The organism is Mesorhizobium sp. P2_D5 (assembly GCF_056404355.1).
In genome coordinates this window covers 223,809-278,528 of sequence record NZ_JBFUEE010000005.1, presented here as the reverse complement: position 1 = coordinate 278,528, position 54,720 = coordinate 223,809, and the positions used below count along the sequence as shown (strand labels likewise).

Annotated in this window: 60 protein-coding genes, 1 other RNA gene and 1 pseudogene (2 of these 62 running past the window's edge); 26 read left to right on the top strand and 36 right to left on the bottom strand. The window is 63.1% G+C overall.

Going from position 1 to position 54,720, the window contains the following annotated elements; all coding sequences use genetic code 11:
• Positions 1-563, top strand: the 3' portion of a protein-coding gene (locus AC1DYW_RS22710) for a hypothetical protein (protein WP_457152488.1). The gene continues 277 nt to the left of window position 1, outside the view; the window shows 563 of its 840 coding nt (coding positions 278-840); its start codon lies off the left edge, out of view; the stop codon is at positions 561-563.
• A 65-nt stretch (positions 564-628) separates the two neighbouring features.
• On the opposite strand, the gene AC1DYW_RS22705 is transcribed toward AC1DYW_RS22710, so the two are convergent.
• Together AC1DYW_RS22705 and AC1DYW_RS22700 are read right to left on the bottom strand one after the other, a co-directional pair.
• Entirely contained in the window at positions 629-1,549 is a 921-nt protein-coding gene (locus AC1DYW_RS22705) for an NAD(P)-dependent oxidoreductase (protein ID WP_477227695.1), read from the bottom strand.
• Positions 1,546-2,310, bottom strand: a complete 765-nt coding sequence (locus AC1DYW_RS22700) for an SDR family oxidoreductase (protein ID WP_457152486.1) — start codon at positions 2,308-2,310, stop codon at positions 1,546-1,548. Before AC1DYW_RS22700 ends, AC1DYW_RS22705 begins: the two co-directional genes overlap by 4 nt.
• 232 nt (positions 2,311-2,542) lie before the next feature.
• Between AC1DYW_RS22700 and AC1DYW_RS22695 the strand changes: the two genes are divergently transcribed.
• Positions 2,543-2,863, top strand: a complete 321-nt coding sequence (locus tag AC1DYW_RS22695; protein WP_477227694.1) for a winged helix-turn-helix transcriptional regulator — start codon at positions 2,543-2,545, stop codon at positions 2,861-2,863.
• Between the two features lie 70 nt (positions 2,864-2,933).
• On the opposite strand, the gene ftsH is transcribed toward AC1DYW_RS22695, so the two are convergent.
• The 9 genes from ftsH to ybgC form a co-directional block, all read right to left on the bottom strand.
• On the bottom strand, positions 2,934-4,862 hold the full coding sequence (gene ftsH / locus AC1DYW_RS22690; RefSeq protein ID WP_095089505.1) for an ATP-dependent zinc metalloprotease FtsH: 1,929 nt from the start codon (positions 4,860-4,862) through the stop codon (positions 2,934-2,936).
• Between the two features lie 127 nt (positions 4,863-4,989).
• Positions 4,990-6,360: a tRNA lysidine(34) synthetase TilS gene (tilS, locus tag AC1DYW_RS22685; protein ID WP_477227693.1), complete on the bottom strand. Its 1,371-nt coding sequence runs from the start codon at positions 6,358-6,360 to the stop codon at positions 4,990-4,992.
• Between the two features lie 58 nt (positions 6,361-6,418).
• Positions 6,419-7,492 (bottom strand): tol-pal system protein YbgF, encoded by a 1,074-nt coding sequence (ybgF, locus tag AC1DYW_RS22680; protein WP_477227692.1) that lies wholly within the window; start codon positions 7,490-7,492, stop codon positions 6,419-6,421.
• A gap of 224 nt (positions 7,493-7,716) precedes the next feature.
• Positions 7,717-8,223 carry a peptidoglycan-associated lipoprotein Pal gene (gene pal / locus AC1DYW_RS22675; protein WP_095089511.1) on the bottom strand — a complete coding sequence of 169 codons (507 nt, stop codon included), beginning with the start codon at positions 8,221-8,223 and terminating at the stop codon, positions 7,717-7,719.
• 281 nt (positions 8,224-8,504) lie between these two features.
• Positions 8,505-9,788, bottom strand: coding sequence for a Tol-Pal system beta propeller repeat protein TolB (tolB, locus tag AC1DYW_RS22670; protein ID WP_245331229.1), 1,284 nt, complete (start codon positions 9,786-9,788; stop codon positions 8,505-8,507).
• Between the two features lie 66 nt (positions 9,789-9,854).
• Positions 9,855-11,012: a TonB family protein gene (locus AC1DYW_RS22665; protein ID WP_477227691.1), complete on the bottom strand. Its 1,158-nt coding sequence runs from the start codon at positions 11,010-11,012 to the stop codon at positions 9,855-9,857.
• 7 nt (positions 11,013-11,019) lie between these two features.
• Positions 11,020-11,472: a protein TolR gene (gene tolR / locus AC1DYW_RS22660; RefSeq protein WP_457150860.1), complete on the bottom strand. Its 453-nt coding sequence runs from the start codon at positions 11,470-11,472 to the stop codon at positions 11,020-11,022.
• Between the two features lie 10 nt (positions 11,473-11,482).
• Positions 11,483-12,193: a protein TolQ gene (tolQ, locus tag AC1DYW_RS22655; protein ID WP_095089519.1), complete on the bottom strand. Its 711-nt coding sequence runs from the start codon at positions 12,191-12,193 to the stop codon at positions 11,483-11,485.
• A 410-nt stretch (positions 12,194-12,603) separates the two neighbouring features.
• Positions 12,604-13,074, bottom strand: coding sequence for a tol-pal system-associated acyl-CoA thioesterase (gene ybgC / locus AC1DYW_RS22650; RefSeq protein WP_477227690.1), 471 nt, complete (start codon positions 13,072-13,074; stop codon positions 12,604-12,606).
• A gap of 57 nt (positions 13,075-13,131) precedes the next feature.
• Between ybgC and AC1DYW_RS22645 the strand changes: the two genes are divergently transcribed.
• The gene (locus AC1DYW_RS22645; RefSeq protein WP_477227689.1) at positions 13,132-14,382 is read left to right on the top strand and encodes a glycoside hydrolase family 5 protein; all 1,251 of its coding nucleotides are present in this window, start codon (positions 13,132-13,134) and stop codon (positions 14,380-14,382) included.
• A 4-nt stretch (positions 14,383-14,386) separates the two neighbouring features.
• Here the strand turns inward: AC1DYW_RS22645 and AC1DYW_RS22640 are convergent, their stop codons facing one another.
• The 8 genes from AC1DYW_RS22640 to AC1DYW_RS22605 form a co-directional block, all read right to left on the bottom strand.
• On the bottom strand, positions 14,387-15,283 hold the full coding sequence (locus AC1DYW_RS22640; RefSeq protein WP_477227688.1) for a metallophosphoesterase: 897 nt from the start codon (positions 15,281-15,283) through the stop codon (positions 14,387-14,389).
• Between the two features lie 148 nt (positions 15,284-15,431).
• Positions 15,432-16,469: a Holliday junction branch migration DNA helicase RuvB gene (gene ruvB / locus AC1DYW_RS22635; protein ID WP_477227687.1), complete on the bottom strand. Its 1,038-nt coding sequence runs from the start codon at positions 16,467-16,469 to the stop codon at positions 15,432-15,434.
• A 43-nt stretch (positions 16,470-16,512) separates the two neighbouring features.
• Entirely contained in the window at positions 16,513-17,133 is a 621-nt protein-coding gene (gene ruvA, locus AC1DYW_RS22630) for a Holliday junction branch migration protein RuvA (protein ID WP_095089529.1), read from the bottom strand.
• A gap of 27 nt (positions 17,134-17,160) precedes the next feature.
• Positions 17,161-17,580: a type II toxin-antitoxin system VapC family toxin gene (locus AC1DYW_RS22625; RefSeq protein WP_457150856.1), complete on the bottom strand. Its 420-nt coding sequence runs from the start codon at positions 17,578-17,580 to the stop codon at positions 17,161-17,163.
• The gene (locus AC1DYW_RS22620) at positions 17,558-17,827 is read right to left on the bottom strand and encodes an AbrB/MazE/SpoVT family DNA-binding domain-containing protein (protein WP_095089533.1); all 270 of its coding nucleotides are present in this window, start codon (positions 17,825-17,827) and stop codon (positions 17,558-17,560) included. Before AC1DYW_RS22620 ends, AC1DYW_RS22625 begins: the two co-directional genes overlap by 23 nt.
• A gap of 56 nt (positions 17,828-17,883) precedes the next feature.
• Positions 17,884-18,393 carry a crossover junction endodeoxyribonuclease RuvC gene (gene ruvC, locus AC1DYW_RS22615; RefSeq protein ID WP_095089535.1) on the bottom strand — a complete coding sequence of 170 codons (510 nt, stop codon included), beginning with the start codon at positions 18,391-18,393 and terminating at the stop codon, positions 17,884-17,886.
• Between the two features lie 73 nt (positions 18,394-18,466).
• Entirely contained in the window at positions 18,467-19,000 is a 534-nt protein-coding gene (gene rcdA / locus AC1DYW_RS22610) for a protease adaptor protein RcdA (protein WP_477227686.1), read from the bottom strand.
• 520 nt (positions 19,001-19,520) lie between these two features.
• Positions 19,521-19,901: a hypothetical protein gene (locus AC1DYW_RS22605; protein ID WP_457150855.1), complete on the bottom strand. Its 381-nt coding sequence runs from the start codon at positions 19,899-19,901 to the stop codon at positions 19,521-19,523.
• 330 nt (positions 19,902-20,231) lie between these two features.
• Between AC1DYW_RS22605 and AC1DYW_RS22600 the strand changes: the two genes are divergently transcribed.
• Positions 20,232-20,783 carry a DUF2269 family protein gene (locus tag AC1DYW_RS22600; RefSeq protein WP_477227685.1) on the top strand — a complete coding sequence of 184 codons (552 nt, stop codon included), beginning with the start codon at positions 20,232-20,234 and terminating at the stop codon, positions 20,781-20,783.
• Between the two features lie 41 nt (positions 20,784-20,824).
• On the opposite strand, the gene AC1DYW_RS22595 is transcribed toward AC1DYW_RS22600, so the two are convergent.
• Positions 20,825-21,595 (bottom strand): sulfite exporter TauE/SafE family protein, encoded by a 771-nt coding sequence (locus tag AC1DYW_RS22595; RefSeq protein ID WP_477227684.1) that lies wholly within the window; start codon positions 21,593-21,595, stop codon positions 20,825-20,827.
• Positions 21,596-21,707: 112 nt separating this feature from the next.
• Entirely contained in the window at positions 21,708-22,187 is a 480-nt protein-coding gene (locus AC1DYW_RS22590; protein ID WP_477227683.1) for an Lrp/AsnC family transcriptional regulator, read from the bottom strand.
• Positions 22,188-22,319: 132 nt separating this feature from the next.
• On the opposite strand from AC1DYW_RS22590, the gene AC1DYW_RS22585 reads away from it, so the two are divergent.
• From AC1DYW_RS22585 to AC1DYW_RS22540, 10 genes are all read left to right on the top strand, one after another.
• Complete coding sequence (locus AC1DYW_RS22585; RefSeq protein WP_457150851.1) at positions 22,320-23,225, top strand: DMT family transporter; 906 nt, start codon at positions 22,320-22,322, stop codon at positions 23,223-23,225.
• Between the two features lie 133 nt (positions 23,226-23,358).
• Entirely contained in the window at positions 23,359-24,006 is a 648-nt protein-coding gene (locus tag AC1DYW_RS22580; RefSeq protein ID WP_477227682.1) for a thiamine phosphate synthase, read from the top strand.
• A 46-nt stretch (positions 24,007-24,052) separates the two neighbouring features.
• Positions 24,053-25,048 (top strand): tetratricopeptide repeat protein, encoded by a 996-nt coding sequence (locus AC1DYW_RS22575; RefSeq protein ID WP_477227837.1) that lies wholly within the window; start codon positions 24,053-24,055, stop codon positions 25,046-25,048.
• Positions 25,049-25,069: 21 nt separating this feature from the next.
• Entirely contained in the window at positions 25,070-25,213 is a 144-nt protein-coding gene (locus tag AC1DYW_RS22570; protein ID WP_457150848.1) for a hypothetical protein, read from the top strand.
• A 162-nt stretch (positions 25,214-25,375) separates the two neighbouring features.
• Positions 25,376-25,942 carry an elongation factor P gene (gene efp / locus AC1DYW_RS22565; RefSeq protein WP_095084240.1) on the top strand — a complete coding sequence of 189 codons (567 nt, stop codon included), beginning with the start codon at positions 25,376-25,378 and terminating at the stop codon, positions 25,940-25,942.
• Between the two features lie 86 nt (positions 25,943-26,028).
• Positions 26,029-26,829, top strand: coding sequence for an inositol monophosphatase family protein (locus AC1DYW_RS22560; RefSeq protein ID WP_457150847.1), 801 nt, complete (start codon positions 26,029-26,031; stop codon positions 26,827-26,829).
• Positions 26,830-26,933: 104 nt separating this feature from the next.
• A complete protein-coding gene (trhA, locus tag AC1DYW_RS22555; RefSeq protein WP_457150846.1) occupies positions 26,934-27,620 on the top strand; it encodes a PAQR family membrane homeostasis protein TrhA in 687 nt (228 codons plus the stop codon).
• Between the two features lie 109 nt (positions 27,621-27,729).
• On the top strand, positions 27,730-28,755 hold the full coding sequence (locus AC1DYW_RS22550; protein ID WP_095084237.1) for a MotA/TolQ/ExbB proton channel family protein: 1,026 nt from the start codon (positions 27,730-27,732) through the stop codon (positions 28,753-28,755).
• A gap of 1 nt (position 28,756) precedes the next feature.
• Complete coding sequence (locus AC1DYW_RS22545; RefSeq protein WP_095084236.1) at positions 28,757-29,788, top strand: peptidoglycan -binding protein; 1,032 nt, start codon at positions 28,757-28,759, stop codon at positions 29,786-29,788.
• 248 nt (positions 29,789-30,036) lie between these two features.
• Complete coding sequence (locus AC1DYW_RS22540) at positions 30,037-30,471, top strand: hypothetical protein (RefSeq protein WP_477227681.1); 435 nt, start codon at positions 30,037-30,039, stop codon at positions 30,469-30,471.
• A gap of 165 nt (positions 30,472-30,636) precedes the next feature.
• Here AC1DYW_RS22540 and AC1DYW_RS22535 read toward each other — a convergent pair whose 3' ends face one another.
• Entirely contained in the window at positions 30,637-30,990 is a 354-nt protein-coding gene (locus AC1DYW_RS22535; RefSeq protein WP_095084234.1) for a DUF1304 domain-containing protein, read from the bottom strand.
• 142 nt (positions 30,991-31,132) lie between these two features.
• Here AC1DYW_RS22535 and AC1DYW_RS22530 point away from each other — a divergent pair, with 142 nt between their 5' ends.
• Complete coding sequence (locus tag AC1DYW_RS22530) at positions 31,133-32,620, top strand: carboxypeptidase M32 (protein ID WP_477227680.1); 1,488 nt, start codon at positions 31,133-31,135, stop codon at positions 32,618-32,620.
• 36 nt (positions 32,621-32,656) lie between these two features.
• Here AC1DYW_RS22530 and AC1DYW_RS22525 read toward each other — a convergent pair whose 3' ends face one another.
• The gene (locus tag AC1DYW_RS22525) at positions 32,657-34,456 is read right to left on the bottom strand and encodes an ABC transporter transmembrane domain-containing protein (RefSeq protein ID WP_477227679.1); all 1,800 of its coding nucleotides are present in this window, start codon (positions 34,454-34,456) and stop codon (positions 32,657-32,659) included.
• Between the two features lie 208 nt (positions 34,457-34,664).
• On the opposite strand from AC1DYW_RS22525, the gene rpmE reads away from it, so the two are divergent.
• Positions 34,665-34,886: a 50S ribosomal protein L31 gene (gene rpmE, locus AC1DYW_RS22520; RefSeq protein WP_006327661.1), complete on the top strand. Its 222-nt coding sequence runs from the start codon at positions 34,665-34,667 to the stop codon at positions 34,884-34,886.
• 101 nt (positions 34,887-34,987) lie between these two features.
• On the top strand, positions 34,988-35,488 hold the full coding sequence (locus AC1DYW_RS22515; protein ID WP_477227678.1) for a hypothetical protein: 501 nt from the start codon (positions 34,988-34,990) through the stop codon (positions 35,486-35,488).
• Positions 35,489-35,490: 2 nt separating this feature from the next.
• On the opposite strand, the gene AC1DYW_RS22510 is transcribed toward AC1DYW_RS22515, so the two are convergent.
• A complete protein-coding gene (locus AC1DYW_RS22510; protein ID WP_477227677.1) occupies positions 35,491-36,132 on the bottom strand; it encodes a TetR family transcriptional regulator in 642 nt (213 codons plus the stop codon).
• 106 nt (positions 36,133-36,238) lie between these two features.
• On the opposite strand from AC1DYW_RS22510, the gene AC1DYW_RS22505 reads away from it, so the two are divergent.
• Together AC1DYW_RS22505 and AC1DYW_RS22500 are read left to right on the top strand one after the other, a co-directional pair.
• Entirely contained in the window at positions 36,239-37,072 is an 834-nt protein-coding gene (locus AC1DYW_RS22505) for an NAD(P)H-binding protein (protein WP_477227676.1), read from the top strand.
• A 1-nt stretch (position 37,073) separates the two neighbouring features.
• Positions 37,074-37,550 (top strand): anthrone oxygenase family protein, encoded by a 477-nt coding sequence (locus tag AC1DYW_RS22500; RefSeq protein ID WP_477227675.1) that lies wholly within the window; start codon positions 37,074-37,076, stop codon positions 37,548-37,550.
• Positions 37,551-37,633: 83 nt separating this feature from the next.
• On the opposite strand, the gene AC1DYW_RS22495 is transcribed toward AC1DYW_RS22500, so the two are convergent.
• The 7 genes from AC1DYW_RS22495 to ssrS all read right to left on the bottom strand — a co-directional run bounded on the left by AC1DYW_RS22495 (position 37,634) and on the right by ssrS (position 42,470).
• On the bottom strand, positions 37,634-37,945 hold the full coding sequence (locus AC1DYW_RS22495; protein ID WP_477227674.1) for an Rdx family protein: 312 nt from the start codon (positions 37,943-37,945) through the stop codon (positions 37,634-37,636).
• A complete protein-coding gene (locus AC1DYW_RS22490; protein WP_477227673.1) occupies positions 37,942-38,730 on the bottom strand; it encodes an RDD family protein in 789 nt (262 codons plus the stop codon). The genes AC1DYW_RS22495 and AC1DYW_RS22490 overlap by 4 nt, the downstream gene beginning before the upstream one ends.
• An 87-nt stretch (positions 38,731-38,817) precedes the next feature.
• Positions 38,818-39,567: a YebC/PmpR family DNA-binding transcriptional regulator gene (locus AC1DYW_RS22485; RefSeq protein WP_477227672.1), complete on the bottom strand. Its 750-nt coding sequence runs from the start codon at positions 39,565-39,567 to the stop codon at positions 38,818-38,820.
• A 324-nt stretch (positions 39,568-39,891) separates the two neighbouring features.
• Complete coding sequence (locus tag AC1DYW_RS22480) at positions 39,892-40,659, bottom strand: TerC family protein (RefSeq protein ID WP_457155215.1); 768 nt, start codon at positions 40,657-40,659, stop codon at positions 39,892-39,894.
• A gap of 64 nt (positions 40,660-40,723) precedes the next feature.
• Positions 40,724-41,554 (bottom strand): TIGR00282 family metallophosphoesterase, encoded by an 831-nt coding sequence (locus tag AC1DYW_RS22475; protein WP_477227671.1) that lies wholly within the window; start codon positions 41,552-41,554, stop codon positions 40,724-40,726.
• A 76-nt stretch (positions 41,555-41,630) separates the two neighbouring features.
• Positions 41,631-42,218, bottom strand: a complete 588-nt coding sequence (locus AC1DYW_RS22470) for a 5-formyltetrahydrofolate cyclo-ligase (protein ID WP_477227670.1) — start codon at positions 42,216-42,218, stop codon at positions 41,631-41,633.
• Between the two features lie 96 nt (positions 42,219-42,314).
• Positions 42,315-42,470: non-coding RNA, 6S RNA (gene ssrS / locus AC1DYW_RS22465), on the bottom strand.
• A gap of 250 nt (positions 42,471-42,720) precedes the next feature.
• Between ssrS and AC1DYW_RS22460 the strand changes: the two genes are divergently transcribed.
• Positions 42,721-43,560, top strand: coding sequence for an AAA family ATPase (locus AC1DYW_RS22460; RefSeq protein ID WP_477227669.1), 840 nt, complete (start codon positions 42,721-42,723; stop codon positions 43,558-43,560).
• Positions 43,561-43,581: 21 nt separating this feature from the next.
• Here the strand turns inward: AC1DYW_RS22460 and AC1DYW_RS22455 are convergent, their stop codons facing one another.
• Positions 43,582-45,147, bottom strand: coding sequence for an MFS transporter (locus tag AC1DYW_RS22455; RefSeq protein WP_477227668.1), 1,566 nt, complete (start codon positions 45,145-45,147; stop codon positions 43,582-43,584).
• 143 nt (positions 45,148-45,290) lie between these two features.
• Here AC1DYW_RS22455 and AC1DYW_RS22450 point away from each other — a divergent pair, with 143 nt between their 5' ends.
• From AC1DYW_RS22450 to msrB, 5 genes are all read left to right on the top strand, one after another.
• Complete coding sequence (locus tag AC1DYW_RS22450; RefSeq protein ID WP_095084433.1) at positions 45,291-46,154, top strand: LysR family transcriptional regulator; 864 nt, start codon at positions 45,291-45,293, stop codon at positions 46,152-46,154.
• A gap of 65 nt (positions 46,155-46,219) precedes the next feature.
• Complete coding sequence (locus AC1DYW_RS22445) at positions 46,220-46,666, top strand: GNAT family N-acetyltransferase (protein WP_457152458.1); 447 nt, start codon at positions 46,220-46,222, stop codon at positions 46,664-46,666.
• A 7-nt stretch (positions 46,667-46,673) separates the two neighbouring features.
• The gene (locus AC1DYW_RS22440) at positions 46,674-47,864 is read left to right on the top strand and encodes a vWA domain-containing protein (protein WP_477227667.1); all 1,191 of its coding nucleotides are present in this window, start codon (positions 46,674-46,676) and stop codon (positions 47,862-47,864) included.
• Between the two features lie 16 nt (positions 47,865-47,880).
• Entirely contained in the window at positions 47,881-48,678 is a 798-nt protein-coding gene (locus AC1DYW_RS22435) for an MBL fold metallo-hydrolase (RefSeq protein ID WP_477227666.1), read from the top strand.
• 101 nt (positions 48,679-48,779) lie between these two features.
• Positions 48,780-49,184 (top strand): peptide-methionine (R)-S-oxide reductase MsrB, encoded by a 405-nt coding sequence (gene msrB / locus AC1DYW_RS22430; RefSeq protein ID WP_023688927.1) that lies wholly within the window; start codon positions 48,780-48,782, stop codon positions 49,182-49,184.
• A gap of 78 nt (positions 49,185-49,262) precedes the next feature.
• On the opposite strand, the gene AC1DYW_RS22425 is transcribed toward msrB, so the two are convergent.
• On the bottom strand, positions 49,263-49,601 hold the full coding sequence (locus AC1DYW_RS22425; RefSeq protein ID WP_457152461.1) for a hypothetical protein: 339 nt from the start codon (positions 49,599-49,601) through the stop codon (positions 49,263-49,265).
• A gap of 212 nt (positions 49,602-49,813) precedes the next feature.
• Between AC1DYW_RS22425 and AC1DYW_RS22420 the strand changes: the two are divergent.
• Positions 49,814-50,322 (top strand): annotated as a pseudogene (locus AC1DYW_RS22420) (arsenate reductase ArsC).
• A gap of 42 nt (positions 50,323-50,364) precedes the next feature.
• Here AC1DYW_RS22420 and AC1DYW_RS22415 read toward each other — a convergent pair.
• The 3 genes from AC1DYW_RS22415 to pyc all read right to left on the bottom strand — a co-directional run.
• Positions 50,365-50,814, bottom strand: coding sequence for a hypothetical protein (locus AC1DYW_RS22415; RefSeq protein ID WP_095084218.1), 450 nt, complete (start codon positions 50,812-50,814; stop codon positions 50,365-50,367).
• A 50-nt stretch (positions 50,815-50,864) separates the two neighbouring features.
• On the bottom strand, positions 50,865-51,125 hold the full coding sequence (locus AC1DYW_RS22410) for a DUF2312 domain-containing protein (protein WP_027027312.1): 261 nt from the start codon (positions 51,123-51,125) through the stop codon (positions 50,865-50,867).
• A 258-nt stretch (positions 51,126-51,383) separates the two neighbouring features.
• Positions 51,384-54,720 carry the 3' portion of a pyruvate carboxylase gene (gene pyc, locus AC1DYW_RS22405; protein ID WP_477227665.1) on the bottom strand. It continues 122 nt past the right edge of the window, so only the last 3,337 of its 3,459 coding nucleotides appear in the window; the start codon falls outside the window, past its right edge; it ends in the stop codon at positions 51,384-51,386.

Sequence of the window (54,720 nt, the reverse complement as noted above, 5' to 3'; positions counted from 1 at the left end):
ACAGCACCGCCAAGGGCCTGACGGCAAAGGAATGCAGCGCCAAGTACCAGGCGGCGAAGGCTGCCGGCACCCTGAACGGCATGAAGTGGAACGACTTCCGCAAGGCCGAGTGCGCCGCCGGCGCATCAGCCGCCGCCGACACCAAGCCGGCAACCACCAAGGCTGCCGCGGCTCCCGCCGACAGCAAGGGTCTGACCATGGCCGAATGCAGCACCAAGTATCAGGCTGCCAAGACGGCCAACACGCTGAAAGGCATGAAGTGGAACGACTTCCGCAAGACCGAATGCGGTGCCGCCGCGTCGGATGACGACACGGTGCCGGCTCCGAGTGAGGCAAACTACACCAAAGAGCCGGCAAAGCCGACGACGGCTGCACCGAAGGGCGTCACTTTCCCGTCGGCTATCTCGCCGAAATACGCCAGCGAGACCCCCGGAAAGGGCCGCATGCATACCTGTCTCGACCAGTACTATGCCCTCAAGGACGCGAACGCGCTTGGCGGCCTCAAGTGGATCCAGAAGGGCGGCGGCTTCTACAGCCTCTGCAACGCCAAGCTGAAGACCTGAGCGCCATATAGCCAGACAAACACAAAGGCCCGCGAGGCATCAGCTTCGCGGGCCTTTTGTTGCGTTCAAACAGTCTCAATCGACCTGTTCTGTGACTGCAGAAGCTCGACCAGGCTGGTGAGATCGGCGCTAGCCTTGCCGGCCGCCACGCCGCGCTTCATCAGGCCTTGCATCGGCAGCATGAGTTCGGTGCTGATGCCTGCGGCCTTGCTGGCATCGATCAGATTGACATAGGCCTCGGCCTGCATGCCGAGATTGGAGGCGACATTGCTGGTGTGGTCGCCGGCGTCGATCTGCTCGGCCCATTTTGGCAACCCACCTTGCATCGCTTGCAGCCATGACGTCAGCAGCGGCATGAATACACCGGCTGGAATTCCCGCCGATCCCGTCAGCGCCAGCGCTTGGATCACACCCCCGAACAGGCCATACATGCCCGCCAGCAGCGCGATATCGTGAAGCGGCGCCAGGCCGGCATCTTCGCCCAGATATTTGCTGGTGCCGAGCGCATCGAGTTGTTCCGAGTGCATGTCGAACCCCTGCTTGGAGCCGCTGTAGAGGACTAGGGCGTGCCGCCCGCCGATCATCGGCGGCACCGCCATGATGCCGCCATCGACATAGTTGGCGCCGTGCGTGAGGGCCCACTGCGACATCGCCCGCGCCTGCTCGGGCGTGCCGTTGGTGAGATTGACCAGTGTGCGGCCAGACAGCGCTTCCCGCGCGGGAGCAAGGGCCTCGTGGACCGTGTCGTAGACGAGAAGACACACCACGATCAGCGGGCTCGACCTGACGGCCTCCTCGACGCTGGCAGCCACGACAGCACCCTTGGCCGCCAAAGCGTGCGCCTTTGCTGGAGAACGGTTCCACACGGTCACCACATGGCCTTTGTCGAGGAAGGCCTCGGTGAGAGCCGTGCCCATGGCGCCAAGGCCGATTACGGTCATATCGCTCATCTTGTGTCTCTCCGTGGTTCGGGTTTGCCAGGTCACACCGGCAAGGGGCTCAGGTCCTGGCCAAGTCCGCCATCGACGGTCAGTCGCGCGCCTGTGGTGAAGGTTGCGTCGAAAGCCAGGAACAGCACCGCATGCGCCACCTCATCGATGGTGCCGTGACGCCTCATAGGCGTGACCGCGTCGCCAATCGCCATGAAGGCCGCCCGCTCCTCGGCGGAAGCGCTCGCCACGCCCATTGTCGGCGTATCGATGAAGCCGGGGCTGACCACATTCACGCGGATCCGGCGCGGCAGGAGCTCGGCGGCGAGGACCTTGGCGAAAGCGCGAAGTGCTGCCTTCGACCCGGAATAGACGCTCATTCCGCCGTTGCCGGATTCATCGGCGATCGATGAGGTGAAGACGATCGCACCACCATCCTTAATCAGCGGCAACAGGCGCTGTGCGGTGAAGAAGGCGCCTTTCGTGTTGACGCTGAAGATGCGGTCGTAGCTGTCCTCGGTGACCCGCTCCACCGGCTCGAGATTGGCAACCCCGGCATTGATGTGAAGGAAGTCGATCTGGCCGAGCTTCTGGCCCACTTCGGCCCCGAGCGTGACGATATCGGCCATGTCGCCGATGTCCGACTGCACGACATGGGCGCGCGAAAACAACTTCGCGCGGGCGGCTTCGATGTTGCGGTGATCGCGGCCGGTGACCAGCACGTTGGCGCCGCCTTCGACCAGCGCCTCCGCCACGGCAAGCCCCATGCCGTGCGTTCCGCCGATCACCACGGCCTTCTTGTTTGCGTATCGTGTCATGATCCATCCCTTTCGCCAAAATTCGACCACCGACGGCCTTTGCAGGCCGAAGCAAGGTACCGATATGTTGTTGTGCTGTTTGCCGGTGCCGGCGATCTGGTTTGAAGTTATGGACCGGCTTGGTTTTTCTCAAGTACCGACAAAAATGTAAGCCACCCACCGATTGCTCAGAATTGGATGAAATATGGGAAAGAAACAGCCAGATAGTTGCGGATTGGGACCGGCGCTGGAGGTGATCGGCGGCAAATGGAAAGCTTTGCTACTCTGGCAGATCCACAAGGCGCCGGCGCGCTTCGGTGAACTGAAGCGCCTGGTGCCCGACATCATTGAAAAGATGCTGATCCAGCAGCTGCGCGAAATGGAGGCCGACGGCATCGTCCACCGCGAGGTCTTCCCCGAAGTTCCGCCCCGGGTCGAATACTCGATCACCGAATTCGGTATCGAGCTGGACAATGCCCTGATCCCGCTCGCCAGATGGGGCAAGCAACATGCCGGCCGGTCCGACGGGCAAGGCCACGGCAAGGCAAGCGCGCTCGCGCCGCACGGCCTGTGACCAACGCCGAACAGCAAAACGCCGCGGGTTGAAGCCGCGGCGTTTGTTTCTCAAAAATCAGTGGCCCCTGTCAGCTTGACGGCTGCGGTTCCATGCCGCCTTCGGGCTCCGGCCCCTTCTTGCGCCGGCCACCGGACTTCGGCACCGCCGACCCACGGCTGGGCGGCGTGTCGTCGCCAAGGTCGCGCGAAGGCTTCTGCCCGGCGATCAACTGCTTGATCTCTTCGCCCGACAGCGTCTCGTATTCGAGCAGCCCTTCCGCCAGTGCAATCCATTCCTTCTTCTTCTTGGTCAGGATGGATTTTGCCGTCGAATAGGCCTCGTCGATCAGGCGGCGCACTTCGGCGTCGATGATCTGCGCGGTCTCTTCCGAGACGTTTTGCGTACGCGCCACCGAATGGCCGAGGAACACTTCCTCCTGGTTGTCGCCATAGGCGACGTGGCCGAGCTTGTCGGAAAAGCCCCAGCGCGTGACCATGGCGCGCGCCAGCTTGGTCGCCTGCTCGATGTCCGAGGAGGCGCCCGAGGTGATGTTTTCCTTGCCGAACTTGAACTCCTCGGCGACACGGCCGCCCATCATGATGGCGAGCCGCGAGATCATGTATTTGTAGCTCATCGAGTAGCGGTCGCCTTCCGGCAACTGCATGACCATGCCGAGCGCCCGGCCACGCGGGATGATGGTGGCCTTGTGCAGCGGATCGGCCGACGGCACGTTGAGCGCCAGGATGGCGTGGCCGGCCTCGTGATAGGCGGTCAGCGCCTTCTCGGCCTGGGTCATCGCCGACGAGCGACGCTCGGCGCCCATCATGATCTTGTCCTTGGCGTCCTCGAACTCGGCCATCGTCACCAGGCGCTTGTTGCGCCGAGCGGCCATCAGCGCCGATTCGTTGACGAGGTTCATCAGGTCGGCGCCGGAGAAGCCCGGCGTACCGCGAGCGACGACCTTGAGGTCGACATTCGGTGCCAGAGGCACGTTGCGCACATGCACCTTGAGGATCTTTTCGCGGCCGACGATGTCGGGGTTCGGCACCACCACCTGGCGGTCGAAGCGGCCCGGCCGCAACAGCGCTGGGTCGAGCACGTCGGGCCGGTTGGTGGCGGCGATCAGGATGATGCTTTCGTTGGACTCGAAGCCGTCCATCTCGACCAGCAGCTGGTTCAGCGTCTGCTCGCGCTCGTCATTGCCGCCGCCGAGACCGGCGCCGCGATGGCGGCCGACGGCATCGATTTCGTCGATGAAGATAATGCAGGGCGCGTTCTTCTTGGCCTGGTCGAACATGTCGCGGACGCGGCTGGCGCCGACGCCGACGAACATCTCGACGAAGTCCGAACCGGAGATGGTGAAGAACGGCACATTGGCTTCGCCGGCAACCGAGCGGGCGAGCAGCGTCTTGCCGGTTCCCGGAGGGCCGACAAGCAGCACGCCGCGCGGAATCTTGCCGCCGAGCCGCTGGAACTTCTGCGGATCGCGCAGGAACTCGACGATCTCTTCCAGGTCTTCCTTGGCTTCATCGACGCCGGCAACATCCTGGAAGGTGACGCGGCCATGCGCCTCAGTCAACAGCTTGGCCTTCGACTTGCCGAACCCCATGGCTCGTCCGGAGCCGGACTGCATCTGGCGCATGAAGAATATCCAGACGCCGAGGATGAGGATCATCGGCAGCCACGAAATCAGATAGCCGAACAGCGAATTGGAACCGTCGCTCTCAGGCCGCGCATTGATGGTGACGTTCTTGTCCTGCAGCCGCGAGACCAGCGACGGATCGCCGGGCGAATAGGTCTGGAAGCCGCTGGCATTGTCGGTGTAGGTGCCGGTGATGCGAGCGCCCGCAATGGTCACCGTCTTGACCCGGCCCGCCGCGACGTCCTGCAGGAACTGCGAATAAGGCACATCGCTGGAAGCCCCTCGCGTCTGCGGCGTCTGGAACAGATTGAACAGGGCGATGAGCAAGACCGCTATGATCGCCCAGAGCGCGAGGTTGCGATAGTTCGGATTCATCAATTGTCCCGTTGGCGTCCGCGCGTCGGACACACGTCATGAGAGGAAACTTGCGCCTAACATAGGGAGAGCGCCTCCCCTTGCCAAGCAGAACAGCAGGTCTGGGTTAAGCTTTCGCCCAACATCGTCAGGCACTGTGGCCACTGAAAGGCAAGGCGGGAAGCGGGGCCGCGCCAATCAGCCTGGCGACGGCCCGCGCCGGTGCCAGGTCGAAGGACGGCAGGAAGCGGGCAAAGGGGGCAACGGCCGGCCGTGCCTCGACCACAGCAGGGGCCCGGATGCTCCCCGGCAAACCCAAGCATTCACCGGCTCGCCATAGCGCCGGCTCGGCGGCGAGCGCGGCGCGCATCAGGCTTGGCGGGGTTTGCCCCTCGCCGATCGGCGGCCGCTTTGCTGCTGCGCCGAACGGGGCGATCAACAATGCGCCGCTGCTGTCGTTCAATGTGATGCGCCGGCGGCCATCCCAGAGGGTGCCCTCGGTGACTGCGGCGGCGGGCGGCAGGCCGCGCGCCTCGCGGCGCAGGAAAATGCCGGCGCGCCGGGAATCGACCACCGTCCGCGACAATGTGGCGCAAAGAAATCCGGCCTTCAGCCGGCCAAACAGCGCCTCGCTGCGGGCCTGGTCCGGCAGAAAGGCAATCCCGCCGGTCGTGGCCAGCAGAAGGCGCAGTGCGTAGACGGCGGCATGCTCCTCCCCGGCGGTCAGCAAGCCAGGATCAAGACGAATGAGCCCCGCCGCCGGCTGGGTCGCGAAACGGCGGATCAGGTCCGCGGCAGCCAGGCCAAGCTGCCAGCGCGCGTTGCCCTCATGCGCGGCCAGCGCCAGCGCATCGTCGATGCGCTGCATGCCGTTCTCGTCGGCTAGCGTCGCGCGCAGGCGCGGTCGCTCGAACGCCTCGTCGACATTGGTCGGGTCGTCGGCCCAGCCGACATGTTGACGTCGCAGGACGTTGCGCAAGGCCGCGCGGCGCGTGCCGAGAAGCGGCCGCACGATACAGCTGCGCCAGTCATACAAGGTGGCCGGCGCCATGCCGGCAAGCCCGCGACCTGCCGTGTCGGCATGGCCCCGGCCCTCATCACGGACCTGCCGCATCAACACCGTTTCCGCCTGGTCGTCGGCGGTATGGCCGGTCAGGATCAGGCCGATGCCTTGCGCCAGTGCCGCCTCGGCCAGCAGCCGGTAACGCGCTTCCCGGGCCGCGGCGGGCAGACCGGTCGATGGCTTGGGGCCGGACCATGTCAGGATGCGATGCGCAATGGCGTGCTTGGCGCACAGCCTCGCCATCCCCTGCGCTTCCGCTGCCGAACCGGGCCGCAAATCGTGGTCGATCGTCACTGCCAGCAGCTTCGTTGCCGGCGCAGTGCGATCGAGATGGTGTTTGAGAAGGAGGAGCAGGGCGGTCGAGTCGCTGCCGCCGGACACGGCCGCCACGGCGCCGCTGGTAAAATCGATATGCGAAAAAAGGCTCTTCGAGAGGTCAGGCTCGATATCGAGCATCAATGCATGTCGCCCAAAGATGGTCCCGGTTTCGGGGCAACGACATGCACGGAAAGGATCAGCACGCCGCCAGCGCCTTTTCCTGCTTGACGCGTTCCTTGAGCGCGCCGGAGATGTCGGGGTAGCGCTTGCCGATCTCGCTGAAGGTGGCGCAGGCCACGTCATGCTGCTTCAGGCCGACCAGCGAAACGCCGAGCTTCAGCAACATGTCGGGAGCTTTCTTGGCCTTGGGATAGTCCTTGCTGGCGGAAAGGAAAGTCTCGGCCGCGTCGCGATATTTCTGCTGGCCGAGCAAGGACTCGCCAAGCCAGTAATGCGCATCCGCCGCCTTCGCATCCTTGGGGAAGCGGGAGATATGATCGCGAAAACCCTGCTCGGCGGTGCTGTAGTCGCCCGAGAGGATGAACTGATAGGAGTTGCGGTAGAGTTCCTCGGGGTCGTTGGTGGCGGGCAATGCCGCCACCACCGTGCCGTCGGACTTGCCGGCCTTGGCCGGAGCGCCGCTGGCTGGCGCGGTGTCCTGCACCGGCGCGATCGCCTGGGTGCTGCCGCCGGCATCGATGACATTGCCGTTCTTGTCGACGGTGATGGTGCCGAAAGTCTTTTCCGGCGCTCCCGTTCCGGGAATCACCTTGCCGGGGTCGCCAGTGGGCGATTCGACGATGACCTCCTGGCCGGCGGCGGGCGCGGTGCCCGCATCGGCCGGCGCCTGCGTTGCCGGAGCCGCTGCCACATCGGTGTTGCTATCCGTCGTGGTGGTGGCGTCCGATTTCTTCTGTGCCGGCGGCTGCCCGCCTTGCGTGCCGCCTTCAAGCTGCTGGAAGCGGAACTCGTTGTCTTCCTGCTGCTTGCGGATCTGCTCCTGCATCTGCAGGACCTGGAAATTGAGTTCCTCGATCTTGCCGTTCATCTGCCGCAGTTGCTCTTCCAGCCCGGTCACGGCGGTACCGTCGGACTGCACCAGCTGGACCTGATCCGGTTTCTTCTTCTGGCCGAAAATGCCGGGCAATTCGATGCTGGGCAGATGGAAGGAAAAGCCGCTGTCGGTCGATTGCCCTGTGCCCGCCAGGGCGGTGACGCCTGATAGGAGCAACAGCGCAAGGGTGCCGCTTAGAACCGATCTCAAATGCATGTGCCTCTCGCCGTGATTTCGTTAGCTTGTTCGCGCCTTCCAATCAGAGTGGGACCAGCCAAGCGCCCTCGGCTCATAGCAGGAGCCGAGACTTCGGCCAAATTTTGTTTCGGGCATCCGGATATGAAAAAGGCGGCCCTGGGGCCGCCTTTCGCATAGGTGTGTGGCATTTCTGCCGCTAGACCGTCGCGCCTCCTTGACGCTCCGGTCGGCAGCACGAAGGCTCAGGAACCCGCGCCGCTGAGCGTGGTGACCGCGCGGCGGTTCTGCGACCAGCAGGAGATGTCGTCGCACACCGCGACCGGACGCTCCTTGCCGTAGGAAATCGTCTTCAACCGGCTCGCCGAAACGCCCTTGGCGACGAGGAAGTCGCGGGTGGCGGCGGCGCGGCGGGCGCCGAGCGCCAGATTGTACTCGCGCGTGCCGCGTTCGTCGGCATGGCCTTCGATGACGATGGCATACTGCTTGTACTGGTTCAGCCACTGCGCCTGGCGCGAAAGCGTCGTCTGCGCATCGGCACGGATCGAGGTCGAGTCCGTATCGAAGAAGATGCGGTCGCCGATGTTGACGGTAAAGTCCTTCGCCGAGCCGGGCGTTGCCGCGCCGGCGCCGTTGAGGCCAAGGTCGGCGGCATTGTTAGGCGTCTTCTTCGAGGCGCAACCGGCGATGGCGAGCATCGCCACCAACGCGATCATGACCGGGTTTCTGGTAAGTGCTGCGATACGGCCCATGCCGCCTCTCCTTCGCATTTCGAGTGATTTCGTTGATCACCCAGTAACCACGTTTGGGTTAACCGGCATTCAAGAAACACGGTTAAAAATTGGTTTAGGCTGCCCGTCCGCAGCTGTCTCGTCCCGAGGGGAACAGAGCGCCACAATGCGTGCGGACCGTAGGCGGAAATGCGGCCAAAACGCGACCTTGGCGTAAAAAAAGCCCCGAAATGGGGCTTTTGAGGTATTGTTGCCAAGTTGCAACGAAGCGAGCGGATGCTCGACCGAAAACCCAGCCTGGTCTATTCGAGCAAGGGCGACCAGGCCGGATCCGAAGCAAAATTCGTCGTCGGGATCGACTGTTCGTTGCGGCCGGTGAGGTCGACGGAGACCAGCTTCGGTCCACCGGCGGAATCCCGGAAGAACATCAGCACGCGACCGTTCGGCGCCCAGGTCGGCCCTTCCTGCTGGAAACCGGACGACAGGATTCGCTCGCCCGAGCCATCGGTCTTCATGACGCCGATCTGGAATTCGCCGCCTGTCTGTTTGGTGAAGGCGATGAGGTCGCCGCGCGGCGACCACACCGGCGTCGAATAGACGCCGTCGCCGAAGGAGATGCGGTTCTGGCCCGAGCCATCGGCGCCCATCACATAGATCTGCGCGCGCCCGCCCCGATCGGAGGTGAACACCACCTGGCTGCCGTCGGGCGAATAGGACGGCGAGGTGTCGATGGCGGTCGAATTGGTCAACCGCGTCGTCGAACGGCTCCGCAAGTCCATGGCGAAGATGTTGGAATTGCCGTCGTCGCGCAGCAGGCTCATGATCACCTTCTGGCCGTCGGGCGAAAAGCGCGGCGCAAAGGTCATGCCGGGAAAATTGCCGACCAGTTCGCGCTGGCCGGTCTCGATCTGCAGCAGGTAGACCCGCGGCTGACCGCTTTCATAGGACATGTAGGTGATTTCCTGGCGGTTCGGCGAGAAGCGCGGTGTCAGCACGATCGACTTGCCGTCGGAGAGATAGCGGACGTTGGCGCCGTCCTGATCCATGATGGCGAGGCGCTTCTTGCGCGCATTCTTGGCGCCGGATTCGTCGATGAAGACGACGCGGGTGTCGAAATAACCCTTCTCGCCGGTCAGGCGTTCGTAGATCGCGTCGGCGATGATGTGGGCGACGCGCCTCGTATTGGCATCGTTGGCGAAGAACTGCTCGCCGGACATCTGCTGGCCGGCAAAGGTGTCCCACAGCCGGTACTGGGCGCGAATGCGGCCGTCAGCCTCCTTGCCGACGCTGCCGGTGACCAGCGCCTGCGCATTGATCACTTTCCAGTCGTCGAAGCGCGGTGCTGCATCCGGATTGGAGATCTTCTCGATAAAGGCACTCTTGTCGATCGGCGCGAACAGTCCCGAGCGCTTCAGATCGGCGGTGACGATTTCGGAGATCTGGGCGCCAAGCGCGTCGCCGCCCTGGAAGTCGGTGATGGCGATCGGCAGCGGTTCGACATTGCCCTTGTTGACGTTGAGCTCGACGAGCGCCAGGGCCGGCAACGTGCCGGCAGCAGTCATGCCCATCGCCATAGCTGCGATCATCAGGAGCGGCTTGAGGATTGATTTCATGTCTTCTCGCTTCTCGTACTGATTTTCGGATACTCGGGCCTACAGGCCCAGCATCTCCCTTGGATCGAAGGTGACGCGGACGTCGGCCCAGATGTCCTGCTTGCCCGCGGGGACCTGCAGGCCGGTGACATCGCATTTCTGCACGGCGCGAACGGCACTTTCGTCGAACTGGCGGTTTCCGCTCGACTTTTCGACATTCGGGCGGCCATCCAGCTTGCCGGAGGCGTCCAGGTTGAAGCGGACGACGACGACGAAGTTTTCCGAACCTTCAAGGCCAACCGGAAGGGTCCAGCAGCCGCCGAGCTGGCTCTCAAGGGCGCCCATTTCCGATTTCGACAGCTTCTGGCCCTGATCCTTGTCGCCGCCGAGCGAGGCCTGCTGGGTCGAGCGCTTGGCGCCGCCGCCGGACGGCTTCTGCTTGTCGAGGAGAGCCGAGATTTCGTCGGCGTTGAATTGCTTGTCTTCGGACTTCGGCTTCGACGAGGCTTCCTTGACCGGCTTGTCGGCATCCTTGCGCTCCGGCGCCTTGGCGCTTTCGGCCTGCGCCGGCTGCGGCTTCGGCCGCGCTTCCGGCGCGGGCGCCGAGTTCGGCAGCTGCGTCTCTTCGGTGGGCCGATCCTTGGCTATGGCTTCGGCGACTGCGTCAGGCTTGACCTCGGGCGTCGGATCGATGGCAGCGGTCCTGTCCTGCGGCGGCGGGGTCGGCGCCGGCTTGGCCGGTGTCGGCTTGGGGTCCGCCTGCTTGACAGGCTCGGGCTTCACCTCTTCCTTGGGCGTCGGCGCCGGCGCCACTTCCGTTGCCGGAATGGGCTTCGGCTTTTCCTGCGGCTTGGGCACGTCCTCGGGCTTCGGCTTTTCGACCGGGGTCGGCGCCGGCGGCGGAGCCGAAGTCATGTCCACCGGCTTCGGCTTGGCCTCCGGCGTTACCGGCTTGTCGGTGTCGACGCTGTTCTCGCCGACCTTCTGCGATACCGGCACGATGTCCGGGCGCTGGGTCGGCACAGGGGCCGGCTTTTCATGCATCACGGCCTTCTTGTCGCCCTGCAACGTCTGCGCAATAGCTTCCATCGGCACGATGTCGACCGCGACCGACTCGACATCGGCGGACGGGAGTGCAGCCGGCGCCGACAGCGTGAACAGACCGAAGGCCAGCACCGCCGTATGCAAGATCACCGATGTGGTGAGGCCGGTCTTCATCTCGCGTCTATTGATCCTGTTCCTGCAGTGAAACCAGGCCGATATTCTTGTAGCCAGCGGCCGAAATGCGGGCCATCACCTTCATCGCCGTGCCATAGTCGGTGGTCTTGTCGCCACGGATGAAGATGCGCTCTTCATAGCCGGTCTTCGAGATCGCCTGCAGCTTGGCCACCAGTTCCTCGATCGGGATCTCGGTTTCCTGCAGATAGATCTGGCCGGCGGCGTTGATCGAGACGGTGATCGGCTGCGTGTCGGCGTTCATCGCCTTGGCCTGCGTGTCCGGCAGGTCGATCGGCACGCCGACCGTCAGCATCGGTGCCGCGACCATGAAGATGATCAGCAGCACCAGCATCACGTCGACCATCGGTGTGACGTTGATCTCAGACATCAGTGCATGGTGACGGCCGCGCCGCCTGTGGCCGCGCCCACCGCGTCCTCCCATGCCAACGGACATACCCATCAGTTACTCCTCAGGCCTTGGGGGCCACTTTTTCATCGATTTGGCGCGAGAGTATGGCGGAGAACTCGTCGGAGAACCCTTCCATGCGCACCGCTATCTTGCTCGCGTCGGACGACAGTTTGTTGTAGGCGATGACGGCGGGGATGGCGGCGAGCAGGCCGATGGCCGTCGCCAGCAGCGCTTCGGCAATGCCGGGCGCGACCACCGCGAGACTGGTGTTCTTGGAGCCGGCGATCGCCTGGAACGAGGTCATGATGCCGATGACCGTGCCGAACAGGCCGATGAAGGGTGCCGCTGAGCCGGTGGTGGCGAGGAAGCCGAGGCGCCCCTCCAGCTTTTCCATCTCGCGGGTCAGCGCCAGGTCCATCGCCTTGTCGATGCGGGTCTGCAGGCCGAGCGGCGACTTGGCGCCCTTCTCGAAGCTTTTCTTCCACTCGCGCATCGCCGCCACGAAAATGGCGCCCATGCCGGTGGTCTTGCGGTCGGCGAGCGTGCGGTAAAGTTCCTCCAGCGACTGCCCGGACCAGAACACCTGCTCGAACCGGTTGAGTGACAGCCGCATGCGGGCATAGGCAACCAGCTTGTCGACGATGATTGCCCAGGTCCAGACCGACGCGCAGAGCAAACCGATCATGACCAGCTTGACCACCCAGCTGGCCTGCATGAACAGCGCCCAAATCGACAATTGCGCGCCCGGTTCGGCGAGTGCGATATTTTCCATCGTTATCGTCCTTAAGATTTTCCGGGCGAAGCTGGCGGCTGGCCCCTGGCATCCCTTGTGGTCGGTTCGCACGCAGCTACCGGAACAACCCCAAACCGTGCCTTTGGTGGCCTTTTCGGGGCAAATATTGGTGAAAGGAAGGCGCTTGATAACGCCAATCTTCACCAATCTCTTCATGAACCGTTATGGTTAAGGATGGGTTAGTTCCTAAGGCGCGGCGCATTGCCGCGTCCCGCCATCGCAATGCCGTCGCTTCGATGCCTGGACCAGGGTGTGCTGAGATTCAGGTCAGACCGAGTCAGACCGAGCCGAAAACGGTGGTTTCCGAGAACCGGAGCGGAGCGTACTTGAAGTACGTGAGCACCGGAAGCGTAGGAAACCGCCGTTTGCAGGCCGGCATCACCTGAATATCAGCGTACCCGTGGCATGAATGCCGCCACCCATTCCCGGGGAAAGCGCCTTGGCCTGCCATTCTCGCCGATGATCGCCGCTTCGACCTTGGCCTCGACCAGCACCTCGTCGCCGCGTTTGAGCTGCTGCGCCATGAAGATGCGCGCACCGGAAATGTCCTCGGTGCGGGTATCGATCGTCAGGATGTCGTCGATGCGGGCGGGGCCGCGAAAATTGATCTCCATGCGACGCACCACCCAGACGATCTTCTCGCCATGCTTGCCGTCGGCGAGTTCGGTGTGATGCACGCCGGTCAGCCTGAGATAGTCGGAGCGGCCGCGTTCGAAGAATTCGAGATAGCGCGCATGGTAGACGACGCCGGAGAAATCGGTGTCGGCGTAATAGACGCGCGCCATCAGCCGGTGGCCGAACTCCGTCAACGCGCCGGAAAGCCCTGCCAGCAACGCCGCCGATTCACCATGATCGTCCATTGCGCTTCCTTTTTCAGTCCCGACCGGGCACGTGTTTTCCGCGCGACATAGCATCGGATGGCACTGTTGACGGCGATGATCAAGACCTTGATGGCGGCGCTGTTCATGCTGGTGGCTCTGTCGCTGCCTGGCCAGGCGGCCACCTTCTCGATGAAGCGCGGCCTCAATCTCGACCAGTGGACGACGTGGCCGGGCGAGGACCGGTGGGGCGATGCCAAGGCGATCCTGCCCTATCCGGAATGGCGCAAATTCCTTCGGGATGACGACCTCGAGGCGCTCAAGGATGCGGGCTTCGATTTCCTGCGCATGCCGGTCGATCCGTCACCTTTCCTGTCCGGCCAGACCGTGGCCTTGCGCGACGACCTCTATGCCAGCGTGCTGGACTCTGTGCGCATGATCAACCGCGCCGGCTTGAAGGTGATCGTCGACATGCACCTGATCCCGGCCGGCGGCAGCCGCAAGATCGGCATGAGCCAAGTGATGGATGACCCGCGGACCTTCGACGCTTATGTCGACATGGTGCGCGAGATGGCCCGCACGCTGGCCAGCGAAGATCCCGAAAAGGTCGCCTTCGAGCCCATGAACGAGCCGATCGTCGACTGCGACAGCGACGGCACCAGCCTCTGGCCGGAGCGCCAGCCGAAGCTGTTCGCGGCAGCGCGCTCCTCGGCGACGAAACTGACCCTGGTGCTGACCGGCGCCTGTTATTCGGCCGCGACTTCACTCGAGAAGATCGATCCCAAGACGATCCCTGACGACAATGTCATCTGGACCTTCCACTCCTACGATCCGTTCCTGCTCACCCATCAGGGCGCGACCTGGGCCGGCGACTTCATCCCCTATGTGACCGGCCTGCCCTTTCCGCTGACCGCGGTGCCACAGGCACAGCTCGAGGTGACGCTCGACACCATCCGCGCCAAGATCAAGGCCGAGGCGCCATGGATGCGGCAGGGCGGCCTGCTTGCCTATCTCGACGAACAGGTCGCCAGTATGGACAGCCCCGACAAGCTGCTCGGCCTGATGGATGCGCCATTCAGACAAGTCGAGGCGTGGGCGAAGGCAAACGGCATCAAGCCGCAGAACGTCACGCTGGGCGAATTCGGCATGATCCGCCAGGAATATGGCAACGCCTATGTGATGCCGGCCGCGTACCGCGCCGCCTATGTCAGGGACATGATCGCACGAGCCGAGGCGCACGGGTTCTCATGGTCGGTGTGGAGCTATGGCGGCGCCTTCGGCATCGTCGATGCCTTCAACGGCGACAGAGCCGAGCCTGAGGTGATGGATGTGATCCGCGCCCTGCATTGACCGCTCAGCCAAGGTCGATCGACAGGATTTCAGGGCGCATCCCGAAACGCACCGGCACAATGCTGAAGCCAAGCCCGCCCGAGACGATCAGATTGCGGTCGTTCTCGACGACATGGCCATAGGCATAGCGATTGCCGAACCGCGACGGCACGACCGGCGAGTAGCCGAACAGCCGTACCTGTCCGCCATGGGTGTGGCCCGACAGGGTCAGCGACACCCGCGACGGTACGATGGGAAAAATATCGGGTTCATGCGCGAGCAGGATAACCGGCGAGGCATCGGTGACCTTGGCCAGCGTGCCGTCAAGATCGTCAAGCCCCTTGAAGCCGGCGCGAGCCCTAGTCGGCAGCAGGGCCAGCTGATCGGCGAGCCCGGCGATCCAGACGCCATGCCCGTCCTTCTCCAGGCGCATGACGTCGTTCTCCAGGACCGGGATGCCGACTTTCTCCAAGGCTTTACGCGCTATGGTCGGGCCGGCGCCGGCCCGCTGCGCGAAGCCATCGCCCCACCAGTCGTGGTTGCCAAGGATCGACAGCACCCCGAGCGGTGCCTCGAGGCCCGACAACGCCGATGCCCATTGTGACGGCGTCACCGGCCCGGTCACCAGGGGCATGCCGGCGATATAGTCGCCAAGCAGGACGATCAGGTCCGCTTGCTGCGCATTCGCGTCTTCGACAAGCGAAGCGATCCGCTCCGGTGTCATCCACGGCCGGCAGGCATGGATGTCGGCGAGCGCGACGATGCGCAGCTTCAATCCCGCCGGCCAATGCGGCGGCGTCAGCGCGTAGCGCTTCAAATGCGTCAGCAGCATCGGTTCGATGCCGACCGCATAGGCGCTGAGCGCGGCGACCGACAGAAACGACCCGCCGACGAAGCGCAGGAACCCGCGTCTGGTTATCATGCTCGGCTCCGGACAAGATCGCGGCGACAGTCGCCAAGGCCGCGTTAAAGTCCATGATTGCGCCGGCAAACCGGCGAAGCTGAGGAGATTTTGCGCAAGGACGGTCACGGATCCTTGATCGCCGATCCCAGTCCAATCGTCCGGACCGCTACTCTTCCTGGAACAGGTTGATCTGCTGCTGCGCCAGATCCTTCGGCGCATCGAGGCCGAGGTGCCGCCAGGCATTGGCCGTCAGCATCCGGCCGCGCGGCGTGCGTTGGATGAAGCCCTGCTGGATCAGATAGGGCTCGATGATGTCCTCGATGGCGTCGCGCGGCTCGGACAGGCCGGCTGCGATCGTCTCGATGCCGACCGGGCCGCCGCCGAAATTGCGGGCGATCATCGACAGATACCGGCGGTCGAGGGCGTCGAGGCCGAGCGCGTCGACCTCCAGCCGGGTGAGCGCCTCATCGGCAATCTGGCGATCGACATGGCCATCGCCGGCGACCGAGGCGAAATCGCGCACCCGGCGCAGCAGCCGTCCGGCAATGCGGGGCGTACCGCGTGCGCGCCGCGCGATCTCCAGCGCGCCATCGTCGCCGAGCGGCATTTGCAGGATGCGGGCGCCACGCCGGACGATCTGTTCCAGTTCATCGACCGTATAGAAATTCAGTCGTACCGGAATGCCGAATCGGTCGCGCAGCGGATTGGTCAGCAGGCCAAGCCGCGTGGTGGCGGCGACCAGGGTAAAGCGAGCAAGGTCGATCTTGACCGAGCGCGCCGCCGGTCCCTCGCCGATGATCAGGTCGAGCTGGAAATCCTCCATTGCCGGATAGAGGATTTCCTCCACCGCCGGGCTCAGCCGGTGGATCTCGTCGATGAACAGCACGTCGCCTTCTTCGAGATTGGTGAGCAGGGCCGCGAGATCGCCGGCCTTGGCGATGACCGGGCCGGAGGTCGAGCGGAAATTGACGCCGAGCTCGCGCGCCATGATCTGCGCCAGCGTCGTCTTGCCGAGACCCGGCGGCCCGACGAACAGCACATGGTCGAGCGCTTCGTTGCGGCCCTTGGCGGCTTCGATGAACACTTTGAGATTGGCCCGCACCGCCGCCTGGCCGACGAAATCGTCAAGTGTCTGCGGCCGCAAGGTCTGCTCGGCATCCTCGCCGCGTTTTTCGGGCGTAATGAGACGGGGTGACAGGCTCATGGCACCTTCCTTGCACGCGGCAAGGACCTGAACAAGCGACGCCTCACCGCGCCAGTTCCTTCAGACCGAAACGGATCAGCTTCGGTGCATCGGCATCCTCGCCCGCAGTCTTAAGCGCCGCCGCCACCGCATTGGCGGCTGTGTCGCGCGAATAGCCGAGATTGACCAGCGCCGAGACGGCGTCGGTGATCGGCGCGGGAGCGACGCCTTCGCCGAGTTCCTGCTTCAAGCCGATGGTGCCGGAGGCGGTGCCCGCATAGGCCGGCGCCTTGTTCTTCAACTCGGTGACGATGCGCTCGGCCACCTTCTTGCCGACACCAGGCGCACGAGAGACCATGGCGATGTCGCGCAGCGCAATGGCGTTGGCGAGATCGGCCGGCGCCAATGTCGACAGGATGGCCAGCGCCACCTTGGCGCCGACGCCTGGCACATTGTTCATCAGCAGCCGGAACCATTCGCGCTCCAGCTGCGACTGGAAGCCGTAGAGCCGCAGCATGTCCTCGCGCACATAGGTCTCGATGAACAGCACCACCGCTTCGCCCGGCGCCGGCAATGCGGCCAGCGTACGCGCCGAGCAATAGGCGACATAACCGACACCGTGGATATCGACGAGGCAATGATCCTCGTCGATTTCGTCCAGCGTGCCCTTGAGTTTGCCGATCATGCCAGATCTTTCATGGAAGATGGGCCCTCATGGGTACGTTTGAGGAGAGATGATGTCGAGATCCGGGAAGTAACTGCGATAGCGGGCAGCGTCGCGGGTCAGCAGACGATGTCCGGCAACGGTCGCATGGGCTCCGATGAAAAAGTCTGGCAACGTCCGCTCGCGAACCCCGCCAGCACGGCGATAGCGGGAATGCGTAACGCCTGCAAGGAATGCCGCGTCCCAAGGCAGGAACTCACGATCCATCTCAAGCATGTCGACTGCTTTTCGAAGCGCCGTCTCTGTCGCTATCAGCGGCGCGAGCTCGGACCAGATGATCGTATTGATCAGCAAGGCTCCATCGCGGCGACAGGAAACAATCGCCGATGCCGACCATTTTGTCAGCGGTCCGGCCGGTCCCCAGACGTCGATCAGGACATTTGTGTCAATCAACGTCGAGATCTTCACGCGGCCCCCTCAACCAGTCCATGTATTCGTCGGTCGTCATGCCTCCCAGATCCAGAGTCCCCTCCATCCGGTCAAGCACATCACTGAACCTGCGGGATGCCTCTTCCTCGGACAGGTTTTCGTTGACGGCGACAAGACGAGCGCCCTCGTCGGTGGCCACGAACTCCACCTCGGAGCCCGGGCCGATTCCCAGATGGTCTCTTATCTGTTTGGGGATTGTGACTTGCCCCTTGGTGGTCACGCGCATGGTAATACCTCTGAAGTATTACTTATCGCAGGAACGGGAACAAGTCAAGAACATTGCTACCCGGCGAGCGCCATCCGATAGGCGACACTTTGCCGGTGATGCGCATGGCAGATGGCGATGGCGAGAGCGTCGGCGGCGTGTTCGGTATCGAAGGTGGCCTTTGGCAAAAGCACCTTCACCATCATGTGGATCTGTTTCTTGTCGCCATGGCCGACACCGATCACCGCCTTCTTGACGGCGTTGGGCGCATATTCGGCGACGACGAGACCAGCGCGCGCCGGCACCAGCATGGCGATGCCACGCGCCTGGCCGAGCTTCAGTGTCGCCACCGCGTCCTTGTTGACGAAGGTCTGTTCGACCGCTGCCTCGTGCGGCATGGCGGTGTGCAGGATTTCGGCGAGCCCGTCATGCAATTGGCAAAGCCGCGTCGCCAGAGCCGCCTTGTCGTCGGAACGCACGGTGCCTGAGGCAACGAAGCGCAGCGAATTGCCGAGGCTCTCGACGATGCCCCAACCGGTACGCCTGAGCCCCGGATCGATACCGATGATGCGAATCGCTTCCCCCATGCTGTCAGTCTACCTCCGACGGACAGCGATGCCAGCGAAATGTGAACAAACCGGAAACGAATGGCCGCCTACGTTAGCCGCGAGCGAAAGCCGTGTTCAGCAGGCTGATCTGGTCGGAAACCGGATTGGGGCGGCGGGCCGCCGGTTGCATGTCTACCACGCCGTCGGAGCCGTAGATCTCCTCGTCCATGCGGCGCACCAGCGCCTGCAGGCGCAGCGAGCGGGTGACGAGGTCGAGGAAATCCTTGGGCAGTTCGGCCCAGCCCGCGGCTTCGTCATGGGCGGAAGCGGTGTCAAGGCGCACCTTGGACTTCTCAGACGCAACCTGGTCGCGGGTCATCTCACCGGAATTCGCGGCGCGCTGCAAAAGCAGCCACGAGGCAACCTGCATCAGCCTTGTGGTCAGCCGCATCGATTCGGCCGCATAGAGCGTGGCCCCCAGCCTGGACAATTTCTTTGCCTCGGCCCGGCCCTTGCCGTCGAGATACTCCGCCGCCTGTTCGACCAGGCCCATACCTTCCTGGTAAAGCGGCTTGAAGGATTGCGTGAAAACCCGGCGCTCCGCCAGCTTGACGGTTTTCGCACTGCCCGTCGAAGGCTCGTTCATTTGCTACGCCCCTGCACCTACAGCCGGCTGATTCGGCTCACTGCCGATACACCCGGCAGCCTATATGACTGAAGCTTCAAAATGCGCTTCGTCACCCGCGATGGCAAGCACATGTTTAACAGAAGGTTAACGGCGAGCCGACATCGGACGCCCCCGGAATCCAGACAAAAAAAGAGCCGCGGATAAGGCGGCTCTCAGGAGTTTAACAGGGAGGCGTCAAACAAAGTGGCTCCAACCACTCGGTAAGAATCCAGATCACTGGATGGACATAGTAAACACCTGTAAAGCTTAATGAAGCCTTAACGGCGCGCGTGTTTTTTGATCCAAAGCCGCCGTCCTGTGCCGGAACAGCACAGCCCGGAACCTCGCTTCAGCGTCTGTTTCGAAATTCGCTCTGGCGAGTCACATGGTGGTGGTTTCGAGAACCGGAGCGGAGCGGACATTTGGTCCGCGAGCACCTGAAGCGCAGAAAACCCCATCAGATGGCCGACAGAGTAGAGTTTCCAGACGCGCTCTCGGCTCAGGCTTTCTTCCAGACGGCCGGCAAGGCGATGAAGGCAAACAGCAGCATGGCCGCGTAGAAGCCCATCGAAGAAATCCCGACCAGCGGTTCGATCGCGGCATTGCCGGCAAGCAGGAAATAGAGACCGATCAACAGGCCGATGCCGCTGATTGCCGTCAGCCAGAAATGGATGGTGGCGAGCATCTTTTGTCCGACTGCCGGAAACAGATGGTAGAAGAAGGCGAAGACTGCCGACATCAGCCATCCGGCCACCATCGTGTGGGCGTGGGTCGGCATCTGGCTATGGTCCTGGCTGATCGCCATGTGCAGGCCGAGCGCCATCCCGCACAGCGAATAGATGATGGCCAGCGTGAAGAAATTCCGTGCTACCCCTTGCATAATGTCCCCTCGAATGCCTCTTCCCGTGTGCGGGAATGGGTTGATTGTCAGGCGAATCTTGTCGCCACCGGGCTCCCGGCATTGGCGCACTAGCATCGGCACTGTTTCCAGACGATGTCGCGCCAACCCCTCCCGACACTTCTCCCAATAGCAGAAAACCAGGCAGCGCATTCGCCATCTCAGTGGCTTCGTGTGCTGGCGGCAAACTGAAACAGAACCGGCTTTTCGCGACATCGTTCCGAAACGGGCGCGGCGCTAAACGCTCGCTCCTCTGACGGCCGGCGCAAATCGCCCCTGCCGCATCCCCTCCAGAACACTCCAGGAGCAACCATGGACTGGTACTCGATCGTAAAATTCCTCCATGTCGTCACGGCCATTTTATGGGTCGGAGGCGGCTTCGTGTTGTTCCTCCTCGGCGTGCTTGCCGAGCGCGCCGGCAACATCGAGGAAAAGTTGCAGGCGATGCGCGCCAGCGGGCAGTTGGGTGGCCGTTTCTTCGCGCCGATGTCGATGCTGACCCTGATCTTCGGCCTCATCATGTGCAGTTTCTGGGTTGGCTTCTCGGATCTATGGATCATCATCGGTCTGGTCGGCTACGCGACGACCTTTTCGATCGGCATGTTCATCTTCAAGCCAACGGGCGAGCGCATGGGAGCGATGATCGCCAAGGATGGTATCACGCCTGCTGTTCTGGCCATCGGCCAGCGCATGATGAGCGCCGCACGCTTCGACTACGCAGTGATGCTGGTAGTCATCGCCGACATGGTGCTCAAGCCGAGTGTGCATGACATCGGTATTCTTGCTGGCATGGTGCTGGTCGTCGTGGTCAGCGCCACACTGGCCCTTGGCGTCGACCGTCGCCTCGTGCCGAGCGCCGCCTGACACCGCCGTGATGATGCGGGCGGCTGCACGGCCGCCCCCCTCTACATGAGGCCGGCGATGCCGTCCCACAGTAGCTTCAGCGCCACCACCGCCACGGTTGCGTAGGTGAAGGGATAGAAGGTTTCCGGGCGCATGCGCCGCACCAGCCAGGCGCCGGCGACGGTCGAGAGCGGCGCCAGCGGCATCAGCACCGCCGACGCCGTCAGATTGGCGGTGTCGAACTGGCCGAGCGCGAAATAGGGAATGAGCTTCAGCGCATTGGTTGCGGCAAAAAAGATCGCCGCGGTGCCCGACAGAATTTTGGGATCGAGCCGGATCGGCAAGGCATAGACCTGGAACGGCGGGCCGCCGACATGGGCGACGAAGCTGGTGAAGCCGGCGACCGTTCCCCAGATGGCAGCAGCGACGCGGTTGGGCGCGACCGCGTGGTCGGCGCCATGGCGAAACTGCAGATAGAGCCAGCGCAGGACGAAGATGATGGCGACGGCGCCGACGATCAGCCGTACCGCCTCCTCGGTGACCAGTGCTGCCGTCAGCCAGCCGAGTCCGATGCCGACGACCGCGCCCGGCATCATGTCGACCAGCATCTTGCGGTCGTAGACACCCCACCATGTCCACACCGACACGATGTCCATCAGGCACAGGATCGGCAGGAGGATCGCCGCCGCCTGCACCGGCGGCATGGTCAGCGCCATCAAGGGCACGCCGACGAAACCAACGGCGCCGCCGAAGCCGCCCTTGGACAGGCCGACCAGAATGACCGCCGGAATGGCGGCCGCGTAGAACCACGGTTCGAGAAGCAGGCCTGACATGGGGAGGGGCTGGGCTGGAGGGAAAGCGTATCGACGTCTGGATAGCCCAGATTCCCCAGCGGAGCGACAGCAAATATACCGCACCGACCGCCGGCGTTTCACCCGGCGTCGATCAGGAAGCCTGCAAGATCTTTGCCTTGTCACGCGGGGCGGTTACGTCGAGAGGTGGCGGCCGCCGCCGGATCGGCTGCGCCTTGATGATGGCGGTGCTCGTCTCAGCCTTGTCGGCGACGCGGTCGAGAATGCCGTCGAGATCGCCGATCGAGCGCACGAACAGCCGGGCGACGAAGCAGTCATCGCCCGTCACCTTGTCGCATTCGCCAAATTCGGGGATCTCCTCGATCAGCTTCTGGACGATGTGCAGCTTGCCCGGCAAAGGCCGGATGCGCACGATGGCCTGCAACGTATAGCCTAGCGCCAGCGGATCGATCTCGACGGTGAACGCCCGGATGACGCCGCGTTCCTCGAGCCGTCGAAGCCGTTCCGAGACGCTCGGCGATGACAGCCCAACTTGGGCAGCCAATTCCTTCAGCGAAGTCCGCGCGTCCTTGATCAGAATTTCGAGGAGGCGTCGGTCGAGATCGTCAAGCATTTTACATTTCCCGCAAATTTGGAGGCGAGGCCTAATATAATTAGGTCAATCGTCTATACTACCTTTCTCATCAGATGGAAAGCTTCGTTGCCGCATGAGATTATACCGGCTCAACGGGTTCGGAGGTTTGTCGTGAACGATACAGTGCGCGGTACGGTCGAAATGTCCGCCGCAATGGCGATCCTGGGGACGATCGGATGGTTCGTCGTCATGTCCGGCCAGCCGATCATGGACGTGGTGTTCTGGCGTTGCGCGTTCGGCGCGCTGACGCTGCTTGTCATCTGCGCCGGGCTGGGGTTGCTGCGCAACAGCTTGTCGCTGCGCATCATCGGCTTCGCCGCGCTCGGCGGCGTCGCCATCGTCGTCAACTGGCTGCTGCTGTTCAGCGCGTTCTCGCGCGCGTCGATCTCGATCGCCACCGCCGTCTACAACACGCAGCCCTTCATGCTGGTCGGCTTCGGCGCGCTGTTCTTCGCCGAGCGACTGACCCTGACCAAGCTGACCTGGCTGGCCATCGCCTTCGCCGGCATGGTGCTGATCGTGCAGGCCGCCCCTGATGCCGGCGATGTCGGCACCGATTACTTTACCGGCATCGTCATGGCGTTGGGCGCGGCTTTCTTCTGGGCCGTCGCCGCCATCGTCACCAAGAAACTCAAGGGCACGCCGCCGCACCTGATCGCGCTGATCCAGGTCTGCGTCGGCGTCGTCATGTTGGCGCCCTTCGCAAATCTTTCCCAGCTTCCCGCCGATGCGTGGAGCTGGGCCATGCTGGCGACGCTCGGCATCGTCCACACCGGCCTGATGTACATCCTGATGTACGGCGCCATCCAGAAGCTGCCGACGCATCTGCAGGGGTCGCTGTCCTTCATCTACCCGGTGGTGGCGATCCTGGTCGATGTCGTGGCCTTCGGCCATCGGCTGCATCTGAGCCAGATTGTCGGCGCCACCGCCATCCTGATCGCCGCCGCCGGCATGAATCTCGGCTGGACGCTCTGGAAGTCGAAGGCGCCCGTCGCGAGCCCGCACCCGATCAAGTGACACAGGCCCGCCGGCGGCCCGGCGGGTCACAATCGCGATCCCGGCTGCCCGCCTGTTCAAAGCGGGCACTTTGCTCTATGCCGCAATCCAACCATCTTCGCCCGGCATAGGCGAAACGCGGGATCGAAGAACCATGAATGACGCAACGCCCCCCAACCGCTGTCGCATCGTGCTGATCGCGCCGCCCGGCGTGCCGGCGGCCCGTATCGCCGCGGCATTCGAAGGCGGCGATGTCGCCTCGCTGATCCTGCCGGAGAACGGGATGGACGAGGCCTCCTTCCAGGCTTTCGCCGAACAGATCGTGCCGGCCGCGCAGGCCGCGGGCGTCGCTGTCGTCATCGCCGGCGACACCCGCATAGCCGGCCGCGTCCAGGCCGACGGTATCCATGTCGAGGTCTCCAAGGCCGAACTCGCCGAGACGATCGAACATTTCCAGGCAAAGATGATGGTCGGCGCCGGCGGCGCCAAGACACGTGACGACGCGCTCGAGCTTGGCGAGACACGGCCCGACTATATCTTCTTCGGTCGCTTCGGCTACGACAACAAGCCCCAACCGCACCCGCGCAACCTGTCGCTCGGCAAATGGTGGGCCGACATGATCCAGATCCCTTGCATCGTCATGGCCGGATCCGACATCGCCTCGGTGGAAGCGGTGGGCGCCACCGGCGCCGAATTCGTGGCACTGTCGAGTGCCGTGTTCGCCGACGCCGCCGACCCCAGGGCAGCGGTCGCCAGCGCCAACGCGCTGCTCGACGAGACCGCGCCGCGTTTCGAGGACTGACGTGCCTTCGGCGACGCTTCCCCTCCAGGCTCTGCTTGCGGTGCTCATGGTCCAGGCAGCGGCCGCGGAGAACATCCCGCTGCCGCAACCCAAGCCGGAAGCCGGCGTGCATACGGACAAGCCGATCGACAAGCCGCTGCCGCAACCCGCCACCACGGCCGAGCCGGCGCCGCTGCCATCGGCCGATGCCATCAACCCCGATCGCTTCGGCGCAAAGCCTGCCGACGCCGCCTATGGCGCTTTCCAGCGCGGGCTATACAAGACGGCCTATAATCTCGCGTTGATCCGCGCGCAAAACGGCGACCCGGCGGCGCAGACGCTGGTCGCCGAGATCCTGTCGCGCGGGCTGGGAGTACCGCTCAATGCCGCGGAAGCGGCGAAATGGTACGCGCTTGCCGCCGAGCAGGGTGTGCCGGAATCGCAGTTCCAATACGCGCTGATGCTGCTCGATGGCCGGTACGTCAAGAAGGACGAGAAAGGGGCCTATGCGCTGATGCAGGCAGCCGCCGAAGCCGGCAACCAGCTGGCGCAGTTCAATTTCGGGCAGATGCTGGTCCAGCAGGACCCCGGCGACGCCGGCCTCGCCAGGGCGGTCTCCTACTACGAGCGTGCCGCCGCCACCGGCCTCGCCGACGCGCAATATGCAATGTCGCAGATCTATGCCAATGGCGTCGGCGGCAAGCCGCGCGACGACGCGCAGGCAAGGCGCCTGCTGGCGCAGGCTGCACGCCAGAATTACGACACCGCGCAGATCGATCTCGCAGCCTGGATGATCGAGGGACGCGGTGGCGGCCGTGACCTGAAATCCGCCTTCGGCTGGATGAAGCGAGCTGCGGAGGGCGGCAATGTCGCCGCGCAGAACCGCCTTGCCAAGCTCTATATGCAAGGCATGGGCACCGATCCGGATCTTGTCCTCGCCGCGGCCTGGTACATCGTCGCCCGCCGCGCCGGTCTCATCGACCCGCAGATGGACGACTTCCTGCAGGGGTTGGATGACGACCAGACCAAGCAGGCGCTGCAGAAGGCGAACCGCCTGCCCTGACCGGGAATCCAGGACCCGGCCATGCAGATGGAGTGGGTGCACCGGGGTCACGGGCTCGGCCTCATGCCCATGCATCTACTCCCTCAGCATCTGCCGAAGGGCGTGATGCGCGTCGCCGATGCGATCGCCAAATCGGTCGGTGCGGTCATCGACCAGAATGCCTGACCCGGCCTTCTTCGGCACCGCATCTCCAGACCCCGCCTGGGTGTTTCATCCCTGCCGCTTGGCCCCAGCCTGCCCCGCTCCCTTGCCTCTTCTGGCGATTTGTGGTCTTGGGAGCCCGAAATCGCTTTCCCAGCGAACATCTCATTCCCGGATCAGATCACTATGGCCAAGATCAATGGCAACGAAATCCGTCCCGGCTACGTCATCGAGCATGACGGCGGCCTGTGGGTGGCGGTCAGGACCAACACCGTCAAGCCAGGCAAGGGCGGCGCCTACAACCAGGTCGAACTGAAGAACCTCATCAACGGCACCAAGCTCAACGAGCGCTTCCGCTCGGCCGAGACCGTCGAGCAGATCCGGCTCGATCTCAAGGATTTTTCCTTCCTCTACGCGCAGGAAGACGCGCTGGTGTTCATGGACACCCAGAGCTACGAGCAGCTCGAATTGGCGAAGGACTTCGTCGGCGATCGCGCCGCCTTCCTGCAGGACGGCATGATGGTCACGGTCCAGCTTTATGAAGAAAGGCCGATCGGCATTTCTCTGCCCGACTATGTGACGCTGACCATCACCGAGGCCGATCCCGTGGTAAAGGGTCAGACGGCCGCGTCCTCCTACAAGCCGGCGGTACTGGAGAACGGCATCCGTGTGCTGGTACCGCCGTTCATCGGCGCCGGCGAACGCATCATCGTCGACACCAACGAAATCACTTACGTGCGCCGCGCAGACTGATGCATGCCGCCCAAAAGTGGCCCCGGTTTTGGGTCACCGACATGCATCAAGACAGCGCTTGAAGCGCAGCAGCAGGAAGAAGCACGATGGCACGCTCAGCCCTTCTCAACGTCATGGTCCAGGCCGCAATGAAAGCCGGCCGCTCGCTGTCGCGCGACTTCGGCGAGGTGCAGAACCTGCAGGTCTCGATGAAAGGCCCTGGTGACTATGTCAGCCAGGCCGACCGCAAGGCCGAGGAGATCGTCTTTGCCGAACTGTCGAAGGCACGGCCGGGCTACGCTTTCCTGATGGAGGAGCGCGGCGTGGTCGAAGGCGACGACGGCCAGCACCGCTGGATCGTCGACCCGCTCGACGGCACCACCAATTTCCTGCACGGCATCCCGCTCTTTGCCGTTTCGATCGCCCTGGAACGCCAGGGGCAGATCGTTGCCGGCGTCATCTACAATCCGGCAATGGACGAGCTCTACACCGCCGAACGCGGCGGCGGCGCCTTCATGAACGACCGCCGGCTGCGCGTCGCCGGCCGCATCAAGCTGGTCGATACGGTGATCGGTTGCGGCGTGCCGCATCTCGGCCGCGGCCACCACGGCAATTTCCTCGTCGAACTGCGCAACGTCATGGCTGAGGTCTCCGGCGTGCGCCGCTTGGGGGCCGTCTCGCTCGATCTCGCCTATGTCGCCGCCGGCCGCATGGACGGGTTTTGGGAAACCGGCCTGTCGGCCTGGGACGTCGCCGCCGGCCTGCTGCTGATCCGCGAGGCGGGTGGCTTCGTTTCGGATATGGACGGTGGTCAGGACATGCTCGACAACGGCTCGGTGGTCGCCGGCAACGAGGTCATCCAGCGCGCTTTGCTGAAGGCCGTGAAGAAGCCGCTCTCGGCACGCTGACTGACACGCCGCGCTGATGCGCCGCAGTCGCAAAACCGCAATGGAAGCTTGAAATACTGCCCGGCAAGCGCCCAGATCATAGTGCGCGGCGCAGGAACCCGGCAGTGAACGACATCAAGCCCCACCACGACATCCCGTTCATCGGACGCTGGCACTATTCGCGTGCCGAGATGATCGCCGACGGCATCGTCCATGCGGTCGGCATCGTGCTGGCGATCTCGGCGGGTTCGGCGCTGCTGGCGCTAGCGGCGTTTCGCGTCGGGCCGGGCGAATACATCGCCGCTGCCTTCTATGTGGTTTCGCTGCTCACCGTGCTGTCGGTGTCGCTGACCTACAATTTGTGGCCGGTGTCGTCGCCGGCGAAATGGATCCTGCGGCGCTTCGACCATGCCGCGATCTATCTCCTGATCGCCGCGACCTACACGCCTTTCCTGGCTCAGCTCGAAGGCTCGCCGCTGGCGCACTGGATGATTGTCCTCGTCTGGGCCGCTGCAGCGCTGGGCATCGCCATCAAGGTGTTTTTTCCCGGCCGTTTCGACCGGCTGGCGATCGTCTTCTATCTCGCCATCGGCTGGAGCGGCATCGTCCTGGTAAAGCCGCTTGTCCAGACCCTGCCGACGACGTCGATCGCGCTGATCGTTGCCGGCGGCATCGTCTATTCCTGCGGCGTCATCTTCTTTGCCTGGAAGGGATTGCGCTTCCACAATGCGCTGTGGCACGGCTTCGTCGTCACCGGCGCCGGCCTGCATCTGGCCGCCATGGTCGACTGTCTGGTCATCAATCGCCTCTGACACAGGCTTATAGACGCGGCAATATTGCCAAGCGCCATTCAATTTGGTCACAATTCCGTTTAGAGTCGCGGTCTACGTGATCGGCGGCGGCATCGGAAACGGGGCACGGATGGCTTTTCTCAGATCCTTCGGCATGGGCAGACGCTCTGATGTCCTGATCTACGATCCGCATAAACTGTCGAGCCCGCAGGTCTTTCTGCTGACCATGATGATCTTCCTGGTCATCGTCGCCTTCATAGCCGCCATCCTGACCCGCCAGATCTCGACCGCCTTTGGCAGCAATCCCGGCCTCAACGGCCTGATCGTCGGCGTGTTGGTGGTCGGCATCCTCTTGGCCTTCGCTCAGGTCGGACGGCTGTTTCGCGAAGTGCGCTGGGTGAATTCGTTCCGTGCCGGCTCGGAGACCACCGAACCGGTGCTGCTGGCGCCGATGAAGGCGATGATCGGCCGCTCCTCGGCGACGGCCTTCTCGACCAGTTCAATGCGCACCATGCTCGATTCCATTGCCACGCGGCTCGACGAAAGCCGTGACACGTCGCGCTATCTCGTCGGCCTGCTGGTGTTCCTCGGCCTGCTCGGCACCTTCTGGGGTCTGTTGAACACCATCGCCTCGATCCGTGAGACCATCGAATCGCTCGATCCAGGTACGGGCGATGCCGCTGCGGTGCTCGATTCGCTGAAGCAAGGCCTTTCGGCGCCGCTGGCCGGCATGGGGACGGCCTTCTCGTCCTCGCTGTTCGGCCTGTCCGGCTCGCTGGTGCTCGGCTTCCTCGACCTGCAGGCCGGCCGCGCCCAGACGCGCTTCTACACCGAACTGGAAAACTGGCTGTCCTCGGTCACCGATCTGTCGTCCGACATCGTCGTCTCCGACCAGGCCAAGACCGAATCCTCGGACGAGATCCGGGTCTTGTCGGAAAGGCTGCGCAGCATGCAGGAGAATGGCGGCGGCTCCAATCCGCGCGTCGCCACCGCCATGGCCAATCTCGCCGACGGCATTTCCGGCCTGGTCAAGAACATGCGCTCGGAGCAGCAGATCATGCGCGACTGGGTCGAGGCCCAGTCCGACGAGCAGAAGGCGATGCGCAACACGCTGGAAAAGATTGCCGACGCCCTGAAGAAGCCCGGGGTGCATTGACGTGGCGCTGGCGCGTGGACGGCGCACCGATCGCCGCATCGATTACTGGCCGGGCTTCGTCGACGCGCTGTCGACGCTGCTTCTGGCGATCATGTTCCTGCTCACCGTCTTCGTGCTGGCGCAGTTCCTGCTGGGCCGCGAAATCTCCGGCAAGGACACGGCGCTCTCGCGACTCAATTCGCAGATCAACGAGTTGACCCAGCTTCTGGCGCTGGAGCGCTCGACGGCACAGGACAAGGAAGATTCGCTCGCCAATCTGCAGGCTTCGCTGTCGGCGGCGGAAGCGGAAAAGAGCCGGCTCGAACAATTGCTGGCGCAAGGTGCCGGCGCCGGAGACGCCGCCAACCAGCGTGCCGTAGCACTTTCGGGCGAACTCGACAGCCAGCGCCAGATCAGTCAGCAGGCGCTGAGCCAGGTCGAGATTCTCAACCAGCAGATTGCAGCACTGCGCAAGCAGATCGGTGCGCTCGAGGATGCGCTCAACGTCTCCGAAACCCGCGATCGTGATTCCAACACCAAGATCGCCGATCTCGGCCGCCGCCTGAACGTCGCACTGGCGCAGCGCGTCCAGGAATTGAACCGCTACCGCTCCGACTTCTTCGGCCGCTTGCGCGAGATCCTCGCCGACCGCGAGAACATCCGCATCGTCGGCGACCGCTTCGTCTTCCAGTCCGAAGTGCTGTTCCCGACCGGCTCCGAAGTGATCAACGATGCCGGCAAGGTGGAGATGAAGAAACTTGCCGACGCCATCATCGAATTGCAGAAGGAAATCCCGCCCGAGATCAACTGGGTGCTGCGCGTCGACGGCCATACCGACAACAAGCCGCTCTCCGGCACCGGCCGCTACCGCGACAACTGGGAGCTGTCGACGGCGCGTTCGACCTCGGTGGTGAAGTTCCTGATCGAGAACGGCGTGCCGGCCAACCGCCTGGTCGCCGCCGGCTTCGGCGAGTTCCAGCCGCTCGACCCCGCCGACACCGAAGAGGCGCGCAACAAGAACCGGCGTATTGAACTGAAGCTCACCGAACGTTGATCCATCATCACGCGGCATCACGCGAATTTGTTCGCCGGCTCAACTCTAGGGCGTAGAGCGAGGCCGGCAAGGCCTGAAAAGATTATCTTTTTTTAATTACACATCGTCGAATTGCGGTCCTAGCTTCCCCGCCTGGGCCGAGAACCGCCGGCGATGAACCCCATCGCGACGCGACGGAACCGGACGGCCCGCACCCGGAGGGCAGGCGAGACAATCGCCGCCTTCCTCTTCAGGAGGAGAACGCGACGATGCGCTCTTTTTTTCCCAGCACCTCGCTTAGAACTGCAACACTCACGGCGGTCCTCATCGCCGTTCCGCTTGCCGGCGCCTATGCCGCGGGCCATCACAGAGGCGCTCTCGACGCCGGCGACCCGACCGACTTTACGGGGCCGCGCGTCGAAGGACTCATCCAACAGGTTCAAGGCGTCCGCCAGGGCATAGTCGATGCAAGGCAGGCCAACAACATCACGCCCGCCGTCGCCGAACGCCTGGAAATGCGGACGGTCCGCATCAGTCAGGCGGCCGAGAAGATAGCGGCATCGGATCACGGCAGGATACCGGCCGCGCAATACCATGAGCTGCTGCGCCGTCTCGACAATGTCGACCAGCGCCTGAGGGCCGGTATTGGCAGCGATTTCCTGATGGGCGATGGCTCCGACGGCGGAAACTATCCGAACGGCTGAAAGCTTGAACACCAAGCTCTAGCACTTCGATCTCGCGCATGATTCCTTCCGAGATCCTGCGCCAGGAAAGGACCACCTGGCGCCCTCGGGGCCCCCTCTCCCGCGGGCGTCCTTTTTCCCTTAGCCCAGGTTGCTACCAGCCCAGGTTCCTGCCAGCCCAGTTTCCTACCAACCAAGCCAGACGGCAATCAGGGCGACGACCGCCGGCACGGTCTGAATGAACAGGATCTTGCGGCCAACCGTTGCCGCGCCATAGAGGCCAGCGATGGCCACGCACAACAGGAAGAAAACCTTGACCTGAAAACCGGCTGTCCCGAGGTAAAGCCCCCAGATCAGGCCCGCGGCGAGGAAGCCGTTGTAGAGACCCTGATTGGCGGCGAGCACCTTCGAGGCGCTGGCGAATTCCGGCTTCAGATTGAACGCCTTGTGCCCACGCGGCGTGTCCCACAGCACCATTTCGAGATAGACGATGTAGACATGGATCAAGGCCACCAGTCCGACCAGGATGTTGCCGATCATGTTGTTCCCCCTTCAGGCGAGGCCAGCAGCATTTCACGCGTGACCTCACCTGTGCAAGATGCATCCGCCGCACAGTGCCGCAGGCTTGCAAACGCTTTTGCGTTGGTATCTTTTCGCGCCGTCCTCAATCACGGAAGCCGCCATGTCCTTTCAGAAACTCGATGATCTCGGTCACAAGCTCGAAGCGCTTGAGCATGCGCTGGCCATCCTCGGCGCTGACGAGGCCACCCACATGGCTGTCGGCGGCGGCGAGAAGCGCGCCGAGGCAATGTCGGCGCTGGCCGGCATGTACCACACCAGGGCAACGGCCCCGGAAATCGCCGACTGGCTCGCCGCGGCCGAACAGGAAGCGTTGAGTGAGGAGCAACGGGCCGCGGTCGCCGAATTGCGGCGACAGTACACCAACCTGACCTGCCTGCCGGTCGAGTTCGTCGAACGTCAGACCACCGCGCGCATGCGTTGCGAGCAGCTGTGGCGCGACCTGCGCGCCAAGAACGACTGGGCGGGCTTCCTGCCGGCGCTGGAGGGCGTGGTGGCGCTGGTGCGCGAAGAGGCGGCGCTGCGTGCCGACGTGCTCGGTCTTGCCCCTTATGACGCGCTCATGGAGCAATACGACCCCGGCAACCGCGCCGCCGACATCACGCCTGTCTTCACCGACCTCAAGGCTTTCCTGAAAGGCTTCGTGCCGGAGGCGCTGGCGATACAGGAAGCCCGGCTGCGCAAGCGCCCGCTGAAGCCGCTTTCGGGCACCTATGCGATCGACCGGCAACGCGAGCTCGGCCTTGCCATGATGACGGCGGTCGGCTTCGACCTCACGCATGGGTCGCTGTCGGTGTCGCACCATCCCTTCTGCGGCGGCGTGCCGAGCGACGTGCGCATCACCACCCGCTACAAGACCTCGGACTTCCTGTCGGCATTGATGGGCGTGCTGCACGAGGCCGGCCATGCGCTGTATGAACAGAACCTGCCGAAGGCATGGGCGCACTGGCCGCTCGGCAAGGCGCGCGGCATGGCCGTGCATGAAAGCCAGAGCCTGTTCGTCGAAAAGCAGCTCGGCCGCAACCCGGCCTTCTGGCGCTGGGCGCTGCCGGTGGTCGAAAAGCATCTCGGCGAAGCCTGGTCGCTCGACGACATCCTGCCGCATGTGCATCACGTCGAGCGCGGCCTGATCCGTGTCGATGCCGACGAGGTGACCTACCCGCTGCATGTCATCCTGCGCTACGAGCTGGAGCAGGAGCTCGTCTCGGGCAGGCTGGAGGTGGCAGAACTGCCAGAAGCCTGGGACGCCAAGATGCGCGACTATCTCGGCCTCTCCACCATCGACAATCCGGCCGACGGGCCGATGCAGGACGTGCACTGGCCGGGTGCCGCCTTCGGCTACTTCCCCTCCTACACGCTGGGCGCGATGATGGCGGCGCAGCAATGGGCGGCGCTGACACGCGAGCATCCTGCCGCCGATGACGATCTCGCCAAAGGCAATTTCGCGTCAATCAACGCATGGCGTCGCGAAAAAATCTGGTCGCAGGGGTCTCGCTGGTCGACCCCGGACCTGCTCGAACGCGCCACCGGCGAAAAGCTCGACGCCAGCTATTTCGTCAACCATCTGAAGCAGCGATACGGAGCGGCTTGAGGGGAGGTCGGCACATCAGGAGGCAGATGTTTGCGACTACTCCGCTGCGCCCCTGAAGGCGCTGGCGCCGGTTTCGAACTGCAGCTTGGCCAGCCGCGCATAGATGCCGCCCTTGGCGACGAGGCTCTGATGCGTGCCTTCCTCGACGATGCGGCCGCCATCCATGACCAGGATCCTGTCGGCCTTCAGCACCGTCGCCAGCCGGTGGGCGATGACGATGGTGGTGCGGCCCTGCATCAGGCGTTCCAGCGCCATCTGCACCAGCGTCTCGCTTTCGGCGTCGAGGGCCGAGGTCGCCTCGTCGAGCAGCAGGATCGGCGCGTCGCGCAGGATGGCGCGAGCGATCGCCACCCGTTGGCGCTGACCGCCGGACAGCGTCACCCCGCGCTCGCCGACCTGGCTGTCATAGCCTTTCTCGAGCTTGAGGATGAATTCGTCGGCGAGCGCATCCTTCGCCGCCGTCTCGATCTGGGCCTCGCTGGCGCCCGGCCGGCCAAAGCCGATATTGTCGCGCGCGCTTGCCGCGAAAATGGTGACGTCCTGCGGCACGATGGCGATGCGCTCGCGGACCGAGACCGGATCGGCTTCGCGCACATCGACGCCATCGATCAGGATCTTGCCGGTTTCAGGATCGTAGAAGCGCAGGATCAGCGAAAAGACCGTGCTCTTGCCGGCCCCTGATGGACCGACGATCGCCACCGTCTCGCCGGGCATGACCTGAAAGCTCAAGCCGTGCACGGCAGCGCGGTCGGGCCTTGCCGGATAGGAGAAGGAGACGTCATCGAAGGCGATCGCGCCCTTGGCGACGGCAGGCAGCGGCTTCGGATCGGCCGGCGCCTGGATTGCCGGCTTCTCGGCCAGGATCTCGGTCAGCCGTTCGGCAGCACCCGCCGCTTGCGCAAGCTCGCCCCAGACTTCGGACAGCGCGCCGAGCGCACCGGCGGCAAACACCGAATAGAGCAGGAACTGGCCGAGCGTGCCCGGCGACAGATTGCCGTCAAGCACGTCACGCGAGCCGAACCACAGCACCGCCACGACGGACGAGAAGATGGTGAAAATGGCAAAAAAGGTGAGGAAGGAGCGCGCGAAGATCGAGGTACGCGCCGCCTCGAAAGTGGCTTCCACCGCGCCGGAGAAATGCCCGGTGACGAGCTTTTCATTGGTGAAGGCCTGCAAGGTGCGCACCGCGCCGATCTGTTCGCTGGCATAGGCGGTGGCATCGGCAAGTGTATCCTGCGCCTGCCGCGACTTGCGCCGCACCGAGCGGCCGAAGGCGACCAGCGGCAGCACGATGACCGGAATGGCCGCAATGACCAGGCCGGACAGTTTCGGGCTGGTGACGACCATCATCCCCAACGCGCCAAGGCCGAGAATGACGTTGCGCAGCGCCACCGATGCCGTCGCCCCGACCGCCGACTTGACCTGCGTCGTGTCTGCGGCGAGCCGCGACACGATCTCGCCCGACTGGGCGGTGTCGAAAAAGGACGGCGACAGCGTCGTCACATGGGTAAAAACATCGCGCCTGATATCGGCGACGACTCGCTCGCCGAGCGTGATGACGAAATAGTAGCGGCTGGCCGAGGCGGCCGCCAGCACGGCGGCCATCGCCACCAAGGCTGCGAAATATTCGGCGATGAAGATGGTGTTGGCCGACGAGAAACCATGATCGATCATGCGCCGCACGGCCAGCGGCAGCGCCAGCGTCGTTGCCGCTGCGATGACCAGCGAAATCAGCGCGCCGACGACGAGCGTGCGATAATGCGTGATATACGGGAACAGGCGCCTGAGCGGCTTGAGCGAGCGCCGGCGCTCGTCTGCGCTGCTGGTTTGCGCCATTCCTGCGTTTCCTCTAGCCGCCTCTCGGCTATGCGCCTCAATATATGCGCTTGCCGCGGCCTTGTGATTCAATTCCGGCTGATGTATAGGCTCGCCGACCGTTTTAGAAGCCGTGGCTCCTCAATAGCTGCGGCTTCGAGTTTTAAAAAGGGGCGCATCGACGCAGGCTTATGCCCGTCGGCAGCGCCGGCAAGCCAGGAACCGAACCATGAAGACCGACATCCATCCCGATTACCACACCATCAAGGTCGTCATGACCGACGGCACCGAATACATGACCCGTTCGACCTGGGGCAAGGAAGGCGATACGATGAACCTCGATATCGACCCGACCACCCACCCGGCCTGGACCGGCGGCCAGCAGACCCTGCTCGACCGCGGTGGTCGCTTGTCGAAGTTCAAGAAGCGTTTTGAAGGTTTCGGCCTCTAAGCCCGACGACCTTTTCGCAGATCGAAAAGCCCGCCCTTGTGGCGGGTTTTTTGTTGACCGCGAGTCGCCGTAGTGGGACGCAGTCGGCCAGGGAGAGCGATATGTCTATGCTCAACGACAAGCGGTGGTCCGGTCTCACGGGTGGGTACAAGGTTGTCTATGATCCCCGACCGGCGTTGCGAGCGCTGACCCTTCGGTATGATGACGAGACGGCGTGGGGCGAACTTTGGAATGAATTGCATCATCAAGGCGATGTCGGAGACGCATCCTACGCCGCAATCCCAGAAATCGTTCGAATCTCTGCAGAACGCTCTCCAGTGAATTGGGGAGTCTACAGTCTGGCCGCGGTAATCGAAGAAGCGCGATTGCTCGACAGCCGAAACCCGCCAATTCCAGGTTGGATCGAACCGCACTACAAAGCCGCCTGGCAGTTGCTTTTCCATTTGGCGTTGCGAGATCTGGAAACTGAGGCCGACGAAGCGACAGTGACATATGCGTTGGCTGTTGTTGCGCTTCATCGAGGCAGTCTCGGCCTAGCCCGGATGGCAATGTGCACGGAGGACGAGCGCGCTGAAATGTTACGGAACTATCTCGGCCGCTAGCCTTACTCCGCCAACAGTTCCCGCAGCGCCATCCGCTTGTAAGCCGAGACCAGTCTGTCGCCCTCTTGCCTGTCGACCGAGATCGCCAGCCGGACGGCGGCCTCGCCCATCTGCCAGACCAGGAACGCCGTGGTTTCCAGCGCCGTCGGATCGGCTGCCGGCCGCAGCCGCTTCAGCACCGCGGTGAGGAATTCGGCGTTGGCCCGGCTGTCGGCGAGTTCGAGCTGGCGCAGCGCCTTGTCGGCCTGCGTGCCCGACCAGATGTCGCGCATCACCGGCTCGGCCAGGAACAGCCCGTAGTAGATATCGACCAGCTCCGAAAACGCTTGGCGCAGGCCTTCGGCGTCGCCGACATCGGCGAGTGCCGCCGAGATGCACGCCTGGCTTTCGGCGGTGTAGCGCTCGGCCAGCGCCCAGACGATCGCCCGCTTGTCCGGAAAGAACTGGTAGAGCGAGCCGATCGACACCCCTGCCCGTTCCGCCACTTCGCCCATGCGCATGGCGTCGCTGCCTTGCTCGGCAATCAGTGCCGAGGCAGCGGCGAGCATGCGTTCGACCCGCTCGCGGCTGCGCTGCTGGCTCGGCGCCCGGCGCGGCGAAGCAATCTGCTCCTGTGACGAAACCGGCGCGGCGGTGTCTTCCATGGCTGTCTCCAATGCCAACAAAATCGCTTGACTCGCAAAATACGAGGGTTTATCACGTTTTGCAAATGTGAGGATTACTCATGTTTTGAAACAGAGGAAACCAGCCATGAACAACACGACACCAAACCCCATCCTGATCCTCGGCGGCACCGGCAAGACCGGCCGCCGCCTTGCCGAGCGACTGACTGCGCATGGCGTGCCGGTGCGCATCGGCTCGCGTTCGGGCACCCCGCACTTCGACTGGGAAGTCCCGGCGACCTGGGGCCCTGCAATGCAGGGCGTCAGCGCCGTCTACATCAGCTACTATCCCGATCTAGCGGTGCCGGGTGCCGCCGACGTGATCGGCGCCTTCGCCAGGCTTGCCGTACAGAACGGCATCACCCGGCTGGTGCTGCTGTCGGGGCGTGGCGAGGCAGAAGCCCAACGTTCCGAAGAGATGCTGAAGGCTTCTGGCGCCGACTGGACGATCCTGCGCTGCGCCTGGTTCTCGCAGAACTTCAGCGAAGGCTTTCTTGTCGAGCCCTTGGCTGAGGGCGAAGTGGCTTTGCCGGTCGGCAATGTCGGCGAGCCGTTTGTCGATGCCGATGACATCGCCGACGTCGCCTTTGCCGTGCTGACTGAGCCGGGGCATGCCGGCCAGCTCTACGAACTGACCGGGCCGCGGCTGCTGAGCTTCGCCGACGCCGTCGCCGAGATCGGAAAGGCCGCCGGGCGCGACATCCGCTTTGTCAGGATTTCGCATGACGAATTCACCGCCGCCGTGACCGCGCACGACCTGCCGCCCGAATTCGCCTGGTTGCTCAACGAGCTGTTCACCGAAGTGCTTGACGGCCGCAACGAGACGCTAGCCGACGGCGTCCAGCGCGTGCTTGGCCGCCAGCCAAGAGACTTCTCCGCCTACGCATATGAAACCGCAGCAACCGGCATCTGGAGCAACTGACATGATCAAGCTTCTTCCCACCCTTACCATCATTGCCGCAATCGGCTCGGGGGTCGTCGGCGGCGTGTTTTTCGCCTTTTCCAATTTCGTCATGGCGGCGCTTGCCCGACTGCCCGTCCCCAGCGGCATCGCGGCGATGAATTCGATCAACGTCACGGTGATCACCCCGACCTTCATGACGGCGCTTTTCGGTACCGGCCTGCTCTGTCTGGTGCTCATCGCCGCCGCCATCATGGGCTGGAGCCAGTCCGGCTCGTACTGGTTGCTTGCCGGCGCGGTGATCTACCTGATCGGCAACCCGATCGTGACCATGATCTTCAACGTGCCGCTCAACGATGCGCTCGCCGCCGTCGACCCGGCCAGCAGCAACGGCGCCGCTGTGTGGGCGAACCATCTGAGCCAATGGGTGATGTGGAACCACGTCCGCACCATCACCGCCATCATGGCGATGGCCTGCTTCATTCTCTCATTGCTCTAAGCAACTCCAGGAAAAGTGCGTGGCCGTCCGGATTTGCGTCGAGACAAAGTGAGAAGCGTTCTGCGAAATGCAAAAGATCCTGCTCAGGCGGGGTCTTTTTGCGTATGACCCTTCCGGTCGGAATGGCCGAGATCGCGATCCGGGTCGATGACATCGCGGACCAGTTGCTTAAGCTTGGCCGCTTCCGGAAAGCCGCCGTCACGCTTGCGGTCCCAGATCAGCGTATCATTGCAGGAAATGGTGAAGATGCCGCCGGTGCCTGGCACCAGCGTCACTTCGCCGAGGTCGGTGCCGAAGGTCGACAGCAGCTCCTGCGCCATCCAGCCGGCACGCAGCAGCCACTGGCACTGCGTGCAATAGGTGACAATAACCCGAGGTTCATGCGGCAAGCTCATGCCAGGATCTCATATGCGCGAACTGTGGTCCCGGCAAAGCGATCATGTATAGGTTCATTGCCAAGAGCTATGGATATCGCGATCCAGATCGGCCAGATCAAGGCCAAAACGAATGCGGCGTATGCACCCGTAATTTCCAGCCAAGAGAAGTCTTGCGCGACTCCCGGAGCATTGCCCCATGCCCGAAAAGCGAACCAGCCTCCAGTTAGCGCCATGGACAAAGGGCCGAGAAGCTTCATAGCCTGTCGGCGCATAGCCTTTTGAACTGGTAGGCCGACCCTGCTTTTGTCATCTTGGTCATGCACCATGATGGTCATGACTCGCTTGCCTAGCGATTGGCCGGACTTCAATTCCATGAGAAATAGATACGTCGTTAGAACGAGCATTTCGAGGAAACCCGCATCCATCGCAGCCGATCGGAAATTTCCTAGCGGGTCGAGGTCAATCGAAATGGCAGAGCTTCCTTCCGTCTGCGCATCCGATGTCGTCCCTACGGCCCATTCTGCAACCGTCAAACCGAACACTGATGTTCTACACACCTGCCAATTGTAGCGGGTGAGCGACGGATTTCCATGTAGCGTACCTTCTTGGCATATTCTCCAGTTCAGCCAAAAACTGCCTTTCACTCCGCCATCAGTCAGCGAAAACAAAGTCGCCACCAGTGCAAAAATAGGTATCAGGACTACAAGATAATCTATGAACGAAGCGATGAACCGGCGCCAAAAGCCACCCCGGCGGGGCCATGACATGGCGCTGGCGAACTGAGCGTGCTCAAGGTCAGTCATCTACCCCCCATTGATAGCTGACAGATTTGTATCAGCGATACGTCACTGGATAACTATGTTGGCATGCGCTACCCAGCGGCTGGCTATCTATGCCGCGCTGAGCTTGGCCATCGTCTCGTCGTCGACTTCGAAGTTGGCGTAGACGCTTTGAACGTCATCGTCATCCTCGAGCGTGGCGACCAGCTTCATCAGCGACTGTGCCCGATCCTCGTCGACCGGAACGCTGTTCTGCGGCTTCCAGATCGGCTTCACCGATTCAGCTTCGCCGAGCGAGGCTTCCAGCGCCTTCGACACTTCGCCGAGATTCTCGAAAGCGCAGTAGATCGTGTGGCCTTCCTCATCGGATTCCACGTCATCGGCGCCGGCTTCGATCGCCGCGTCCATCACCTTGTCGGCGCTGCTAGCCGATGCCGGATAATAGATCTCGCCGGCACGATCCCACATGAACGACACCGAACCGGTTTCGCCCATCGCCCCGCCGGCCTTGGTGAAGGCGGCGCGCACGTTCGAGGCCGAACGGTTGCGGTTGTCGGTCAGCGCTTCGACGATGACCGCGACGCCGCCGGGTCCGTAGCCCTCATAGCGCACGGCTTCGTAATTCTCGGCATCGCCCATCGAGGCCTTGTTGATGGCGCGCTGGATGTTGTCCTTCGGCATCGACACCGCCTTGGCGTTCTGCACGGCCAGGCGCAGGCGCGGGTTCATCGATGGATCGGGCGTCCCGCTTTTGGCGGCAACGGTGATTTCGCGCGCCAGCTTGGAAAACATTTTCGACCGCACCGCATCCTGGCGGCCCTTGCGGTGCATGATGTTCTTGAACTGTGAATGGCCAGCCATGGCACCCCTGTCGTCTTCTCGGCTAGAGCATCCCGAAGCGGGGCGATCTCACCTCGTCTTCTGCAAAATGCTCGAATTCAAAATTTCAGAGCGTCCCAGGTGCAACTCGTGGAAGCACGGCGTTCTCTGTCGGAATGGCCGGCTTATAGATAAATCGGCTCAATTCGTCCAGCCGCGAGGCCGCCGCAATCGCTCACGCCTTCAGGTCGGACTTCAGCCGGTCTATGATGCTGATCGCAGGGCTGGCATGTCGGCTGATCCAGCGATCCTACGCGACAGCGACAAACTCCAAGGTCTCGTGACGCGGCTATGCTCTTGCCAACCTCAATGTCCCTCGCCGGACTTCGCTTTTCTCCGTCGCCGCGCCAGCATGTTGAGCCCTTCGACCAAGGCCGAAAAACCCATCGCCGCGTAGATGTAACCCTTGGGCACATGGTAGCCCATGCCGTCGGCGATCAGCGTCATGCCGATCATCAGCAGGAAGCCCAGCGCCAACATGACGATGCTCGGGTTCTTGGCGATGAAATTTGCCAGCGGTCCGGCCGCCAGCATCATCACGCTGACCGCGACGATCACGGCAATGTACATGATGGCGATCTCGTCGGTCATGCCGACGGCGGTGATGATCGAATCTATGGAGAAGACGAGGTCGAGCAGCAGGATCTGGAAGATCGCGCCGGCGAGGCTGATCTGCAGGGTCTCACCCAGCATCGTGTCCCGGTGATCGTCGGGATCGACCGTGTGATGGATCTCCTTGGTCGCCTTCCAAACCAGGAACAGGCCGCCGGCAATCAGGATCAGGTCGCGCCAGGAAAACCCGTGACCGAAGGCGGTGAACACCGGCGTCGTCAGCTGGACGATGATCGAAATCGTGGCCAGCAGCACCAGCCGCATGATCAGCGCCGCCGAGATGCCGAGCCGGCGGGCGCGCGCCCTTTGCGCTTCCGGCAGCTTGTTGGTCAGGATCGAGATGAAGATCAGATTGTCGATGCCGAGCACGATCTCCAGCACCACCAGCGTCAGCAGCGCGACCCAGGCCGTTGGATCGGAGACAAAGTGAAAATGCGGCGCCAGGAATTCGATGAGCTGCATGGAGGTCGTCCCCTCTACGATCTAGAGCAGTGTCGCCGGCAATTAGGTACTGCTTGCGTCCATATCAATGTCGCGACCAGAAGGACGGTGCGGTTTCCTCCAGCCGCGGGCCGCGACGAAACGGCGCGATCCTCTCGGTAAGCCCCGTGCGGTCGGAAATATCGACGCCGACGCCGCACAATGTCGCCGGTCCGGTTGCTGCCTCGAAACGCCCTTTCGGCACTTTCGACAGGAACCGGTTGAGCGGTTCCTCCTTGTCCATGCCGAGCGAGGAATCGTAGTCGCCACACATGCCGGCGTCGGAAATGTAACCCGTGCCGCCATTGAGGATCTGGTGATCGCCGGTCGGCTGGTGCGTGTGGGTGCCGACGACGAGACTGGCGCGGCCATCGACGAAATGCGCAAAGCACATCTTTTCCGAAGTCGCCTCGGCATGGAAGTCGATGATCACGGCATCCGCCTGCTCGCCGAGCGGACAGGCGGCCAGTTCGCGCTCACCGGCCTGGAACGGATCGTCGAGTTCGGGGTGCATGAACACCCGGCCCATGATGTTGGCGACCAGCACGCGCGCACCGCTCCTGGCGATGTAGACGCCGGAGCCGCGTCCGGGCGTGCCCTTGGGGAAATTGGAGGGGCGCAGAAAGCGCTCTTCGCGCGGCGCGAAGGCCAGCGCGTCGCGCTGGTCCCAGACATGGTTGCCGGTGGTGACAACATCGGCGCCCGCCGCGATCGTTTCGCGAAAGATCTCTTCGGTGATGCCAAAGCCGCCGGCGGCATTCTCGCCGTTGACGATGACGAAATCGAGTTTGAAATCGGAGATCAGTCCCGGCAGTTGTTCCCACACTGCCGTGCGTCCCGTTTTTCCAACCATGTCGCCGAGGAAGAGAAGTCTCATATGATCCCGCACCGAATGTCAGCGAAGCAAAAGCTGCATGACGTCTGTGAAAAGATCATGCGTCCATTGCGCTTGTCTACAATTTTGGCGCGAAGCGGCGCAACCCACTCTCCGTGAGTATTTCCGGGATGACGACGTCGTGGTCCTCATCTGGCACCAGCCCCACCTCCTGGCAGTCGAAGGCGATGCCGATCAATCTGGGCGGCAGCCCCTTGTCGACCAGCTTGGCGATGGCGCGGTCGTAGTAGCCGGCACCATAGCCGATGCGATGGCCGCGCGCGTCGAAAGCGGCGAGCGGCACCAGCATCACCGTGGGGTCGAGCACCTCGGCCTCCTCATGCGGGCCGACAGTGCCGAAACCCATCTCGACCATCGGCGCGCCGCGCACCAATTCGCGAAAGACGATGGTGGTCTTGTCGAGGATCGCCGGCAGGCAAAGCCTGGCTCCCTTCTCGCGCAAGGCGAACATCAGCGGCCGGACGTCGACTTCCGAGCGCATCGGCCAGAAGCCGGAGACGATCTGACCCGGCTCGACAGCGAGGTGATCGCGCGCCGTCTCGGCCATTTCGAGGGCGATCTCCACTCGCCAGAATTCATCGAGCGCGTCGCGGCGCCCGAGTGCCTCGAGCCGAAGCTGCTTTTTCAGGTGTTTTGAGGATGTCATGTGCAGACGATAGAAAAGGTCAGATTTCGGTGGAGCTTTAGGAGCGACGTTTTCTACCGCATCATCCACCGAAAGACATGGATGCGTTGCGAAAAGTGACGATCCACACAACCGGTGGAGAGAGCGATCCCGGGAACCTACAAAGTAGGTGGGCGCCGTGTGAGAAAACCCACGGGTCTTCCCAGGGACAGCTCCCTAAGGATCGTTAAGGCCCCGGGGAAAATGTTCTCCTGCCGGGAAGCACAGACCGTCCCGACCAATATAGGCTGCTGGTCGGCTAAGCGCCAGAGAGATGACATTCTTTCCGTGGCGGATCCGCGCCCCTCGCTGCCGCCGACAAGCCACCCTTGCACAGGCGGAGCCGCGTCCTTACGGTCGTCATGACCAACCAAGAGCAATTCCAGGAAAAGTGTGGACGGTTTCCGTCCGGAATTGCGTCAAAACAAAGAGATAGAGCGGTTCGACGTTTCCGTGAAACGGCGAACCACTCTAAGGAGCAACAATGCGTTTCGAAGGCACGGCGGCCTATGTCGCCGACAAGGATCTGATGGTGGCGGTCAACGCCGCGATCGCGCTGGAACGGCCCCTGCTGGTCAAGGGCGAGCCCGGCACCGGCAAGACCGAACTCGCCAGGCAAGTTGCGGCAGCCCTTGGCCTCGACCTGATAGAATGGCACGTCAAGTCGACCACCAGGGCGCAGCAGGGCCTGTACGAATACGATGCCGTGTCGCGGCTGCGCGACAGCCAGCTCGGCGACGAGCGCTTCAACGACATCAGGAACTACATCAAGCGCGGTAAGCTTTGGGAGGCGTTCTCGGCCGGCAAGAAGGTCGTGCTTCTGATCGACGAGATCGACAAGGCCGATATCGAGTTCCCCAACGATTTGCTGCAGGAACTCGATCGGATGGAGTTCTTCGTCTACGAGACCGGCGAGACCATTCGCGCCGCGGTCAGGCCGATCGTCATCATCACCTCCAACAACGAGAAGGAACTGCCGGACGCCTTCCTGCGCCGCTGCTTCTTCCACTACATCCGCTTTCCCGACGTCGAGACGCTGCACAAAATCGTCGACGTGCACTATCCCGGCATCAAGCAGAACCTTGTGCGCGCGGCGCTGACCCAGTTCTACGAGATCCGCGATGTGCCCGGCCTGAAGAAGAAGCCGTCGACCTCGGAAGCGCTCGACTGGATCCGCCTGCTGGTCGCCGACGACATCGCACCGGAAGACCTGCGCGCCGACCCGAAGAACGCATTGCCCAAGCTGCACGGCGCGCTTCTGAAGAACGAACAGGACGTGCATCTGTTCGAGCGGCTGGCCTTCATGGCGAGGCGGCAGGGCTAAGACTGTCCGTGCAGGTGTCCGCTACGAGCGAACCTCGCCAACGGTCTGAGCGGAACGCTGCCCCCTTTCCTCCTGCGGCGCGGCAGTCTTCACACCGAAGATGATGAAGCTGATGACGGCAAGGGCTAGAACGCCGATCCCGCTATAGAGCATGACCCAGCCAAAACCGTTGACCAGGGCTGCATGCGCGATGGCGCCGGATGGGTCGAGGGCCGTGAGCTTGGGCGAGTGCTGTGTCAGGCCGTCGAGGTTTCCGGTGGCGATCTTTTCCGCCAGCGTGCGCAATTCGCCGGGGTCGAAGGCCGTGCCAAATGCGTTCCGCAGATAAGAAACGATCCCCTGCGTCAACAGCAGGCCCAGCACCGCGATGTTGATGGCGAGCGTGATCAGGCGTGCGCTGATATCGATTCCCGAGGCCATGCCGGCACGATCCGGCGATACCGATCCGGTCGTGGTGTTGGTGGTCGGTGAATTGGTCAGGCCGATGCCAACGCCGGCGATCAGCGTACCGGGCAGCATCGTCACCCAATTGGCTCCCTCGAGCCCGGAGCCTATCCTCATCGAGATAAAACCGATCCCCAATGTCAACAGCCCGAGCGGGATCGCAATGCGGGCCTGATAGCGCGCGCGCAGGCGCTCGGCGGTCGAGGACATCAGCATCAGGGGAAGCGTGTAGACGAGCAGCAACAGGCCGGTCGTGGTGCTGTCATAGCCCAGAACGCCAGAAAAATAGATCGGCAGATAGATGATGAACGGCCAGTAGCTGAAATTCATGCCGATGCCGCCCATGATCGCGCCTGAAAATTGGCGGATGCGGAAGACGGAGAAGTCGAACATCGGATAGGGATTGACCCTTTCGGCAACAAGAAACCCGATGAAGGCCGCTATCGCCGCGACGATCACGCCGACACGGGCGCCGGACCCGAGATCGGCGCCTTGCGTGATCAGATAGGAAAAGCCGAACACCGCCAGCGAAAGCGTCAGGATGCCGGCCCGATCGAGCTTCTGGGCGTTGTGATCGCGTGATTCCGTGACACCGGCGACGATGAAGACCAGGGCGAGGATCGCGAGCGGCACATGGATGAGGAACACCCATTGCCAGCTCGAGAATGCGACGATCAATCCACCAATGGCGGGACCGAGACCCAACCCGATGCCCGAGACGACGCTCCAGGCAACGAAGGCCTTGCCACGTTCACCACCATCCTGAAATTGGTGCGACAGCACGGCCACGCTGCAGGTGAACATCGCTCCTCCGGCGAGCCCCTGCAAAAAACGCGCAATGATCAGGATTGGCGCGCTCGGTGCGAGGCCGCACAGCAGGGAGGCAAAGCCGAATGCGATGGTGGTGGTCACCATCACCCGTTTGCGGCCAAACCGGTCCGCCAGTGTCCCCGTCGCCATCAGCACCGTGGTGCAGGCGATGGTGTAGGCATTCATGATCCACTGCAGATCCTTGAAATCGGCGGCGAGCACGCTTTCCAGTTTCGGCAGGATCACCGGTACGCTCGAGATTTCGAGGCCGAACAGCAGCGAGGCAAGACAAGCGCCCGCAAGCGCAACGGTGTTTCGGTCGATTTGAAGCATAACAATCCCTTTCCATCGGAGCATTCGCAGGTGAGCCAAGGGCGGATGCTTTCAAACTGCGATGGAGGTGACATAGACGACGCTTGACCATAAAAAAAAACTATGCATCTCTATTTCAGAGATGACAAAAAGGAATGATCGAGATGGCAAGCCTTGATGTCGACGCCGTGCGGACCTTCGTCATGGTGGCCGATCTGCAGAGCTTCACCCGTGCGGCTGCCGCGCTGGGTAGCACCCAGGCGACGATCAGCGTCAAACTGCGCCGGCTCGAAGAAAAGCTCGGCGCGCGTCTGATCGAACGAACCCCGCGCCGCGTGCGGCTGTCGGCAAGGGGAGCGGTTTTTCTCCCGGCAGCTCGCGAATTCCTTGCCGCCCATGAACGTGCCATGGCGGAGTTTTCAGAGGCGCCGTGTCGCCTTGCTCTCGGCTTTGTCGACCACGTCGCGGGGCCCGAGCTTTCCATATTGATAGCCCAGCTTCATGCCCATGATCCGTCGCTTGCCCTCAACATCAGGATCGATACCAGCTCTTTGCTGCAGGAGGCTTTCGATAGGGGCGAACTCGATGCGGTGATCGTGCACCAGGAAGACGACAGTCGCCGGGGCGAAGCCTTGTCGCGCACCCATTATGGCTGGTTCGCGGCCCCTGCCTTCGAATGGCGGCCCGGGACGCCCTTGCGCCTCGCTCTTCTAAGCACCGTATGCAACTGCCCGGACCGGCTGAGAGCAGTCGAGGCGCTGGATAGAGCAGGCATTGCCTGGAGCGAGGCTTTCGTCGGCGGCGGCGGCGCGGCAGTCAACATCGCGGTATCGGCCGGCTTCGTCGTTTGCGCCCTCGCCCAACGTGTCGCTCCCCCTGGCTTGATCGAGGTGGGTCGCAAGCTCGGCCTGCCGCCGATTCCCTCTTCCGATATCGTCTTGCATTCGCGCGCCTTGGCGCCGCGGGCAAGAGAGGCGCTGCATATGCTCGCCACCGCTTTTCGCGAGTATGATTTGCCGGCGGGATAGGCAAGGATGTTCCCGATCGCGATTCTGTTGGTATGGATCGGGTTCCAGATTTCACGGGGATCGAAATGACCGAGATCACTATCCGCCCGCTTGCGCAGTTCGACCATGCCGACTGGCGGCGCCTGTGGACCGACTATCTGACCTTCTACGAGACCAAGCTGCCGGAAGAGGTCTACGCCGTTACCTGGAAGCGGTTGTTCACGGCAGGCGAGTTCGAACCGAAGGGTTTCATCGCCACGCTCGACGGCAAGGCTGTCGGCCTCACCCACTATCTCTACCACCGCTCCTGCTGGGCGGAGCAGAACAACTGCTATCTGCAGGACCTGTTCGCCGATCCGGACGTGCGCGGCAAGGGCATTGGTGCTGAGCTGATCAAGGCGGTGAAGCTGGAAGCCGCAAAAATCGGCGTCAAGAATGTCTACTGGATGACGCACGAGACCAACGCCACCGCGCGCAAGCTCTACGACTATGTGGCGCGCCGGACCGGCTTCATCGAGTATGATCTGCTGTAGATAGACGATGTTCATCCCTTTCTTCCTCGAACTGAAGGCAGCGCGTGTTCCCGTCTCGCTACGGGAATATCTGTCGCTGCTGGAGGGACTGGAAGCCGGGTTGGTCGACTACGACGTCGAGGGTTTCTACTATCTGGCCCGCACCGCGCTGGTGAAGGACGAACGCCACATCGACCGCTTCGACCAGGTGTTTGCCCATGTCTTCAAGGGCGTTGAGGCGCTGGGTGGGCCGGACGCTGTCGATGTCGCCAACATTCCCGAGGAATGGCTGCGCCGGCTCGCAGAGAAGCACATGACCGACGAAGAGAAAAAACTGGTCGAGGCGCTCGGCGGTTTCGAAAAGCTGATGGAGACCTTGAAACAGCGGCTGGAGGAGCAGAAAGGCCGCCACCAGGGCGGTTCGAAATGGATTGGCACCGGCGGCACCTCGCCCTTCGGCGCATATGGCTACAATCCCGAAGGCGTGCGCATCGGCCAGCACGAAAGCCGCAACCGCCGCGCCGTCAAAGTCTGGGACAGACGCGAGTTCAGGAATTTCGACGATGCCGTCGAACTCGGCACCCGCAACATCAAGATCGCGCTGAAGCGCCTGCGCCGCTGGGTGCGCGAGGGTGCCGAGGAAGAGTTCGACCTGCCGGGCACCATTCACGCCACCGCTGAACACGGCTATCTCGACGTACAAACGCGGCCCGAACGGCGCAACGCGGTGAAGCTCTTGATGTTCTTCGATGTCGGCGGCTCGATGGACGACCACATCAAGAGCGTCGAAGAGCTGTTTTCGGCCGCCCGCGCCGAATTCCGCCAGCTCGAATATTTTTATTTCCACAACTGCCTCTATGAGGGCGTGTGGAAGGACAATCGCCGCCGTCATGCCGAGACGATCCCGACCTTCGACCTGATCCATAAATATGGGCCGGACTACAAGGTGATCGTCGTTGGCGACGCCTCGATGAGCCCTTACGAGATCGCCCTACCCGGCGGCTCGGTGGAACACTGGAACCCGGAGGCCGGGACCGTCTGGCTCGGCCGCCTGTTGCAGCAATGGCCCAACGCGGTATGGCTGAACCCCGAGAACGAGAAGAACTGGGGCTATACCCATTCGATTGCCATGATCCGCGACGTCTTCGGCGGCCGCATGTTCCCGCTGACGCTGGCCGGGCTCGAAGGCGCGACCAGGCAGCTTTCAAGGAAGCATTGAACAGACAGGAAAAACGATGACCTGCTTTCTCTGCCTGCAATGCGGCGTCCAGTTCGCGGCAACGAAGGCACCGCCGAACCGCTGCCCGATCTGCGAGGACGAGCGGCAATATGTGCGCTGGGAAGGCCAGGCCTGGATCACACCGGAAGAGCTCGCCGACGGAAACCGGGTCGTGGTCAAGGACGATGCCGGCGTTCTCGCCTTCGGCATCGAGCCGCGCTTCGCCATCGGCCAGCGCGCGTTGCTGGCGCAGACGCCGCACGGCAATGTGCTGTGGGACTGCATCTCGATGGTCAGCGACGAGGCGGTGGCCGAGATCAACCGCCGTGGCGGCCTGACAGCGATAGCCATCTCGCACTGCCACTATTATTCGGTGATGGTCGAGTGGAGCGAGGCTTTTGGCGGTGTGCCGATCTTTCTCCACGCCGATGACCGCCAATGGATCATGCGGCCGCACAAGGCGATCGTCAGTTGGGAGGGCGAGACGTTGCCTATCAACCCTTCGCTGACACTTGTCCGCTGCGGTGGCCACTTTGCCGGCGGCCAGGTGCTCCATTGGGAACGCGATGGCGGCAACGCCCTGCTGTCCGGCGACATATTGCAGGTAACGCCGACGCGCCGCCATGTCAGCTTCATGTACAGCTATCCCAACTATATCCCGCTCAACGCAGCCGCCGTCCGCCGCATCGCGAAGGCATTGGAGCCCTTCCAGTTCAACCACATCTACGGCGCATGGTGGAACCAGAATGTGATTGGGGACGCAAAAGCGGCATTCGATATATCGGTCGCGCGCTATCTTGCAGCCATCGCGTGAAGGCACGATCGAAAATGCGGGCAAACCTCGTAACAAATGCCTATCTTGGTGCGAATATGAGGTTGCAATCAACAACGAGCCGGCAAGGCTGAGGAGATCAAATGGACACCCACACCTACCCCGTCACCCGCACCGACGCCGAATGGCGCGCCCGGCTGACGCCGGAGCAATATGCCGTCATGCGCGGCCATGGCACCGAGCGGCCGGGAAGCTGCGCTTTGCTCTACGAGAAGCGCGCCGGCACGTTTTCCTGCGTCGGCTGCGACCAGCCGCTGTTCGAATCCAAGCTGAAGTTCGAGAGTGGCACCGGCTGGCCGAGCTTCAACGACCCGGTGCCGGGCTCGGTCGAGAACACCGTCGACCGCAGCTATGGCATGGTCCGCACCGAATGCCATTGCGCCCGCTGCGGCAGCCATCTCGGCCATGTCTTCGAGGACGGCCCGCCGCCGACCGGCCTGCGCTATTGCATCAACGGCGTGGCGCTGAAATTCGAGCCGACGGCCTAACCCGATCGTCGGATGAATCGAAAGGGCGGCTGCGGCCGCCCTTTTTCATTGCGCGATAGGTGCCCCGTATCCGCACTGTCAGACCACGACCGACAGGATCAGCCACAATGTGGCGCCGAGCGTCATCAGCGAGGCCTTGGCGCCGGTGGCCTTTTCCGTGGTTCGCCATACGGCAAAGGTCAGGAAGATGTTGTAGGGCACCGGCGCGAAATGCACCGCCAGAACCAGCGCGAGCGGCAGCTTCAGTCCGAGCAGGATGAGCGCGGCCACCGAAGATACGACATTGATCGCCGTGCCGACAAGGACGAGGTCGCGCCAGAACAGCCGATCGAGCGGCACCAGGCCTTGCCAGCGTGCGCGGAAGAAGCCCCGGCTGGCCGTGTCGTTCTCGTCTTCGGGGAGCTTTGAAACATTCATCGGCGCAACCCTCGCTTCGGCGTCGGCAGGAACGTCAAACGCAACAAACTGTCAACACCAGGCGACGATGGACATCGTGACCTGACCGGATGTCATCACACGGTCGTGAAACCTTTCTACGCCGCTTCTTTTCGATATACTTTTGCCAAGCGGCGACGTCCCGACGGAATTTGCCGCTCAATCATCCAGTCGCCTGCCAGGGAGGTCTTGAGATGAGCGACAATTTCTACAACGTGCTGTTTCTCTGCAACGCCAATTCGGCACGATCCATCATGGGGGAAGCCATCCTCAACCGGATCGGCGCCGGCAGGTTCAGGGCCTTTTCCGCCGGCTCTCAGCCGAAGGGCACGGTCAATCCCTACGCACTTCAACTGCTCGAAACCCTCAGCTTCGACACCGGCTTCGCCCGCTCGAAAAGCTGGGACGAATTCGCCGCGCCCGACGCACCGGAAATGAACTTCGTCTTCACCGTCTGCGACAGCACTGCGAACGAAGCCTGTCCCATATGGCCCGGCCATCCGATGACGGCACTTTGGGCGATACCGGACCCGGCCAAGGCCCACGGCACCGACGCCGAGGGCACCTCGCCTTCGCCGATGCCTTTCGCATGCTCAGCAATCGCATCTCGCTGTTCGTCAATCTGCCGGTGGGCACGCTCGACCATATGACCCTGCAGCACCATCTGGACGAGATCGGCCGCGATACGGCGAAGGCGAGCTGATCGCAAAAGCCCCGTCTCGCTCATCGGTCGGCGAACGCGAGCTCACGCTCCGACTTCGTCCGCCAGAACCTCGGTGACCGCGCGCTCGATGCGCGAGGCCTCCGTCACCAACCAGTCGGCCATCGCCGGCCAGTTGTCCTCGGCAAAGCAATTCACCCGCCACATCGAATTGATGCCGAGCCCCTGGCAACTCTGTTCGGGCCTGAGCTTCAACTTGCCTTCGATCGCCGGCTGGAACGGCTTCAACCGCGCCCACGCTCCCGTGGCACCGAACTTCTCGTTGCGCCCAAAGAAGACGCCGACATGGTTCTGCGCCGGCGCGACATACATGGAAAGGACTAATGCGAAGTCGGGCAGCCCGCGCTGCCAGAACCAGGGTCCGCGCCTCGCCAACAGAGCCTTTTCCTCCGGATGCCGTTCCTCGAACAGCGTCCAGAAACCGCGCTGGCGGAATTCAGAGGCGCGGCGGGCGCCGAAGTCGAATTCGCTCATGGTTCGAACCGTATCTCCGGCAACCGCATGGGGCGCCGGGCCGGTTAGTCTTACACCATGCCGAGCGCGGCCTTGTACAGGTCGAGGATGGTTTCCTCCTCCTGCCGCTCTGCCTGGTCCTTCTTGCGCAGCCGGATGATCGTCCGCATCGCCTTGGTGTCGAAGCCGGTCCCCTTGGCTTCGGCGAACACTTCCTTGATGTCGTCAGAAATGGTCTTCTTCTCTTCCTCGAGCCGCTCTATGCGCTCGATGAAGGCACGCAGCTGGCCGGCGGCAACAGTCTGGCTGGTCTCGGTGATATCGTCGGCCATGTTTTCTCCACATCGTTTCTGCGCCGCGACTCGGGGGACTACGGCGGCAAATTTGAGCCGGTTCGATGCCCGACCGGCGGCGGCGGGTCAAGCTGTTATCGAACAAGCCACAGGGGCATGATCCCGAAAAGTGGGTACCGGTTTTCCCTGGAGTTCATGCCCCAACACAGAGATGGAGCCCCAACCCGATTCCATCGGGATGGAACACGCTCCAGGCTGCCGACAGACGCCGACAGCCTGCCCGTTCTTTGCCAGCTCTCAATTGAAGGCGATCAGCAGATCCTTGGCATCGATCTGGTCGCCGGCCTTGACCAGCACCTCGGCGACCGTGCCGTCGCGCTCGGCGTGCAACGCCGTCTCCATCTTCATCGCCTCGATGGAAAGCAGCACGTCACCGGCCTTCACGGCCTGGCCAGCGGCAACCGAAAGCGCCGAGACGACGCCAGGCATCGGCGCGCCGACATGCGCCTCGTTGCCCGGCTCGGCCTTGCGGCGGGCCTTGGCGGCGGACGCGCCATGCGCCCTGTCGGGCACCTTCACGCGGCGCGGCTGGCCGTTGAGCTCGAAGAACACGGTGACCATGCCCTTGTCGTCGACATCGCCGATGGCCAGACAGCGCACCACGAGCGTCTTGCCCTTCTCGATGTCGACGAAGATCTCGTCCTCTGGCTTCATGCCGTAGAAATAGGTCGGCGTCGGCAGGACGCTGACCGGCCCGTAGGTCTCCTGCGCGCCGGCGAAGTCGGAAAACACCTTCGGATACATCAGCCACGAGGCAAATTCGAACTCCGAAAGCTTGCGTTCGAGCTTCTCCTCGATCTCCTTGCGGCTGGCCTTGAGATCGGCCGGCTTGAGCAGCGAGCCCGGCCGCACCGTGATCGGCTTGTCGCCCTTCAGCGCCTTCTTCTGCAGTGCTGCCGGCCAACCGCCGGGCGACTGGCCGAGATCGCCGCGCAGCATCGAGACGACCGAATCCGGAAAGGCGATATCCCTGGCCGGGTTTTCGACATCGGCGACGGTCAGGTCCTGGCTGACCATCATCAATGCCATGTCGCCGACGACCTTGGACGACGGTGTCACCTTGACGATGTCGCCGAACATCAGGTTGACGTCGTGATAGGTCTGCGCCACCTCGTGCCAGCGTGTCTCGAGCCCGAGCGAGCGCGCCTGTTCCTTGAGATTGGTGAACTGGCCGCCCGGCATTTCATGCAGGTAGACTTCCGAGGCCGGTCCCTTGAGGTCGCTTTCGAAGGCGGCGTACTGGTTGCGCACCGCCTCCCAGTAGAACGAGATCTTGCGGATCCATTGCGGATCGAGGCCCGGGTCGCGCTCGGTGCCCTTTAGCGCCTCGACGATCGAGCCAAGGCAAGGCTGCGATGTATTCCCGGAGAAGGCATCCATCGCCGCGTCGATGGCATCGACGCCGCTCTCCACCGCAGCCAGCACCGTCGCCGCCGACAGACCCGACGTGTCGTGGGTGTGGAAATGGATCGGCAGGTCGGTCGCCTCGCGTAGCGCCTTGAACAGCACGCGTGCGGCGGAAGGCTTCAACAGGCCGGCCATGTCCTTGACGGCGATAATGTGGGCGCCGGCCGCCTGCAATTCGCCGGCCAGGCCGACATAGTATTTGAGATCGTATTTGGCTCGCGCCGGGTCGAGTATGTCGCCGGTGTAACACATCGCCGCTTCGATCAGCTTGCCTTCGGCGCCGACCGCGTCCATGGCGACGCGCATGTTCTCGACCCAGTTCAGGCAGTCGAACACGCGGAACAAGTCGATGCCGCCGCTGGCCGCCTGCTTGACGAAATGCTGCACGACATTGTCGGGATAATTGGTGTAGCCGACGCCATTGGCGCCGCGCAGTAACATCTGCAGCAACAGATTGGGCGCTGCCTCGCGCACCAGCGACAGCCGCTCCCATGGATCTTCGGTGAGGAAGCGCATGGCGACGTCGAAGGTGGCACCGCCCCAGCATTCGAGCGAAAAAAGCTGCGGCAGGGCGCGCGCATAGGTGCCGGCGATGCCGGCGATGTCATGCGTGCGCACACGGGTGGCTAGCAGCGACTGATGGCCGTCGCGCATCGTCGTGTCGGTAACCAGCACCTCCTTTTGCGCGCGCATCCAGGCGGCGAATTTCTCCGATCCGAGCACGTCCAGCTTCTGCTTGCTGCCGCCCGGCACATTGCCGTTGAGGTAAGGCACTATGGGTGCGGCCGCGTCGGCCTTCGGCTGTGGCCGGCCCCGCGCCTCGGGATGACCGTTGACCGACACGTCGGCCAGATAGTTGATGAGCTTGGTGGCGCGGTCCTGGCGCTTCACCTGCTGGAACAGTTCCGGCGTCGTGTCGATGAACTTGGTCGTGTAGGAATTGTCGGCGAAGCTCGGGTGGTTGATGATCGCTTCGAGGAAGGTGAGGTTGGTGGCGACGCCGCGGATGCGGAACTCGCGCAAGGCCCGGTTCATGCGGGCGATGGTCTCGGCCGGCGTCGGCGCCCAGGCCGTCACCTTCTCCAGCAGCGGATCGTAGAACCGGGTGATGACCGCGCCGGAATAGGCGGTGCCGCCGTCGAGGCGGATGCCGAAGCCGGTGGCACCACGATAGGCGGTGATGCGGCCGTAGTCGGGAATGAAATTGTGCTCGGGGTCTTCGGTGGTGATGCGGCACTGCAAGGCATGGCCGTTCAGCCGGATGTCCTTCTGCGCCGGCACGCCCGATTCCGGCGTGCCGATGGCGAAGCCGTCGAGGATGTGGAGCTGCGCCTTGACGATGTCGATGCCGGTCACCTGCTCGGTGACGGTGTGCTCGACCTGGATGCGCGGATTGACCTCGATGAAGTAGAACTTGGCGGTGTCGGCATCCTGCAGGAACTCGACCGTGCCGGCACCGATATAGCTGGTCTCGCGCGCAATCTTCAGCGCGTAGCCGCAAAGCTCCTCGCGTTGCGACATTTCGAGATAGGGCGCCGGCGCCCGCTCGACGACCTTCTGGTTGCGGCGCTGGATCGAGCAGTCGCGCTCGAACAGGTGCACGGCATTGCCATGCGTGTCGCCCAGCACCTGCACCTCGACATGGCGGGCGCGTTCGATCAGCTTTTCGAGATAGACCTCGTCCTTGCCGAAGGCGGCTTTCGCCTCGCGTTTGCCTTCCATGACCTCGCGCGCAAGATCGGCCTCGGAGCGGATGGCGCGCATGCCGCGCCCACCGCCGCCCCACGATGCCTTCAGCATCACCGGATAGCCAATCTCCTTGGCCAGTGTCTTGACCGCCTCAATGTCGTCCGGCAACGGATCGGTGGCGGGGATCACAGGCACGCCGACCTCGATCGACAGATTGCGCGCGGCAACCTTGTTGCCGAGCCGGCGCATCGTGTCCGGCTTCGGGCCGATGAAGGTGATGCCGGCGACCGCGCAGGCTTCGGCGAATTCGGGACTTTCCGACAAAAGCCCGTAGCCGGGATGGATGGCATCGGCGCCCGAAAGCCTGGCGACGCGGATCACCTCCTCGATCGACAGGTAGCTTTCGATCGGTCCCATGTCGCGGGTCAGGTGCGGTCCGCGCCCGACCTGGTAGCTCTCGTCGGCCTTGAAGCGATGC

Bases quoted from the DNA above. Each gene is read 5' to 3' on its own strand.
- AC1DYW_RS22700 (WP_457152486.1), bottom strand. From the start codon at position 2,310: ATGACACGATACGCAAACAAGAAGGCCGTGGTGATCGGCGGAACGCAC.
- ftsH (WP_095089505.1), bottom strand. From the start codon at position 4,862: ATGAATCCGAACTATCGCAACCTCGCGCTCTGGGCGATCATAGCGGTC.
- tilS (WP_477227693.1), bottom strand. From the start codon at position 6,360: ATGCTCGATATCGAGCCTGACCTCTCGAAGAGCCTTTTTTCGCATATC.
- ybgF (WP_477227692.1), bottom strand. From the start codon at position 7,492: ATGCATTTGAGATCGGTTCTAAGCGGCACCCTTGCGCTGTTGCTCCTA.
- pal (WP_095089511.1), bottom strand. From the start codon at position 8,223: ATGGGCCGTATCGCAGCACTTACCAGAAACCCGGTCATGATCGCGTTG.
- tolB (WP_245331229.1), bottom strand. From the start codon at position 9,788: ATGATCGCAGCTATGGCGATGGGCATGACTGCTGCCGGCACGTTGCCG.
- AC1DYW_RS22665 (WP_477227691.1), bottom strand. From the start codon at position 11,012: ATGAAGACCGGCCTCACCACATCGGTGATCTTGCATACGGCGGTGCTG.
- tolR (WP_457150860.1), bottom strand. From the start codon at position 11,472: ATGGGTATGTCCGTTGGCATGGGAGGACGCGGTGGGCGCGGCCACAGG.
- tolQ (WP_095089519.1), bottom strand. From the start codon at position 12,193: ATGGAAAATATCGCACTCGCCGAACCGGGCGCGCAATTGTCGATTTGG.
- ybgC (WP_477227690.1), bottom strand. From the start codon at position 13,074: ATGGACGATCATGGTGAATCGGCGGCGTTGCTGGCAGGGCTTTCCGGC.
- AC1DYW_RS22645 (WP_477227689.1), top strand. From the start codon at position 13,132: ATGGCACTGTTGACGGCGATGATCAAGACCTTGATGGCGGCGCTGTTC.
- AC1DYW_RS22640 (WP_477227688.1), bottom strand. From the start codon at position 15,283: ATGATAACCAGACGCGGGTTCCTGCGCTTCGTCGGCGGGTCGTTTCTG.
- ruvB (WP_477227687.1), bottom strand. From the start codon at position 16,469: ATGAGCCTGTCACCCCGTCTCATTACGCCCGAAAAACGCGGCGAGGAT.
- ruvA (WP_095089529.1), bottom strand. From the start codon at position 17,133: ATGATCGGCAAACTCAAGGGCACGCTGGACGAAATCGACGAGGATCAT.
- AC1DYW_RS22620 (WP_095089533.1), bottom strand. From the start codon at position 17,827: ATGCGCGTGACCACCAAGGGGCAAGTCACAATCCCCAAACAGATAAGA.
- ruvC (WP_095089535.1), bottom strand. From the start codon at position 18,393: ATGGGGGAAGCGATTCGCATCATCGGTATCGATCCGGGGCTCAGGCGT.
- rcdA (WP_477227686.1), bottom strand. From the start codon at position 19,000: ATGAACGAGCCTTCGACGGGCAGTGCGAAAACCGTCAAGCTGGCGGAG.
- AC1DYW_RS22605 (WP_457150855.1), bottom strand. From the start codon at position 19,901: ATGCAAGGGGTAGCACGGAATTTCTTCACGCTGGCCATCATCTATTCG.
- AC1DYW_RS22600 (WP_477227685.1), top strand. From the start codon at position 20,232: ATGGACTGGTACTCGATCGTAAAATTCCTCCATGTCGTCACGGCCATT.
- AC1DYW_RS22595 (WP_477227684.1), bottom strand. From the start codon at position 21,595: ATGTCAGGCCTGCTTCTCGAACCGTGGTTCTACGCGGCCGCCATTCCG.
- AC1DYW_RS22590 (WP_477227683.1), bottom strand. From the start codon at position 22,187: ATGCTTGACGATCTCGACCGACGCCTCCTCGAAATTCTGATCAAGGAC.
- AC1DYW_RS22580 (WP_477227682.1), top strand. From the start codon at position 23,359: ATGAATGACGCAACGCCCCCCAACCGCTGTCGCATCGTGCTGATCGCG.
- AC1DYW_RS22575 (WP_477227837.1), top strand. From the start codon at position 24,053: ATGGTCCAGGCAGCGGCCGCGGAGAACATCCCGCTGCCGCAACCCAAG.
- AC1DYW_RS22570 (WP_457150848.1), top strand. From the start codon at position 25,070: ATGCAGATGGAGTGGGTGCACCGGGGTCACGGGCTCGGCCTCATGCCC.
- efp (WP_095084240.1), top strand. From the start codon at position 25,376: ATGGCCAAGATCAATGGCAACGAAATCCGTCCCGGCTACGTCATCGAG.
- AC1DYW_RS22560 (WP_457150847.1), top strand. From the start codon at position 26,029: ATGGCACGCTCAGCCCTTCTCAACGTCATGGTCCAGGCCGCAATGAAA.
- AC1DYW_RS22550 (WP_095084237.1), top strand. From the start codon at position 27,730: ATGGCTTTTCTCAGATCCTTCGGCATGGGCAGACGCTCTGATGTCCTG.
- AC1DYW_RS22540 (WP_477227681.1), top strand. From the start codon at position 30,037: ATGCGCTCTTTTTTTCCCAGCACCTCGCTTAGAACTGCAACACTCACG.
- AC1DYW_RS22535 (WP_095084234.1), bottom strand. From the start codon at position 30,990: ATGATCGGCAACATCCTGGTCGGACTGGTGGCCTTGATCCATGTCTAC.
- AC1DYW_RS22530 (WP_477227680.1), top strand. From the start codon at position 31,133: ATGTCCTTTCAGAAACTCGATGATCTCGGTCACAAGCTCGAAGCGCTT.
- AC1DYW_RS22525 (WP_477227679.1), bottom strand. From the start codon at position 34,456: ATGGCGCAAACCAGCAGCGCAGACGAGCGCCGGCGCTCGCTCAAGCCG.
- rpmE (WP_006327661.1), top strand. From the start codon at position 34,665: ATGAAGACCGACATCCATCCCGATTACCACACCATCAAGGTCGTCATG.
- AC1DYW_RS22515 (WP_477227678.1), top strand. From the start codon at position 34,988: ATGTCTATGCTCAACGACAAGCGGTGGTCCGGTCTCACGGGTGGGTAC.
- AC1DYW_RS22510 (WP_477227677.1), bottom strand. From the start codon at position 36,132: ATGGAAGACACCGCCGCGCCGGTTTCGTCACAGGAGCAGATTGCTTCG.
- AC1DYW_RS22505 (WP_477227676.1), top strand. From the start codon at position 36,239: ATGAACAACACGACACCAAACCCCATCCTGATCCTCGGCGGCACCGGC.
- AC1DYW_RS22500 (WP_477227675.1), top strand. From the start codon at position 37,074: ATGATCAAGCTTCTTCCCACCCTTACCATCATTGCCGCAATCGGCTCG.
- AC1DYW_RS22495 (WP_477227674.1), bottom strand. From the start codon at position 37,945: ATGAGCTTGCCGCATGAACCTCGGGTTATTGTCACCTATTGCACGCAG.
- AC1DYW_RS22490 (WP_477227673.1), bottom strand. From the start codon at position 38,730: ATGACTGACCTTGAGCACGCTCAGTTCGCCAGCGCCATGTCATGGCCC.
- AC1DYW_RS22485 (WP_477227672.1), bottom strand. From the start codon at position 39,567: ATGGCTGGCCATTCACAGTTCAAGAACATCATGCACCGCAAGGGCCGC.
- AC1DYW_RS22480 (WP_457155215.1), bottom strand. From the start codon at position 40,659: ATGCAGCTCATCGAATTCCTGGCGCCGCATTTTCACTTTGTCTCCGAT.
- AC1DYW_RS22475 (WP_477227671.1), bottom strand. From the start codon at position 41,554: ATGAGACTTCTCTTCCTCGGCGACATGGTTGGAAAAACGGGACGCACG.
- AC1DYW_RS22470 (WP_477227670.1), bottom strand. From the start codon at position 42,218: ATGACATCCTCAAAACACCTGAAAAAGCAGCTTCGGCTCGAGGCACTC.
- AC1DYW_RS22460 (WP_477227669.1), top strand. From the start codon at position 42,721: ATGCGTTTCGAAGGCACGGCGGCCTATGTCGCCGACAAGGATCTGATG.
- AC1DYW_RS22455 (WP_477227668.1), bottom strand. From the start codon at position 45,147: ATGCTTCAAATCGACCGAAACACCGTTGCGCTTGCGGGCGCTTGTCTT.
- AC1DYW_RS22450 (WP_095084433.1), top strand. From the start codon at position 45,291: ATGGCAAGCCTTGATGTCGACGCCGTGCGGACCTTCGTCATGGTGGCC.
- AC1DYW_RS22445 (WP_457152458.1), top strand. From the start codon at position 46,220: ATGACCGAGATCACTATCCGCCCGCTTGCGCAGTTCGACCATGCCGAC.
- AC1DYW_RS22440 (WP_477227667.1), top strand. From the start codon at position 46,674: ATGTTCATCCCTTTCTTCCTCGAACTGAAGGCAGCGCGTGTTCCCGTC.
- AC1DYW_RS22435 (WP_477227666.1), top strand. From the start codon at position 47,881: ATGACCTGCTTTCTCTGCCTGCAATGCGGCGTCCAGTTCGCGGCAACG.
- msrB (WP_023688927.1), top strand. From the start codon at position 48,780: ATGGACACCCACACCTACCCCGTCACCCGCACCGACGCCGAATGGCGC.
- AC1DYW_RS22425 (WP_457152461.1), bottom strand. From the start codon at position 49,601: ATGAATGTTTCAAAGCTCCCCGAAGACGAGAACGACACGGCCAGCCGG.
- AC1DYW_RS22415 (WP_095084218.1), bottom strand. From the start codon at position 50,814: ATGAGCGAATTCGACTTCGGCGCCCGCCGCGCCTCTGAATTCCGCCAG.
- AC1DYW_RS22410 (WP_027027312.1), bottom strand. From the start codon at position 51,125: ATGGCCGACGATATCACCGAGACCAGCCAGACTGTTGCCGCCGGCCAG.